Genomic DNA, 57,671 nt, shown 5'->3' on the forward strand with positions numbered 1-57,671 from the left:
CGACGGCGGCGGTGCTGCCCACGTGGTGGGTGCCGGCGGTCGCGGCGGTGGTGGTGGCGCTCGCGGTGACGGCGTGGCTGCTGGCGGGCAACGTGGTGGGCGCGCTGTGCCTCGTGGGCGGCTTGCTGCTGACAGGCGTGCTGGAGCTGGCCCGGCGCCGTGTGGAGACGGCGCGCGACGCGGACGTGGAGGCACAACGCGCGCGCCAGCGCTGGCGGCAGCAGGAAGAGGAGCGGCTGCGCGCGGCCTTGATGAGCCTGTCCGCGCGGGAAGAGCTGCTGCACCGTGAGTTGCTGTCCGCGGCGTCCGAGGCCGGACTCAACCTGGTCGCGACAGCGGCGGACATGGCGGCGCGGGAAGCCGTGCTGGCGGATGCGCTGGAGCGAGCGGGACGGAGGGAGCAGCTCCAGCGGGAGCGGGAGACCCTGCACGCCGAGCACACCGCCGCGCGACGTGAGGAGCACCGCGCGAGTGAGGCGGTGGGCGAGGCGGAGTCGCGGCAAGAACAGTTGGGCGCGGAGCTGACGGCCCTGCTGTCGGAGCGGCGCTTCCCTCCCACGTTGGCCGCGTCCGCGGCACTGGCGCTGTGGCGCGACGCGGCGGCGCTCCGTCAGCGACTCCTGGACGTCGGCGCGGAGGAAGCCGCGCTCACGGTGGACGCGCAGGTCTGCGCCCTGGTGACGTCGCGGCTGTGGGCGGAGGCCGTGGTGGCGGAGCTCATCCCGGGCGCGACGGAGGCCCGCGAGCTGGACGCTGGCGTCATGGAGCCCCTGGCGTCTCGGGTGGCGGCGGCGCTGGAAGCGGAGCGCGCGCAGAGCCTGGAGCGCAGGACGCTGGAAGAGCGGCGGCACGAACTGCGAGCGGAGAAGGCGCGGCTGGACGGGCTGTGCCACGACGAAGAAGCGGCGTTGGCGACGCTGCTGGCCGAAGGTGGCAGCGCCGACGAGGAGACCTTCCGCCGCCGCGCCGCACAGGCACGCCGCTACGTGGAGCTGACAGGCCGGACGCGGGAACTGTCACACCGCATCGAGGCGCGCACGGGCCTGTCGGAGACGCTCGCGCGGCAGGCGCTCATCGACGTGGGCGGCGAGCAGGGCCTGCGCGTGGAGCTGGAATCCCTGCGCGACAGACAGGCGGAGGCCCAGGACCGGCTGAAGGCGGTGCTCACGGAGCGCGGCGCGCTCAGCCACCAATTGGAGCAGTGGGAGAACGACGACGCGCTGGCGAAGCTCCGCATCGTCGAGGAGTCCCTGCGCGCACGGGCCGCCGAGCTGGCAAAGCAGTATGCGGCGGACCGGCTGACCCTGGCACTGCTGGCGCGGGCGCGCCGCCGCTTCGAGGAGGAGCAGCAGCCTCGGGTGGTGCAGCTCGCCTCGGAGCACTTCGCCACGCTCACCCAGGGCCGCTACCAACGCGTCTTCATCCCCACGGGAGAGGAGCGCGAGCTGCGCGTAGGTGATGGCCAGCGCGACTGGAGCGCGGCGCAACTCTCCCGAGGGACGCGCGAGCAGCTCTACCTCGCGTTCCGGCTGGCGGTGGTGCGCGACTTCGGCGAGACGCGCGGGGCGCTGCCGCTCATCGTCGACGACGTGCTGGTGAACTTCGACCCGGAGCGGGCGCGAGGCGCCATCCACCTGCTGGCGAAGCTCTCCGAGCACCAGCAGGTCATCGCCTTCACCTGCCATCCCTGGCTGCGAGACGCCTTCGCCGCCGAGGGCGCGCGGGTGCAGGCGCTGGACGCCTCCACGAGCGAACCGCCCGCGCCCGTGTCCGTGCTGAAGACGGGTTAGCCCAGCGAAGCGCCAGGATGACGTGCCCGGAACGTATCGGGGCTATGTCAGGTTCCGTCCCAGGTGACGACCCTCCGAGCCATGACGACCACCGAGATGCAGAACCCCGAACGACAGGGGACGACAGGACTGCCCGACGGGCGCGTGTTGGGCTGGAGTGAGTGGGGGCCTCTCACAGGCAGGCCCGTGTTGCTCTGTCCGGGAGCAGCGACCAGCCGATGGTTGGGCTTTGGCTCGGCGGTGTTGGAGCAGACAGGCATCCGGCTCATCTCCGTCGACAGGCCCGGCCTGGGGGCGTCCACGCCCATGCCACAGCGGAGTCTCCTGGACTGGGCCCGTGACATCCGGAACTTCCGTGTTGCGCGGGCGCTGAATGGGCTTCGCGCGGTGGGCTTCTCCCAGGGCGCGCCCTTCGCCCTCGCTTGCGCCGCCACGCAAGAGGTGGAAGCGGTCGCGCTCGTCTCAGGCGGGGACGAACTGGCACACCCGGCCATGCGAGCACTCCTCCATCCGGACATCGTGAAGCTGGTGGACCTCACCGCCACGGAGCCCGCCCAAGCCGAGGCATTCTTCGCGGGGATGAGTCCTCAGATGATGTGGAACATGGTCATCGGCATGAGCCACGAAGCGGACCGCGCCGTGTACACCGAGCCACGCTTCGCCGAAGCGTACCGGCGCGCGCTGGACGAAGCGTTCTCACAAGGCACTGCGGGCTACGCACGAGACACCGTGCTGGCCATGTCCCGCTGGCCCTTCGAGCCCGAGTCCATCTCCGTGCCGGTGGACCTCTGGTACGGCGGGCTCGATACGAGCACCGTTCACTCACCCGACCACGGACAGACGCTCGCGACGAGGATTCCCACGGCCCGGCGCCGCGTGGAGCCAGACGCCGGGGGCGCACTGCTATGGACGCACGCCGAGCGCATCCTCGCGTCGCTGATTGTCCGGTAGGCGCCGCGCGACACCTCCAAGTACAAGCCCACCTGCCACGAGCCTGTGGCACACTGCGCGCGCCATTCGACTCCTCTTCTCCATCGTCTTCTGGGCGTTCCTGATGCTCTCCAGCGCCGTGCTCTTCGTGGGCGCCGTGCTGGTCTGGCTCGTCACGTTGCCGTTCGACCGCGACGGGCGCGTCCTGCATCTGTATTCGTGCTTCTGGGCGCAGCTCTACTTCTACGTCAACCCGCTCTGGCACCTGGAGGTCGACGGCCGCGAACACCTGCCCTGGCGGGGCCCGGCCGTGCTCGTGTCCAACCACGAGTCGCTCGGCGACATCCTGGTCCTCTTCGGCCTCTACCGTCCCTTCAAGTGGGTCTCCAAGGCGTCGAACTTCAAGCTGCCCCTCATCGGCTGGAACATGCGGCTCAACCGCTATGTCCCCCTGGTGCGCGGCGACAAGGCGAGCATCATGAAGATGCTGGCCGACTGCGAATACTGGCTGTCTCGCGGCGTGCCCATCCTCATGTTCCCCGAAGGCACACGCTCCTCCGACGGCGTCGTGAAGCCCTTCAAGGACGGCGCCTTCGCGTTGGCCTTGAAGCAGCGCTGCCCCGTCATCCCCGTGGTCCTCACCGGCACCGCGCGCACCCTGCCCAAGCACGGCCTGGTGCTGGAGACCACCGCCCGCTGCCACGTCCAGGTCATGCCCCCTGTCGACCCCAGCGCCTTCACCGATGTGGCGTCCCTGCGTGACCACGTCCGGAATCTCATCGTCTCGGAAAAAGCGCGCATCGAGGCCCTGACGCCCGGCGCCTGACGCATCCCTCCCGGCCCGCCCCTTTCACCGGCTCCAGAACCCAGGCAAAGATGCCCACCGGGTTCGAGGCGGGGCACTCCGAGGAACGCGATGCGCAAACAGCCGGTGGTGATGGTCGCGCTCGGTGGACTCGCACTGGCGCTGGCCGTGGCGCTCGTCCATGTCCAGGACGACTCGGGTGCTCGACCACCGCCGCCCACCGCGCAGCGCGGTCCGTCGCTTCGAAAGCTCGACGCCCCCACCCCCCCGCCGAAAGGCAACCACTCGCTCCGTGGCCGCGTGCTCGACCCGTGGCGCCGCCCCGTCGCAGGCATCCAGGTCTCCGCCACGCGTGAGATGCCCGGCGAGTCCCTGTCCGCACTTCCCTGTGACACACGCGCGCCGGACGTGTCGCTGTCCTCCGGCGACTGCATGGGAGCGCCCGAGGAGGAGGTGCGGGGCCTCGTCGAGGTGGGCCACGGCGGCGCGCCCGTGGTGGCCCAGGCCGTCACGTCGGCGGAGGGAACGTTCCGTCTCGAAGGACTGCCCGAGGGCACGGTGGCGCTCTGGGCCATCGGCGAGCATCACGCCACGCTGGCGCTCGACGTCAGCACCGGCGCGCAGGACGTGACGCTCGTCCTCGACCCGGGCCTCTTCCTTCCGGGCCGCGTCATCGTTGAATCCGGCGCGCCGCTGCCCGGAGCCCGCGTGACGCTCTTCCACCAGGAGCACTCCCGCTTCTTCGATGCCAGGACTGGCGCGGATGGCCGCTTCGCCTTCGGTCCGCTTCCACCGGGCGACTACACCGTCGTCGCCGCCAGTGACGGCCTGCTGACAGACTCCCTTCAAGACGTGGAGATGGAGGACCTGAATCCCATCGTCCTCCACCGACCCCGGCGGCTGTCCGGGCGCGTGCTTGCCCAGGACACGCCCGTCGCCGGCGCGGAAGTCCACGTGGCCTACACGTCGTCCGTCACCGTGACGGACGACCAGGGCCGCTTCTCCTTCGAGCCACTCTCTCCAGGTGATTACGAGGTGCGCGCGGAGCACCAGGGCGCCTACGGCTTCGCCATGGTGACGCTCACCGAGGAAGACGGGGACGCGGACACCACCGTGCACCTGGGCACGCTCATCTATCTGGAAGGCACCGTTCGCGACGAGTCCGGGCGCCCCATCCCTGAAGCCCATGTGGGCGCTGGCGCGGCCAGGGGACGGGCCCCTCCCGTGGACTACGCCACCACGATGGCGGACGGCCGGTTCCGGCTGGGCCCGCTGCGGCGGGAGCCCTACATCTTCAACGTCCTGGCCTCCGGCTATCTGGGCACGCTGCGTGACGAAGTCGCCACGCCTGGACTGCGTCTGGACTTCACGCTCGCGCGCGCCCACGTCATCCGAGGCATCGTCATCGACGCCCAGGGAACCCCCGTGCCCGATGTGGACATCGACCTGGACAGGGAGTCGCTACCCGACACCGAGATAGACTTCGAGCGCGTGGACGCCACCAGGTCGGACGAGCACGGCCGCTTCGAGCTCGCGGCCCCCCAGCCAGGGCGCTACGAAATCGTCTTCACCAGCCAGGGCCATCTGGAGGCGCGGGTGATGGCGGACGCCCCGAGCCCCGAGCTCCGCGTGGTGATGGAGGCGACGGCCCGCGTGGAGGGCACCGTCACGAGCGCCCAGGGCCTCCCCGTCCACCACATGGCGATTCACCTCGAGGCTGACAGCGACGCCTGGAGCTCCCACGCCGTCGAGAGCGACGAGGAGGGGCGCTTCTCCATCACCGGGGTGCTCCCGGGCACGTACCGCCTGCACGCGGGGACGAACACCCCCCCGGCCCCCCGAGCGGCGTCGCGTACCGTCACCGTGCACGGCTCGGAGGTCGTGAATGCCTCGCTGCGGCTGGAGACCGGAGCGCCGGTGTCCGGCATCGTCGTGGACGAGCGCGGGCGCCCGGTGGCGAACGCCACGGTGGAGGGGCAATCCCTGTCGGGCCAGCGCGACGACCTCCCCCCCAGCGTCACCACCAGCGACGACGAGGGCCACTTCACCCTGCACCACCTGGCGGAAGGTGAGTGCTCGCTGCGCGCGGCGAAGGGCCGGTATGTGTTCGAGGCCACCGAGCCGCGTGCTCCCGGCGTCGCGCATCCCGCGGTCCTCGCGCAGTCGGGAGCTCGCAACGTGCGGCTGGTGCTGCGAAGCCAGGGGAACGTCCATGGCCGCGTGGTGCGCGCGAATGGCACCCCCATCACCCGCTTCACCATCAACCAGGAGCCCTTCCGGGACCCCGAGGGGAGCTTCAGGTTCGCCGCCCCCGTCGCAGGGACACAGCGGCTGACCTTCGAGGCCCCCGGGCTGACGCGCGCCGTGCGCGAGGTGCAGGTCCCCGCGGCCGAGGACCTGGACCTGGGGCAGGTGCGGCTGGAGGCTGGGCGCAACGTCCGCGGCCGGGTGGTGGACGCGGCGACGTCGAAACCCATCGAGGACGCCATCGTCGAGGTCCACCTGCCGGGTGAAGGCGGCACATTCGAGGAAGTCACCGCGCTGGCCGTGGACGTCTCCCAACCGGATGGCACTTTCGCCTTCCCACTGCTGGAAGCGCGCCCGCTGGACGTGCTGGTCCAGACGAACCAGGGGCACCCCATCCTGCGCCATCGGATTGGTACGGGTGACGAAGCCTTGGAGTTGCGGGTGTATCCGGGCGCGCAGGTGGAAGGCACCCTGAAGGACCGCGACGGAAACCCCGCGGAAGCCGTCGTGCAGCTCGTCGCCGAAGACAGGGACTACTCCGCCTCGGTGGACGACGCGTTGGGGACGTTCCAGGCCCGGAACGTCCCGGCGGGCACCTACACGCTGTCGGCGTCCATGGGACAGAACGCGGAAGGCCGCAGCGTGGCCTTCCTTCCGCAGCGCGTGAAGGTTCCCCCCATGGGGAAGGTGACGTTCGCCTTCACGGAAGCCACCGGTGGCGGCACGATGCGACTCGGCATCCGGATGCCTCCCGTCAAGCCGGACGTGGGGATCTACAAGGCGTTGCTGTCGGGCACGCTGCCACCGACCGTGTCCGGCCGGGAGCTCCGCACCCGGGCCCGCTTCGGAGACATCCGAGCGTCCACGAAGAGCCTGGAGGGCGTGTTGGTGTACGAGCAGCTCCCGGCTGGGGCGTACACGTTCATCGTCCTGCTGGAAGAAGAGGGGAAGCCCGCTCGCTTCACCGTCCACCGGGAGGAGCTCTTCCTCGCGGAGGGGGAGACGCTGGAGCGGGACATCCCGGTGACGCCACGGCCCCTGCCCTGAGCGCGGGTGCGATTATCGGTTGTCCCAGCCCACGCCTAGAGTGAAGCGGATGAGCGACAAGCGCCCCCTGGCGGACACGACCGAGCTGGAGCTGGACTGGCGTGGCCGCGCCCCCCGTCAGCCGGAGGTGCCCTCCAGCGCGGCCTTGGAGCCGCTTTCCGAGGTCGAGGTGCCGTCCGGCGCGGGCAAGGGGCTCCCGGGCGACCCGCGCCACATGAGCATCGAGCTGCGCCAGTCGGTGCAGGGGATGATGGAGACGCCCGCGCTGCGCATGCGGCAGATGCGCGAGGGGCTGGAAATCATCTTCGGCGCCCAGACGCGCAACCGCTACGAGGTGTGCGACGATACGGGCCGCGTCGCGCTCTACGTGGAGGAGGAGGCCCGTGGCTTCGGCGCCATGCTCCGGCGGACCTTCTCGCCCTTCTACAAGGCCCGGATGGAGTGCATGACGCTGGGCGGCATCGTGGCGCTCGTGGTGGAGCGCCCCTGGAGCATCCTCCTCACGAAGGCGGACATCCTGGCCTGGGACGGCCGACTGATGGCGCGCATCCAACAGCGCTTCACCCTGCTGGGACGCCACCTGGACATCGTCACGCCCGGCGGCGCCGTCATCGCCACCGTGAAGGGCCCGCTCCTCAGACCCTGGACCTTCCGTATCTTCCAGAATGACGTGGAAGTGGCCGTGGTCCGCAAACGCTGGAGTGGCTTCCTCCAGGAGAGCTTCTCCGCCGCGGACACCTTCACCCTCGACTTCCAGCCCCAGTGCACCGACTTCCGGCTGCGGCAGCTGGTGCTGGCCGTCGCCCTGCTCATCGACCTGACGTACTTCGAGAACAACAGCCACCGCGCCGCCCTGGGCCCGGGGCTGGACCTGTTCGACGCGTTGATGTTCTGGAAGAAGTAGCGTGGTAAATCCCCCCTCCATGTCCACGTCCACGAGCGATGCGCTGAGCGCGGCAGACCTGGAGCGGCTGGTCCGCGCCGAGTCCCCCGACCTGGCCGATGCCGTCCTCGCCCTGCTCGAGCAGCCCGAGCAGACGCCAGAGAAGCCGCTGCCGAAGGATGCCTTCACCTTCGACGCGCTCCTCCGGACGCTCACCCAGGCCCGGGCGCACTACGAGTCGGACGGGCGGCGTCAGGCCTCCGCCGAGGCGTGGCAGCGCTACCTGGCGCAGCAGGACGTGCCCCGCCCTCCCCGCCTGGCCCTGGCCGACCTGCTGGTGGCGCTCTACCAGCGCGGCACCCAGGCCTCACGCGCGGCGCTGATGGACATCGCCCGCCGCGCGGACCTGCGCTTCGGCCTGTGGGGCGGACTCAAGCGCATCTACAAGCTGGCGGAGGCCCACCACGACGCGGAGCTGTTCGGCGTGCTCGCCTGGCGCTTCGACGTGGAGCGCCACCGCCCCAGCGCCAGCCGGGAAGTCTCCGGCGGCACCCTCACCTACCTGCGCCGCCGCGCGTGGCGCTACCTGCGCCACCTGGGCGCCGCCGTGCCGGAGCTCTACCCGCAGTTCGCGGTGGAGGTCCTGCGCCACTACGCGCCGGACACCTCCTGGTACGGCGTCTGGGTGGCCCACCACATCTGGGCGCATGGCAGCGGCAAGTACTCGCAGGACTCCTTCGCCATGCCGCCGCCGGGCGACATGGTGAAGCACCGCGCCTTCCCGGACGCGTGGAAGCGCTCGCCGGACGCGCTGATGCGCCTGCTGGACGTGTGTGAGTCGGACCCCGCCGCCAGCTTCGCCATCCAGGGCCTGCGCAAGGACTTCCCGGAGGCGCTGCGCAAGGTGACGCCCGCGTGGCTGGACCGGCTCGCCCGCCGGCCGCTGGGCAGCGCGCACGACTTCCTGGTGGAGACGCTGCAGGGCTCGCCCGAGTTCCACCAGGGCCGGCTGCGCGAGCTCGGCCTGCACGAGGCGGTGCTGGCGCTGCTGCTGTCCCCCAGCGCCAAGGCCCGCGCCTACGCCATCGAGTACGCCCGCGCCCACGCGCAGGACCTGCCGGCGGAGCGCCTGGAGGAGCTGGTGGCCCAGGGCGCCCCGGACGTGAAGTCCTTCGCCGCGGCCACGCTGGAGAAGCGCAACCCGCGCGAGCTGGGCGTGGCGCTGCTGGGGCGGCTCCTGCAGCACAAGGCCACGTCGGGCTTCGCCGCGGGCGCGCTGGCGCAGTCGTTCGACCGGGCCGAGCTGCCCGGGGACTTCCTGCGCGACATGTACCTGGGCACCGGAGAGCAGCTCAACTGGGTGAAGGGCTTCATCGGCTCCAAGTACGGCGCCACCGAGCTGCCCGCGGACTTCTGGAAGGCGCTGCTGGACGACCCGCGGCTGCAGAAGAAGCCCCACCCCGTGGAAGGACTGGCGATGCGGGCGCTGTCGGCCTACCCGGCCGCGGCCATCGGTCCGGAGTGGCTGCTGGAGAAGGCCGCCCATCCCCGCATCAGCCACATGGCGACCCAGGCGCTCATGCGTGCGGACAGCCTGCCCGGGCTGGACGTGGAGCAGGTGAAGGCGCGCGTCTTCAGCGCGAAGTACCGGGGCGTGGCGCTGGGCCTGCTGGGCAACCGCAAGCTGTTCACCGCGCGCCAGCTCACCGTGCCCTGGCTGCTGGCGCTGGCCCGCCGCGCCGACCCGGAGCTGCACGGCTTCGCGCACCGCTACCTGCTGGAGAACGTGGCCCCCGCGGACTTCAGCGACGCGGGCGACGCGGCCGCGGGCCTGGAGCGCCTCTTCGAGCTGGCCCTGGGTGCGAAGCAGCCGGCGCCCGTGCGCGCCTTCGCGCAGACGTACCTGCGCTGCCACCACCCCGTCATCGGGCCGGAGCAGCCGGAGTCGAAGTCCTACAACCTCAAGCCCCGCGCGCCGCGCAAGGCGTACACGCCGGAGCTGCTGTGGCCCGCGCTCACCGATTCACGGGACGACGTGCGCCGCTTCGCCCTGGCCATTGCCCGCGCGGAGCTGCGCGCCTGGGGCTGGCACACGCGGGTGTACGAGCTGGCGGACGCCGAGGCGAAGGAGATCCGCAACCTGGCCTATGACGCCCTGCTGCGCGCGGGTGAGGAAGGCGCGGACGCCCGGCACACGCTCCAGCCGGAGGAGCTGGACCCGGTGAAGGTGTTCTCCCTCACGGAGAGCACCAAGCGCAGCACGCGCGAGGTCGCGGTGGAGCTCATCCGCCGGCACTACGCGCGGCTGGGCGGCGCCGAGCGGCTCGCGTGGCTGATGCAGAGCGCGGACCGCGAGGTGGGCCTGTTCGCGGTGCGCCTCCTCTGGGAGAAGCACCGCCCCACGCACCTGCCGGAGGGGTGGAAGCCCGCGGGCGCCAAGGAGGCCCCGGCCGCCAGCGGCACGGAGCGCTTCGCCAACGTGGACGCGCTGCGCACCTTCCTGCGGAAGATGCTCTTCGGGCTGCCGCCGGGCCGCGCCAAGGAGGCCCGTGAGGGCGAGGTGCAGAAGCGCCTGTCCGCCAGCGTGGCCAAGCGCCGCGTCATCGAGCTGGTGCGCGACCTGGGCCTGGACGACGCGACCTTCGCCCGCGTGGTGGCGCCGGTGCTGGAGGAGTTCACCGGCTCGCTGGCCAAGGGGGAATGGCAGAGCTGCCTCGCCTCGCTGGTGCAGCTGCGGGCCGCGCACCCGGATGCGCAACTCGGAAGCGCCTGAGCAGATTGAACGCCCATGCTGCTCGATGAACTGCTGAATGGCTTTCCGCGGGAGCGCTTCCTCCAGGAGCACTACCTGCGGCGTCCCTTCACCGGCGCTTCCGCCGCGGAGCGCCTCCAGCGCCTGGGGACGTGGGAGACCATCGACTTCCTCGTCGAGGAGACGGCCTGCGACGTGCTGCTCGCGCGCCAGGGCGTGCCCTACCCGGGAGACAGGCCCACGACGGCGAAGGCGGCGCGGGAGCTGTTCGCGCAGGGCTACACGCTCGCGCTGCGGCAGCCGGACCTGCACCACCCGGACCTGGCCCAGCTGGCGCGCGCCTTCAGCGCGGAGCTGCACGGCCGCATCAACCTGCACATCTACTGCACGCCCGCGGGGCACCACGGCTTCGGCTGGCACTGCGACCCGGAGGAGGTGTTCATCCTCCAGACGGCGGGCCGCAAGGACTACCTGCTGCGGGAGAACACGCTCCACCCCGCGCCCCTGCCGGAGTCCGTGCCCAGCGGCTCCCTGGCGGCACAGGAGAAGACGCCCGTCGAGACGCACGCGCTGGGCGCCGGGGACTTCATCTACATCCCAGGCGGGCACTGGCACATGGCGCAGGCAACCGAGGAGGCGCTGTCCATCTCCATCGGCCTGATGCCGCCCACGCTCCTGGACCTCCTCGACGGGGTGAGGGCCGCGCTGGCCAGCAGCCCGGTGTGGCGGCGGCGGATGCCCTCGCTGGGGCGTGCCTCCACGCTGGACGACCCGAGCAAGCTGGAGCTGCTCCGGACGCTGCTGTCGGAGCTGGGCGGTGAACTCCAGCGCCAGCTCGCCGACCCTGGATATCCCCTGCGCTTCCTCGCGCAGACGGCCCGGTTCTATCTGCGCTCCACGGGAATCCGGGGCAACGGGCGCTGACGGCGCGCGGCCCCGCCAACGCCCTCACTGCGCGCTCTTGTATTGAGGGCGCTGGTGCTAAGAAGGGCAGTCACTGAGGAGCGTGATGCCCGTACTCGCCATCGGCAACATCGAGAAGGTCCGCGCACTCGCGGCCAATGCGCGCCTGCTGCTGGTGGGCGGCGCTCGCGCATCCACCGCCAGCCGCCTCACCGCGTTCGAGCCCGGCACCAACAAGGTGCTGTGGAGCACGGAGCTGCCCTCCGCGGTGAACGCGCTCGCCCTGGCCGGTGGCCAATGGGCCGCGGCCGGCGCGGATGGCACGGTGCGCATCGGCACGCTGTCCGACGGGCAGGTGCAGTTCCAGCTCAACGACGTGCACCCCGGCGGCGTCACGGCGCTGGCCTCCAGCGCGGATGGCACGCTCCTCTTCAGCGCGGGCGCGGACGGCGTCGTGCGCGCCTGGGACTGGGAGTCCACGCGCAAGATGCACGAGTGGAAGGCGTCCACCCAGCCCCTGCGCGCGGTGGCCGTGGACCCCTCCGGCACCTACGCGGCGGGCGCGGGTGACGACGGCGTGGTGCGCGTCTTCACCGTGGCCACGGGCGCGCAGCGCGACATGGCCGGCCACGAAGGCGCCGTGCGCGCGCTCGCCTTCACGCCGCGCGACGGCCGGCTGGTGTCCGCCGGTGACGACGGCAAGCTGCGCATCTGGTACCTCGTGGGCGCGGTGGAGTTCGAGGTCCGCGGCGAGAAGGACACTGGCCATGCCGGCCCGGTGCTCGCCCTGCTCTTCCCGCCCACGCCCACCGCCAAGCCGGGTGAGGAAGAGCCCGGCAACCGCGTGTGGTCCTCGGGCAGCGATGGCCAGGTCAAGGTCTGGCGCCTGGACGTTCGCCGCAAGCCGCGCTCGCTCGACGCGGGGGGCAAGCCCGTGCAGGCGCTCGCCTTCGTGCCGCCGGCCAATCCGCGGCTGGCGAAGACGTCCCTGGGCTCCGTCTTCACGGGCGGGGATGACCGCCGCACGCACCGCTTCGGCCTCGCGGCGGATGGCTCGCCCGCGGGCGACCACGACACGTCTCAGCACGGCATCGACCTGCTGACGGAGTCACTCAAGGCCGGCCGTCCCCGCCGCGAAGCCGCGGTGCGCGAGGCCGCCGCGCTGGAGGAGACGGAGGCGCTGGACTTCCTCTTCCAGGTGCTGGCCTCGGAGAAGGACGCGGAGGTCCGGCGGCTCGCCGTGCGCGAGCTGGCGGACAAGGGCCGCACCGCCGCGCGCCCCAAGCTGCGCGAGCGGCTGGACGACTCGCATCCGATGGTGCGCAAGGCCGCGCTGGACGCGCTCGTCGCGTTGGAGCCTGAGGCCCCGCTGTCCGCGCCGCGCGCGGCGCTGGGCTCGCAGCACCCGGAAGTGCGCGTGCTGGGCCTGGAGCTGCTGGCGAAGCTGGGAGGCACGTCCCCGCTGGTGCCGGGTCTCATCGCCGGCCAGCTCGCGGACAACCAGGGCGCGGTCGGCCTGGCCGCGCTGGACGCGCTCACCCAGGTGATGCCGGGCGACGGCGCCGAGCCGCTGCGCACCGCCTTCGAGCGCGGCCCCTCCCAGCTCAAGGTGGAGGTGCTCATCCGCGCCGTGGCGGGCGGGCTGCTCGGCCACGCGCAGCTGCAGGCCCTGGTGGCCCGCGCGCTGGATGACGCGGACCCCGGCGTTCGCCGGACGGCCTTCACCGTGCGCGTCATGGAGCGCCGGGCGCTGTCCCACGCGCTGGAGTCACGCGACGAGGACTTCGGCCGGGGCACCAAGGAGGTCTCCCGCTGGCTGGTCCAGCGCGCGCGCCGTGCGCAGGGCGTCGCGGGCAATCCGCCCATCACCGACGCGGAGCTCCAGGCCGCACGCGATGCGATGCCCGCGCAGGGCACCACGGGCGCGGCCATCACCGAGAGCGACCTGGAGCCGCTGCTGGCCGCCATGGCCTGCCGCACGCCGGACACGGCCGTGCGCGGCGCTCGCGGCCTGGCACAGCTGGGCGACGCACGGGCGCTGGGCGCGCTGCTCCAGCTCTCCCGCGAGCCGGACGCCGCCATCCGCCGGGTGGCTGCCTCCTCCCTCCAGGCACTCCAGGACGCGCGCGCTCGCGAGCGACTGGTGTGGATGCTGGACGACGAGAACGCGGACGTGCGCGCCGCCGCGCTGGACGCGGTGGTGGCGCTGGACGCGGACGCGCCGCTGGCGTCGGCGGAGGCCGCCCTGCGCTCGGGCCACGAGGACGTGCGCGTGCGGGGCCTGGACCGGCTGGTGAAGCTGGGCGCGGCGGCGCCGGGCGCGGAGGCGCTGCTGGGCGACGCGCTGGAGGACGAGTCCAGCAAGGTGCGCGGCGAGGCCTTCCGCACGCTGTGGGCCTGGAACGAGAAGGCGCCGGAGAAGGCGCTGGACCGCGCGCTGGCGGGCCGCTTCCCCGACCTGCGCCACCGGGCGGTGGAGGTGCTGGCACAGCGCGCCGCCGAGGGCTGGGCGCTGGAGCGGCTGAAGAAGGCCGTGGAGGACCGCGACACAAGCGTGGCCACCGCCGCGTATGACGCGTGGGTGAAGCACGTGGGCAAGGAGCACGCGGAGGCCCACCTGGCGGCGCTCGCCACCACGCACGCGCCGCTGCGGGAGCACGCCGCGAAGGGCGCCATCCACGCCCCCATCGAGCCCCTGCGCTCGCCGCTGCTCAAGCGCGTCCAGGACGAGGAAGTCCCCGTCGCCGTGGCCGCGCTGGAGGCCCTGGACAAGCTGGTGCCCAACGAGAACGGGCCCCTGCTGGCCGGGCTCTCCGCGGCGCCGCTGCCGGTGCGCGTGCGCGCGGTGGAGCTGCTGGCTCCGCGTGGCGCCGAAGACATCATCGAGCCGATGCGCGCGTTCATCACCGACAAGGACCTGGAGCGGCTCTACCCTCCAGCCTTCCTGGTGCCGCTGCGCATCCGCGCCGCGCGGGCCCTGGCGTCACTGGGCTCGCGGCGCCTGCTGACTTTCTTCGCCACCGTGCTGCTGCCGCACGAGCTGGGCGACCTCCAGGAGCAGGGCGGCCGCGGGCTCGCCACCGCCGCTCGCCGGGGCGACGAAGGCTTCCTGCTGGACGCGCTGGGCCACGCCAACGTGGCGGTGCGCTCCTGGGCCGCGGACGGCCTGTCCCGCCTGGGTGACGTGCGCGCCCTGCCGGTGCTCACCGGCAACCTGCGCCACGACCACCTCCCCATCCGGCTGGGCGCCATCCTCTCCTTCGCGGCCCTGGGCCCGGAGGGTGACGGCGGCCTGCTGCACGGCCTGGAGGACCGCGCCCGCGAGGTGCAGGAGATGGTGTTCGCCATCGTCCTCGCCCGTGATTTGCGCGCCAGCCGCCGGGGCGAGCCGCCCGACCTGCTCACCAGTGCCCTCTCCAGTGGCAGGCCGGAGGTCCGCTACGCCGCCGCCCGCGCGCTGGAGCTGCGCACGGAGCCGGACGCGGCGCGTGCCCAGTTGGTGGAAGCCCTGCTGCCGCCTCGGCCGGAGAAGGTGGCCGACATGAAGGACTGGCCGGCCGAAGAGGAGCGCGTGAAGTACGTCGTCGGGCTCGCGGAGGCCCTGTCCAGCCTCCAGCCCGAGCAGCGCTACGCGGCGGCCCAGGTGCTGCTGCTGCGCGACAAGCCGCTGGAGTACTTCCGCCACGCCAAGAAGGTGGCGCGGCCGAGCACGCTGGATGCGCCCTGGAAGCCGGAGACGGCCCCCACCAGCTCGCCAGTGCAGGCCACGCCCGCGAAGAACTGGCTGCGGCGCATCTTCTCCGCCGTGAAGACGGACGCCCCCGCCGCCTCGCCCGAGGCCTCCGCCCAGGCCGAGCGGCAGCACCTGCGCCGGCTGGCCTTCGGTGCCTACGTCGGCCTGCTGCGGCAGGTGTCCACGGGCGACGATGAGAGCCACCGCGTGCGTCGCGACGCGGTGGACCGGGTGGTGAAGCTCACGCTGGAGGGCTTCGCCGGCACGCCCGCCGCCGTGGCCGCCCTGCTGCGCGCCCTGGAGGACCCGCACCAACTGGTGCGCAAGGCCGCGCTGGCCGGACTGAAGGAGCTCTTCCCCGCCGGGAGCGATGAGCCGCTGGCGCTGGCCCTGGCCTCGCTGGCGCCGGACGTGGCGCGCGCGGCGCTGGATGAGCTGGCCACGCGGGGTGACGCCGCGAAGCCGCGCATCACCGCCGCGCTGAACTCGCCGCTGACGGACGTGCGCCGCTACGCCTTCGAGCTGCTGGAGAAGCTCAGCCCGCCCGGCAGCCTGGAGCCGCTGCTGGCCGCGCTGGGCAGCGAGCACGCCGACCTGCGCGTGGGCGTCATCGAGCGGCTGGCGGGCGCCAACGACTCGCGCGTCACCGAGGCGCTGGGACGCGCCATGGCCAGCGAGCACGAGGACCTGCGCCTGCGCGCCTCGGAGCTGCTGGCGTGGCGTGGCGATGACCGCGCGGTGGAGGTGCTCGCCACGTTCCTGCGCGCGGAGAACGCGAGCGCCGCGAAGCGCGCCACGGAGGCCCTGGCCCGGCTGGCCACGCCCGCCTCGGTGGCCGCGCTGGCCGCCCGGCTGCCCGTGGCCCAGGACTCCCATGAGCGCAAGCGGCTGGTGACGGCCCTGGGCAACACGCGCCGGCCCGAGGCGCTGGAGGTGCTGGCCCGCCAGTGCCAGACGGACGCAGAGGGCGTCATCCGCAGCGAGTGTGTCACCGCGGCCATGACGGTGGCCGGCAGCGACGTGAAGAAGCGCGACGTGAAGCTGGCCGTGTCGTTCCTGCGGCAGGCCGTGAAGAGCTTTGACGTCGCCGTGCGGCTGGAGGCCCTGCGGCACCTGGAGCACGGCGCGGAGGCCGGCCAGTCGGAGCTGCTGGTCAGCCTCTTCACGGACCGCGTCCCCACCGTGAGCGGCGCGGCCGTGGAGGCCTACGCGAAGCGCGTCATCGAGCACGGCGCCCCGGCGGAGCCGCTGGAGGCGGTGCTGCGCGGCGGCTCGCGCGACCTGATGCTGCCGGCCGCGGAAGGCGTGGCCTTCAAGGGCGGCGCCAGCGCGCTGCGGCCCCTGATGCTGTACGCCCGCGCGGGCGAGGATGGCCAGCGCGAGCGGGCCCTGCTGGCCCTGGGCACGCTGGGTGACGCGCGCGCCCTGGCCGAACTGGAGACGGTGGCCGCGGGCGGCACGGCCGAAGCCCCCGTGGAGCCGAGCATGGTGTCGGCCGCCATCGAGGGCCTGGGCCGGCTCGCCGCGAAGCTGCCGGACGGCGAGGAGCGCCGCCGCGTCGAGGAGAAGGTGGAGGCCGCCGCGGTGGAGGGCGCCACGCTGGTGCTGCAGCAGGCCGGCGTGAAGGGCCTGCGCGCCATCGGCGGGGAGCGCGCCCGGGTGAAAATCGAGGCGCTGCTCGGCGACACGAGCACGGCGCTGCCGGTGCAGCTCACCGCGGCCCAGGAGCTGGGGAAGCTCAAGGACACCGCGGCGGAAACCGCCCTGGCCGCCGCGCTGGACGCGCCCCAGCAGGAGCTGCGCAAGGAGGCCCGCAAGGCGCTCGACGCGCTTTTCCCCACCGAGCGCACGCGGGTGGAGTTCCACGCGGTGGCCAGCCGCTACCCGGACATCTCCGCGCCCGCCGCGGCCTACCTCGCCAACGAAGGCGACCCGGCGCTGCTGGTGCCCCGGTTGGCCACGCTGGACAACGTGACGCTGCGGCTGCGCCTGCGGCGCGGGCTCGCACGCCGGGGCGCCCTGCCCCTGCCGGAAGTGGTGGCGCTGCTGGGCCACGACAAGCCGGAGGCCCGCGAGGAGGCCGCGCTGCTGGTGGGCACCTGGACGGGAGAGGCCCGAGAGCCCGGCACCGTGGACCTGGCCGCGCTGTCCCGCGCGCTGGTGACGGCCGAGCGCCGCACGGCCACGGACTGGACCTCCGCCGCGCCGTCCAGGCGCGCCGTGCTGGAAGGCGCCTGGGAGCGGCTGCTGTGGGCGGGCTCCCGGCTGGGCACCGCGGGCATGGCCGACTCCGCGCGCACCCTCCTCCAGGGTGGAGAGACGGCGGCCCCGGGCACCGTGCGCCGGGAGGCCGCGCGCGCCCTGGGCCGGCTGGGCACGCCGGGGGGCACGCTGACGCTCACCGGACAGGCCCCGGCGGCCGTGCTGACGAACGAGAAGGAGCGCGCCGCCGCGGCGGACACGCTGCGCAAGTCGCTGGTGGACCCGGACGCGCGGGTGCGGGCGGCGGCGGCGGACGCGCTGGCGAAGCTCGCCCCCGAGCGCGCCACCGCCTGGGCGCTGGAAGTGAAGCCCTTCGACGCGGTGGCCTTCGGCCCCATGGGGGCCCGGACGTCACGGGAGCTGCTGGCCACCTCCGAGGGTCGCCGGCTGTCGGTGCCGACGCTGCTGGGGGCCCAGGCGCTGGAGCCCCTGAAGTCCCTGGCCACCGACGCGAAGCCGGAGACGCGGCAGGACGCGTGGGCCGCGCTGGGCCGCCTGGGCGGAGACGACGCGGCGAAGCTGCTGCACGAGGCCGCCTTCGACAAGTCGCAAACCGTGGAGCTGCGCAAGGCCGCCTGGCGCGCCCACAAACGTGCACGCCGGGCCGCTGAGCGCGCCCGGAACCGGAAGGAAGGGAACCCGTCGTGACGACCGCCACCCGACACCCCGTCGAGCTGCGCTACGCCACCGCGAGCGACGTCGAGTCCGGCACGGACAGCTCCCGCGTCCGCCTGGCCCTGGAGGGCTCGCGCGGCACCGTGGGCGTGAGCGGCCGCGTCACCGACGCCGCCCTCTTCCGCGACGCGCTGGCCGCCACCTTCGGCATCCTCGCCAGCGACTTGCGCTACCGGGGCAAGGACCGCACCGCGTACCTCGCCTACCTGATGAAGCAGGGCAAGCGGGCCAGCGCGCTCATCTGGGAGGCGCAGAAGGCGTTCCTGGACAACGCGCTGGATGGCGAGAAGAAGCAGGACGCGGTGCTGGACCCCGTGCTCACGGTGGATCCAGACAGCGTGTCCCTGGAGGTCTTCTCCCGCGACGAGAGCGCCTACGCCCGGTTGTCCTTCGACAACCGCCTCTTCGAGGGCCGAGAGGCCGCGCACGGCTCCACCTTCCTGGACGTGCCGCCGGAGCTGCCCGCCCGCGTGGACCGGCTGCGCACCTACGTGCCCGTCTCCCTGGAGGCGCACGTCGCGCTGGCCACGCCGGCCTCGCAGCCGGCCCGCGCCCCGCGCAACGTGGAGGTGCCCCACGCCTGGCTGCGCGGCTTCCTCCAGGTGCAGTCCGCCGCCACGCTGCCCGCGAGCACCTGCGAGCTGGCGCCCATCGACCTCTACAACCTCCTCTTCGCCCTGCGCGCTCGCAAGGCGAAGAAGGCCCCCCGCGCGCTGCGCTTCGAGCTGGTGCCCGGCGCCCCGCCCCGGCTGGTGCTGGAGCCGTGGGAGCTGGTGCTGGAGTGCCACGGCGGCACATACAACGGCACCGCGCCCGCGGTGGTGCGCACCTTCGGGCGTCAGCGCCTGGCCGCGCTCGCGCGCCTGCTGCCCCACGCGAAGTCGGTGCGGGTGCAGCTGATGGGCCCCGGCCTGCCGGTGTTCTGGGTCATCGACATGGGGGCGGCCACGCTCACGCTGGGCCTCACGGGATGGACGGAGAGCGGCTGGTCCTCCGCCGCGGCCTTCGACGTGCTGATGCCCCGCGCGGTGCCGGACGGATTGGCGGAGCAGCTTCGTAACCGGCTGCGGACCGAAGGCCCCCTGCCCTTCGACACGCTGGCCGCCAATGCCGGCGCGCCCAAGGAGTCCGTGCGCGCGGCGCTCCAACTGGAGTGCCTGCGCGGACGCATCCTCTTCGACGTGGCGCGCGGCCAGTACCGTCCGCGCGAGCTGATGCCCACGCCGGTGGACGCCGCCGTCATCCGCTACGGCAACGAGTTGGAAGCGCGGGCGCACCGCCTGCTGGGCGGCGACGGCGCTCCGGGCTCGGGCGAGGTGAAGCTGACCAAGGTGCACGACGTGGTGGGCGAAGGCATCCGCATCCACGGCGAGGTGGTGGACCGCGAGGCCCTGCGCAGCTTCTTCCCCAGCTTCACGTTGGATTTGGAAGGCCGCGTGAAGGACGCGAGCTGCGGGTGCCCGCACCACCGGCGCTCCGGCCTGAGGGAAGGCCCCTGCGAGCACCTGCTGGCGCTGCGGCTGGCCTACGCGCGCCGCCGCGCGGAGGAAGAGGCGCTGCGGCAGACGCCCGAGGGCCGCAAGCTCATCCGCGCGGAGACGCGTTCCTACGTGCGGCGCGACGCGGAGAGCGGCCTGGAGACGGTGTACCGGGTTTCCCTGGATGGTCAGGTGGTGGCGGTGGAGTGGGGCCCGCGCACGGGCTCGCCGCGTCACCAGCGGCTCTGGTTCGACTCGGATGCGGAAGCGCGCGGAGCGTACTTCGCGCGCCTGGAGAAGTTGGCGGCTGACGGCTACATCGACGCGGCCTCGGCATTGGTGTAAACCCTTCAACCACGGCCCGGCCGCCACGAGCGGCCGGCAGGACAGGTGCGACGAAGAGACGACGACGTGCGCTTCACGCGCGAGCAGCCGAGAGAGGTCCGGAGTGCATCAGCCTGAGCGCCTCGAGCGCGGGAGCGGCGTTGCGCCGCTCCGGTTGGAATGCAGGACACTCTCCGCAAGGTAGCCTGTTCTTGGCTCTCTCCCTCCTAGGCACTACGGCCAGGGTGGGTAGCGGAGCCAACGACGCGACCGCCGTTTACCCACCCCGGCCGTAGTGCCTAGGAGGGGAGAGCCGGTGAGGCTACCGTGCCCCAGGTAAGATGGTGGTGCTTTCCCGGCCTCCCTCGACTGCTCGCGCCATGTCCCGTCATCCATCGCCGCGCCCGCCCAAGGTGCAGACATGACCGCCAGGCTGGACCCGTTCGTCCCCGCAGCTTCGCCGCAGGCCGTGCCCACGCCCGAACCCACCGCTCCATCGCCGGACGCGTCCGCGAAGCGTGAGGCCCGCCGGCTGGCGCACGAAGCGCTACTCGTCCGCGCGAAGGCCATCGACGAAGCGGGCGGCGCCGACGACTGGGTGCAGGCGCAGCTCGTCTCCAAGGGCCTCGCGGTGGAGGACCTGGACTTCTCCAGCGCCTCCGAGAAGGACAAGAAGGCCTGGAAGGAGAAGAAGAAGGCCGAGGCCACCGAGCGCCGCGCGCTGAAGCGCCAGGCGCACGAGGCGTGGAAGGCCACGCACGTGGGCCACCTGGGCGCGGGCGTGCACTGGGCGGAGGACCGCCCGGCCGACGCGTTCGACGTGCCCCACCGCGAGGAGCGCGCCCGGGCCAACGGCCTGACGGAGCTGGACTCGGCGGAGGCGTTGGCGAAGGCGCTGGGGCTGAGCGTGTCCAAGCTGCGCTGGTTCGCGTTCCACCGCGAGGTGGACACGGCCACGCACTACGTGAGCTGGACGATTCCGAAGCGGGACGGCGGCAAGCGCACGATTACGTCCCCCAAGCCGGAGCTGAAGGAAGCGCAGCGCTGGGTGCTGTCCAACGTCGTGGAGCGGCTGCCGGTGCACGGCGCGGCGCACGGCTTCGTGGCGGGGCGCTCCATCCTCACCAACGCGCTGGCCCATCAGGGCGCGGACGTGGTGGTGAAGGTGGACCTCAAGGACTTCTTCCCCTCCGTCACCTGGCGCCGGGTGAAGGGCCTGTTGCGCAAGGGCGGCCTGCCGGAGGGCACGTCCACGCTGCTGTCGCTGCTGTCCACGGAAGCACCGCGGGAGGCGGTGCAGTTCCGGGGCAAGCTGCTGCACGTGGCCAAGGGCCCTCGCGCGCTGCCCCAGGGCGCGCCCACGTCGCCGGGCATCACCAACGCGCTGTGCCTGAAGCTGGACAAGCGGCTGTCCGCGCTCGCGAAGCGGCTGGGCTTCACGTACACGCGCTACGCGGACGACCTGACCTTCTCGTGGACGAAGGCGAAGCAGCCCAAGGCGCGGCGGACGCAGCGTCCCCCGGTGGCGGTGCTGCTGTCTCGCGTGCAGGAAGTGGTGGAGGCGGAGGGCTTCCGCGTGCACCCGGACAAGACGCGCGTGGCGCGCAAGGGCACGCGGCAGCGGGTGACGGGGCTGGTCGTGAACGCGGCGGGCAAGGACGCGCCGGCGGCCCGAGTCCCGCGCGACGTGGTGCGCCAGCTGCGCGCCGCCATCCACAACCGGAAGAAGGGCAAGCCGGGACGCGAGGGCGAGTCGCTGGAGCAGCTCAAGGGCATGGCCGCCTTCATCCACATGACGGACCCGGCCAAGGGCCGCGCCTTCCTGGCGCAGCTCGCGGCGCTGGAGTCCACGGCGAGCGCGGCTCCGAAGGCGGAGTGACGCTCAGCGCGCGAGCAACGCGGCGTCGAGGAACGCCTTCAACCGCTGGGGGTACGCCTCCGGCTCGGTGGCGCTGAAGTTCCCGTGCCCGGCGCCCTGGATGCGCCATGTCTGGGCATACTCGCGCACCTTGGCGAAGAGCTCGTCAGCGAGCGGCTGTCCTGACTCCTCCGTCCCCATGACGATGAGCAGCGGCCGGGGGCGGATGCGCTCCACCGCGTCGATGGTGCGCACCTCTTCCAGGGCGATGCCGCGCCGCCAGAAGGGCACCAGCGCCCCGCTTTGCGACACGAAGCCGAAGCGGCGGAAGTCATACGCGGCGGCCAGCCACAGCGTGTTGAACGGGGACAGCAGCACCACGGCGCGCACCGCCGGGTCCTCCGCCGCCACCTCCGCCACGGCCGCGGAGCCAATCGAGAAGCCGAGCGCCCCTACCCGCTCCGGGTCCACGTCCGGCTGGGCGCGTACGAAGTCCAGCGCGGCCCGCACGTCCCGGCGCTCCAGGTCTCCCCAGGTGGAGAAACCGCCCTCGCTTTCACCGTGGGCGCGCAGGTCGAAGAGCAGCACGCCATAGCCCGCGGCCCGCAGGATTCGCGCTTCGGGCAGCAGGTCCGCGCGCGTCTGGGACAGGCCGTGCGCCAGCACCACGGCGGCGCGGTTCCGCGACGGCACGTACCAGCCCCGCAGCGTCAGCCCATCCGACGTCTGAAGCGAAACGTCCTTTGCCTCGGCGAAGTCAGCGGGGCGCTCGGCCTTGGGGCGTGGGTAGTGGAAGTAGGCCTCGGAATGACGCAGCGCCCTACCGAACACCGCCAGCGCGGCCAGCAGCCCCAGCGCGAGCGCTCCACCCAGCAGCCACCGCCACTTCATCTTCGTTGGACCTCGCGGAAGGAAGCTGGGGTGTTTGAACCCCAGGAGTGCAGACGGGACCCACGTTGCTCCGCCACGTACTGAGCAGCTTACACTCCAAATAGACAACTCACAGTGCCATCAAAGACGGCACTGTCGCGCCAGGAAACCTGTGGGCACATCCAGGATGATGTTCGACGTGGTGGTGGTGGGTGGTGGCGCTTGCGGCGGATGGACAGCCAAGCAGCTGACGGAAGCAGGCTTGCGTGTCCTGGTGCTCGAAGCGGGCCGAGGCATGAGCGCGGACCGGATGCTGTGGATGCTCCACCGCATGCGCCAATCCCTTGGCTACCTGGCGGAGACGGACGACCAGCGCAAGGTGCGCCAGTCGGTGCAGAGCACCACCTTCGCGTGGCCCTTCCACCCGCACGCCTTCGTCGACGACGTGGACAATCCCTACACCACGCCGGAGGACCAGCCCTTCACGTGGATTCGTGCACGGCAGGTGGGCGGGCGCACGTCCGTGAAGGCGCACGGGCGCCAGTTCTACCGGCTGTCTGACTTCAACTTCAAAGCAGGCACGCAGGATGGACAGGGACCGGACTGGCCGCTGACGCTGGCGGAGCTGGCGCCGCACTACGAGACGGTGGAGCGGTGGATGGGCATCCACGGCAACGCGGATGGCCTGGACATTCTGCCGGACTCCGTCTTCGCGGGTGCCATCGCCATGACGCCCGCGGAGCAGCGCCTGAAGGAACAGGTGGAGCGCCGCTGGCCGGAACGCCGCGTCATCGTCCGCCGCACGGCGGGAGCGCCCGTGACGATGCCCGCCGCGTTGAAGACGGGCCGGCTCGCGCTGCGCACGAACGCGGTGGTGGACCAGGTGCTGTACGACGCGGCGACAGGGCGCGCCACGGGGGTGCACTACCTCGACGCGAGGACGGGCAAGTCCTACGAGGCCCACGCGCGGGTGGTGGTGCTGGCGGCGGGCGCGATTGAATCCACGCGGCTGCTGCTGAACTCGCGATGCAGCGCGTTCCCGGACGGATTGGCGAACACGTCGGGGCAGTTGGGCCGCAACCTGATGGACCACACGTACATGCTGGGCATCGAGGCAAAGATGAACCTGCCTCCCGAAGCCCAACGGCAGGAGCATAGCTGGGCGTACATCCCCCAGTTCCGCAACGTGGCCACGAAGGAGCAGGACTTCGCGCGCGGCTACGGCGTGCAGGTCTTCACCTTTGGGGACAACTGCCACTTCGTGCCCTTCGGGGAGATGGTGCCGCGCCCGGAGAATCGCGTGACGCTCAGTCCGACGGTGAAGGACCGCTGGGGCATCCCCGCCGCGCACATCGAATGCCGGCACTCCGCCAACGAGCTGAAGATGGCCGAGGACGCGCTGGCGGCGTGCAAGGAGATGATGGAGGCAGCCGGCTTCACCGTGGAGAAGGCCAACGCCACGTTGTCCACGCCGGGCATGGCCATCCACGAGGTGGGCACGGCGCGCATGGGCACGGACCCGAAGACGTCGGTGCTCAATCCCCACAACCAGAGCTGGGACGTGCCCAACCTCTTCATCAACGACGGTGCCTGCTTCCCCTCCCAGGGACCGCAGAACCCCACGCTGACGATGATGGCCATCGCCGTGCGCGCCAGTGCGCACATCGTGAAGGAGTTCAAAGCCGGGCGGCTGTGACGGGGTGGCGAGCGTTGCGGCTCCGGCGCGGCATAAGCCTCACGCGCTCGGTGCGCGCCATACGCGGTGCGCGTCTCGCGTAGCCATCGAAGCGGCGAGCAGCGCGGAGGTTCTCCTCGACGCCCGGAAGCACCTCAGGGCCAAGCCCTCCGTCGCCGCAGCAGCGCGACCAAGAGCAACCCCACTGCCGACACCAGCGCCAATGGGCTCAGCCAGTCACCCCATGCCAGCGCGAGCGTCATCAGCGCGGCCGTCTCCGGCACGCGCATGGTGAGGCCGGCGCGCTGGTTGTCGTCCACCTCGGCCACCACCGCGCCCGTGATGTCGATGAGCGCGGTCACACCCGAATTCGTCACCCTCACCTGTGGCCGCCGCGTCTCGATGCTGCGGAAGGCCGCGTGCATCAGGTGCAGCCGGGGTGCGGGCGTGCCGGTGAACCACGAGTCATTGGACAGCGTGAGCAGCAGCTCCGCGCCCTGCCGCACGCCCTGCGCGACATACTCGGGGAAGATGGTCTCGTAGCAGATGAGCGGCGCCACCCGGAGCTTGCGTCCGTCGCGCAGCGTGAAGCTCACCGCCCGAGGCCCGGGCCCTCGCTTCCAGCGTCCCGTCCACGGCAGCCACTCGCGAAGCGTGGGGGTGTCGATGGCGTCCGGCACCCACTCCGTCAGCGGGAAGAGCATCGTCTTGCGGTACGCTGCGCGCTCGAACGAGCCTCCAGGTGACGACGGCCCCAGGAACATGGCCGCGTTGAACTCGCGCTCGCCCTCCAGCTCGTAGGCGCCGAAGACGAGCGGCACGCCGCGCTCGGAGACGTAGCCGGCGATCTCCGCGTCCAGCTTCGCGCCCGTCTCGCTGCGAGGCGTCCCAAAGGGCGTGGGGTACACCGTCTCCGGCCACACCAGCAGGTCCAGCGGTCCTTCTCGTAGCAGCGCGTCCGACATCGCGTAGTGCGTGTCGAGCACCATCCGCACGACCTGGTAGGCCCCCATCTCCGCCTTCAGCTTCTCATAGCGGGTGATGTTCGCCTGCACCGCGCCCACCACCAGCCCGCCCTCACGCCGGGTTGCCTCGCGCACCTGCGCATGCCGGAAGGCGCCGTACCCCGACAGCACGAACACCAACGTCGTCAGCCCTGCCACGGGCTTCCAGGCGGCCCGCGCCCCATGGCCCCTCCAGGCACGAAACGCCGCGAGCACGCACTCATTGCCCAGCAGCAGCATCAGCGTGAGCCCAGGCGCCCCCGCGACGTCCGCGCCCTGGCGCATCCACTCCGATGCATAGAGCCCATGTCCCAGCGTGTCCGCGAAGAGCTTCGGCGTGACTCCCTCCACGCCAACATAGGCGAGCGTCCCCACCAGGGGCGGCAGCCAGCCCTGTCCCTCCCGCGCCAGACGCCGCGCCGCGTACCGGGTCAGCGCGGCGGCGACGAACTGGAGCTGGAGCAGCGGCGCCACCAGCAGGAACAGCGCCCAACCGACCACCGTGGGCGCCCGCGAGTACGCCTGGAGCGCGCCCGGGAACCAGTGAAAGACGGCGGCGGTGAACGTCACGCTGAGCAGCACACCCAGGCCCAGCGCCTCGCGCGCCGAGCGGGCCCGGTCCAGCGCCGCGAGCCAGGGCACCATCGCCACCCAGCCGAGCGCCAGCCAGCGCGCCTCCAGCCGCCCGAACAGCGCGAACAGGACCGTGGTCCCCAGGACACCGAGCAGCGCCGCCCCGAGGTGCCGCCCGCGTCCCACCCCCACCTGGACGCCGGTCACGGCGAGGGCGCCCCACTCTCCGCGCCCTCAGGCAGCTCCAACCGTCGGATAGGCATTCCCGGAGGGGCCAGCTCCTCGGGCACCAGCCCGTCTGCGGGCTTGGGCACGGGCCGCCCGTTCGCATCCACGGGCTGATGGTCGGGATGGAACATCAGCACGGCCGCCACGATTTCACCCGAGTCCTTGTACTGGAAATGACGCACGTATCCGGGCGGCAGCTCGAAGTCGTCGGGGACGACGAGGCCTTTCTTGATGGGCTTCGTCCCGGGCCGGTAGAGCTGCATGCCCGTCAGTTCGGACTCCATGGCCGGCTCCTGGACGTCGGTATCGGTGGCCAGTTCGGGAACAGGCTCGGGAGCGGGCTGCGGCGCCGAAGCCGCGATGGGAGGCGGTCGTGTCCGCGGCGCGCGGGCACGCGCCTCGGGCGTGGGAGGCGGGATGGGCAGCGGCACCTCCGCGAGCGGCGGCGGCGCTTCCACCTCGATGTCGGTCGAGCCCCACCAGACACTCAAGCCAATGCACGCGAGCGTGAAGACACACGCGCCGCCCACGAGCCACACACCCAGACCCTTCCCCGTTCGAGCGGGCGTGATGTGCGTGACGCCGTCGCTGTCAACGCGACGCTTTGGTGCAGGGGACTGCGGCCTCATGTTCGCGCGAAGACCTCCGGGCTGCGTATGCTACGGAGCCACTCCCTCCGAGGCAATCACAGCGCATTCCGCTCACCCTCATGAGCTCTTCGTCCATTCTCGTCACCGATGCCCCCGGCGGCACGCCCCCCGCCCCCACGCCCGAGCCCGCTCGCTTCGCGGTGCACGCCTGGACACCCGGGCTGCGAGGGCTCGCGGTGGTGACGCAGCTCGCCGCGCTGGGCGCCCTGCTCCACTTCACCGCGCAGCTCTGGATGGAAATGTCCGAAGGGACCCAGCGGATGCAGCCCGTGCCCATCGCCATCGGGCTGGTGCTGCGAGTCGTGCTACCGCTCGTGTTCGTCTCCGCGCTGCGCCGCAGCCGCCGGGCCATCGTCGCCGTGGACACCCACCAGTGGACCCTGACGCTGCGCGGCGGCGCCCGGATGGAGATTCCCTTTGAAGCCGTGACCGCGGTGCGCCCCTGGCGGCTGCCACTCCCGGGCCCCGGCCTGGCGCTGCAGATGCGGTCAGGCCGCGCTTTCAGCCATGCGCTGGAGGTGGAGGACGCACTGCCCCTGCTGAACGCGCTGGGCCAGCACGGAGCACCAGGCGCCGCGCAATCCCACACACTGGTTCGTTACGCCCATGCGCGCCATGCCCTGTGGCGCCGGCGCTGGTACCACCTGCTGGTGAAGTTCGTGCTCTTCCCGCTGGTGCCCACGGCCATCCTCTTCTACTCGTACCAGGTCATCTCGTTTGGAGGCGCGCTGGGTGAGTACAGGATGTACGGATGGGACGCGTACCTGCGTTCGTTCGGCCGGTACTACGTGCCCATCTCGTTGTGCCTGTTGCTCTTCGCCTGCTTCTGGCGTGTCGTCGCGGAGGGCGCGGCGCTCCTCGCTGCGTGGCTTCTGCCAGCCTGGGCGCGTGGCGTGCGGCGCACGGCGGAGTGGTTCTGCAGGCTCGTCTACTACGTCGGCACGCTTGGGTTGATCGGCGCGCGCTTCATGATGTGACGTGCGCGCCAGGCGCTGGAAACGACAAGGCCCCCGGTTCCCGAAGGCAACCAGAGGCCCAGGCACCGCGCCCACACCCGAGGCGTGAGCGCGGTCGCAGCGACTACGGCCTGGCGGGGTTGAACTTCGCGCTCTCCCAGCCCATGCGGTCGTGGCCAGTCTTGTTCCAGGTCGAGGTGTCGGTGGGCAGCGCGCCGGTGCCGCCCGAGCTGGAAATGGTGCCACCGGTGTAGGTCGGGTGGGTGTCGTCAGACTGGAGGTAGTCGTAGCTGGTGCTCGCGTTGACGAAGTGCGTGTTGGAGTCGCGCAGCGTGGAGCGCAGCGTGACGGAGATGCGCTGGACGTACGCCGCCTCGGACTCGCCCTCGATGTAGCGGATGGCCTCGGAGTCCACCTTGCCATCACCGTTGGAGTCGTAATCCGCGGCCATGTACTCCGCGAACGAGTCCGCGCACTTGAAGCCGTGGCGAGCCGCCAGGCTGCACGCACGCCAGTTGCTCCTCGCCAGCAGCGGCAGGAACTTCTCCCGCTTGTTCACCACCTGGCCCGTGGCGGAGTCCCGGCACTGGGTGTTCACGTTGTCCGCGTTGAAGCCCGGGTAGTAGATGTTGGAGATGATCTTGGTCGCGGCGGCGGGCGCGTACTGGTTGATGGTCTGCATCGCCCGCTCCATGTACGTGGTGCAGGTCGCCAGCGCGGCCTCCAGGCCGGAGTAGTTACAGGTGCCCGTCTGCCCAGAGAAGGCGCTGCGCGCCTGGAGGTAGTCGTTGCCACACATCTCGAACATGACGACGCGGGTGTTGGCCGCCTGCATGTACGAGCGCTCAGAGACAATCTTGTTGTTGTAGATGTCGTCCGCCTTCGCGCCGGACTTGGTGCGGCGGATGACCTCCACGTCCGCGTTCCACTTCCGCGCCAGGTCCTCGCCCTGCACCACCGGCGCCGCGCGGCGGGCCACGTTCCAGAAGAAGACGGAACCGTTGTAGCCGGCGTAGATGGAGTCGCCGTAGGCCACCACGCGGTACTTCGTCGACGTCGACGGCTGGTCGATGGTCCACGACGTGTTCTGGTTGAGGGTGCTCGCCATCGCGCTACCACCGACCGTGAAGGCCGCGCACATGGCGACGACGGACATCCCGCTGTGACGGAAAGACATGCCCCGCTCCTTTGGATTCCCACTGGGGGGTTGTTGGGGGAGCGCGGAGGCTACATGGCGTCGATTCGCAAATCACCCTGAAACAAGAATAACGCACCAAGTCAGAATAGCTGGTGTTGTTATGACCTCACCCGTGTTTGACGCGATGTCGTAAGAATGACGCGACGCAAACCTTTGACGCGGTGTTTCATCATGTTTCACCCAGGTCCGGAGTGTCTCACGTGAATCTTTCCCGTGGCACGAGAGCGCTGATGCAGTGGCTGCTCCTGGGTGGGCTGGTGGGCGTCGTCTGCGGCGTGGCGTCCGCGGTCTTCTTGTACCTGTTGGACGAAGCGACGCACTTCCGGGAAGGACGCCCGTGGCTGGTGTACGCGCTGCCGGTGGCGGGGCTGGTGCTGGGGGCGGTGTACGGGAAGTGGGGTGGGCCCATTCGCGGGGGCAACAACCTGGTGCTGGACACGGTGCACGCGAGTGACGCGCAGGTGCCGGTGCGCATGGCGCCCATGGTGCTGGTGGGGACGGTGCTGACGCACCTGTTCGGCGGCAGCGCGGGCCGCGAGGGCACAGCGGTGCAGATGGGCGGCAGTCTGGCGGACCTGGTGGCGCGGCGCTTCCGGGTGGGCCCGGACACGCGCCGCGAGTTGCTGGCCGCGGGCATCGCGGGTGGGTTCGGTTCGGTGTTCGGCACGCCGGTGGCGGGGGCGGTGTTCGGGCTGGAGGTCGTGGTGGTGGGGCGCATGGGCTACGAGGCCCTGCTGCCCGCGCTGGTGGCATCCGTGGTGGGAGACCTGGTGACGCGGGGGCTGGGCATCCACCACACGCCGTATCCGGCGCCGGGGGCGCTGCCGCTGACGGTGGTGGTGTTGGCGAAGTGGCTGGTGTTCGCGGTGGCGGTGGCCGTGGTGGCGACGATGTTCGTGGAGTTGATGCACCGGCTGAAGAAGCTGCTGGAGCAGCGCGTGCAGGTGTTGCCGCTGCGAATGGCGCTGGGCGGTCTGGCGGTGCTGCTGCTGTGGCTGCTGGCCGGTACGGATGACTACCTGGGCCTGGGGGTACCGGGCATCCAGCGGGCCTTCGAGGACCCAGCGCTGCCCGTGTCGGCATTCGCGTGGAAGCTTGCCTTCACGGTGGTGACACTGGCCGCGGGATTCCTCGGCGGCGAGGTGACGCCGCTGTTCTTCATCGGCGCGTCGCTGGGCAACGTCCTGGCGCGGCTGTTGGGTCTGCCGTTGGATTTGGGCGCGGCGGTGGGCATGGCGGCCCTGTTCGCGGCCGCGGCGAACACGCCGCTGGCGCTGTCCATCATGGCTGTGGAGCTGTTGGGGGCGAATGTGTTGCCCCACGTGGCGATTGTGGCCACGGTGGCGTACCTGCTCACGGGGCACCGGGGCATCTATCCGTCACAGCGGATTGCGCGGATGAAACACGGAGGGCCGCTGCTGGAGAAAATCGTGGCCCTGCGGGAGCTGACCCGCGAGGACCGCGCCCCGCCCTCAGGGCCTGAGGGACGGGGCGGAGGCTGAGGGCTACGGCTCCGGGAAGTGGTAGACGTGTCCGTCGTCGCCGACGATCCAGAAGTTGCTTGAGGAAGTCATGGCGATGTCGCGGAGCGGCGCGTTTGGTGCGCTTGGGGTGAAGGCTGGGGCCTTGGCCCATCCGTATGGGGTCAGCCGCTGTAGTCGTCCCCTGTTGCCGTCATTGCCCATGACATAGGCCGTTTCGGTTCCCGGCGGCACGGCAACACTGACGTAATTGACCGCGGGCCCCGAGGGAGGAAGCACCCGCTCCCAGTCCCTCGACTGACCGCTGCCTTTCACCACCAAGCCGCCGTCACCCACCGCGTAGATGAGCGTCGCGTCCGCAGCCCATACCGCTCGCAAGCCGCCGTTGTATCCCGCGGTCCCCTGGAGGTTCTGCACTGAAGGAGTGCCCCAGATGATGCTGCGGGTATAGAGACCCACCATCGGCGTCAGCGGTGACGACTCCCCTGTCGAGCCCACTGCATACAGCGCATCCTGACCGAATGCATGGAGCCCCCAGTACCGGCCGGGCGAGTCGTGGCGAGTAGTTTGGGCCGTCCACTCATACAAGTGGCCCAAGCTGGTGACGACAAATACCTGAGCTGGACTTCCGATTCCGACAACGCTTGAGAAGTAGTCACTGGTGCCAGGGAGACTCACTTGATTGGTGAAGCAGGAGCCCCCGTTGTGCTCGCCCATCCAACCGTCTTCACCGACCACAATCACATAGCTGTTATTGGGATTGACCCACGCCGCGTGCCAGTCCAGCGTGTTTCCGGCCGGCCCACACCGAGTCGTCGTATCCCCGCTGTGACTCACGAACGCTGAAGTCGCGTCCATCTTCACCGCCAGCCTGCCACCCAATCCCGCCACCCACACCGGGTAACCACTCGGGTGCACGGCCACCGTCCTCCAATTGCCCCCTGCAAGCACGGGGTCCACCACCCTCTTCAGCGAGCCGCAGGACATCTCCTCATCCACCTGCCCGTCGCAGTCGTTGTCCAGCCCGTCGCAGACCTCCGTGCCCTGGGTGTTCGTGTCGCGGTCAGCATCATCACAGTCCAGCGTGTTCGCCGCCATCATCGAAGGCAGCGGCGCGCCAGGACACAGCTCGCCCACCGGCGCGCTGTCCTTCTCGCCCTCTCCGTCGCTGTCCGCGTCCGCGTAGAGCGGCGTCGGAGGCGTGCCGACGCAGACAGTCCCCGTCTGCGCGTCGTTGCAGGCATACGTCCCGTTGCAGAACTCCGTGCACGCCGTCCCCAACGCCCCCGGCCCCTCCGTGAACAGCTCGTCGGCGCGCCCGTCGCAGTTGTCATCCACGCCGTTGCACGCCTCCACAGCGTTTGGATGGATGTCGGCCCGCGCGTCGTTACAATCCCCCGTCACCTCGACATGAAGTTCACTCGGCGGGTCACAGGCCTCCGTGCCGGGCCCATTGAGTCCAAAGCCATCGCGGTCCTTGTCCAGGTACCAGACCTTGTTGACGACCCCCGTTTCAATCTGGCCGTCGCAGTTGTCATCCAGGCCGTTACAAAGTTCCGGCGCGCCAGGATAAGCCTCCGCGCGCGCGTCATCGCAGTCTCCCAGGGTTGTGGAATAGCCAGCCGGAACGGCGCCACAGAACACGCGCGAAGGCGCATCCACCGCTGCGAAGCCGTCCCCATCCGCATCCGCATATGCCACCGTCGGCGTGGTTGAGCCACAGGGACTCTCCTGACAGGCACCAAAAACACATACCTGTCCCGCTCCACAGGCATGCTGCGCATCACATGCCAGGGGACGTTCCCCTTGGAGTTCCTCCAGACTCGGGACGGAGCACGCGGTGAACAGCAGCAAGGCCATGCTCCAGCGCATCATCGTGCTCCCCCTTGCTGCGTGACAGCCTCGTCCCGCTCTCCCAACAGGAGCCAGGTCACCAGGGCGCCCGCCGCCGCAACCCCGGCCGTACCAAAGAGGACGTTGGCCGTTCTCGCGCTGCGCTGCGCACGGCCGTGACGCTCCACGAGCTGCTCGTGGAACCTTGCCTCCCGAGCGTCCGAAATATGTCCTCGAGAAGAAACGCCGAAGACGGTTCCCGTACCGGTTGCCGCAATACCAGCGCCCAGCAGCACCAGACTGGCAAGCGGCACCTGCCGCCCCCCGATGCGCCGCCAGGAAGCGCTCGGCGTAGCTGTCGTGCCTTGGACTTCCATTGGGCTCGAAGCCGTAGCCTGTTGGTCAGGTGTCAGCGCGGCAGGCAGCCCTGAAGAAGCGTCCGCAATCGACTCCGTTTCCACCTCGGACTGCTCGACGCGCGTCCCATCACGCGTGGGCGAGTCTTTTCGCCTACGCGCCAGCTCAGCCTTCGCAAGCGCACGCTGGGCCTCGAACTCCCGTGAGACCTTGGGGGAAACGCGCAAGGGAAGGCGAGCATCTGGCTCCAGCAGGAGGGCTGAGCGGAACTCGTCACGCGCCGCCTGCCACCGCCCGAGGTCCGCGCTGATGATGCCGCGGTGCAACGCAAACGTCACTCGATCGCGCGAGCCTCGGAGGCTCCCTCGGGCACGCTCCAGTTGCTCGAGGGCACGCTCGTATTCGAGTTCATCATAGAGGCGCACGGCCTCCGCGACGTGACGCTCAAAATCGCCATCTGCTCTGGCCGCATGCACGGGGATGACAATCCATATGCATGCGGCGAGGGACAGGCACCGCCCCCAAGTCATTGCACCAAGCATGCCTGGACATTAGGCTAGACAGACTGCTTGGGCAAAACCCTGCCAACTCCAACCCATCAACCTATGGCTGAGCGGAGGGAGCTGGCTCCGGGAAGTGGTAGACGTTTCCATCATCGCCGACGATCCAGAAGTTGCTTGAGGAGGTCATCGCGATGTCGCGGAGCTGCACGCTTGGCTCGCCCGTAGCGAAGGATGGAGCCTTGGCCCAACCGTAAGGGGTCAACCGCTGCAACCTTCCTACGCTATCTTCGTTTCCAATGATGTAGGCATTCTTTGTCCCGGGCGGAGCAGCCACACTGACGTAGTTGATCGCAGCCCCTGAAGGAGAGAGTACCCGCTCCCAGTCCCTCGACTGGCCGCCGCCTTTCACCACCAGGCCTCCGTCACCCACCGCATAGATGAGCGTCGAGTCCGCAGCCCATACCGCTCGCAAGCCGCCGTTGTAGCCTGTGGTCCCCTGGAGGTTGTGCGCAGCCGGAGTGCCCCAGGTAGTGTTGCGGATATAGAGATTCACCACCGGCGTCAGCGGTGACGACTCTCCTGTCGAGCCCACCGCATACAGCGCATCATTGCCGAGTGCATGGAGCCCCCAGTACCGGCCGGATGAGTCGTGGCGCTGGGCAGCGCCTGTCCACTCATACAAGTGGCCCAAGGTGGAGACCATGAATACTTGAGCTGGATTTCCTACTCCAACGACACTGGAGAAGTAATCGCTGTTGCCTTGAAGGTTGCTCTGGATTGGGGAACAGGAACCGCCGTTGTGCTCGCCAATCCAACCGTCTTCACCGACCACGACAAGATAACTGTTATTGGGATTGAGCCACGCCGCGTGCCAATCCAGCGTGTTTCCGGCCGGCCCGCACCGAGTCGTCGTATCCCCGCTGTGACTCACGAACGCTGAAGTCGCGTCCATCTTCACCGCAAGCCTGCCATCCAATCCCGCCACCCACACCGGGTAACCATCCGGGTGCACGGCCACCGTCCTCCAATTGCCCCCTGCCAGCACGGGGTCTTCCACCTTCTTCAGCACGCCGCAGGACATCTCCTCATCCACCTGCCCGTCGCAGTCGTTGTCCAGCCCGTCGCAGACCTCCGTCGCCTGGGTGTTCGTGTCGGGGTCAGCGTCGTCACAGTCCCGCGTGTTGTCCGCCATCATCGGAGGCACAGGCGCGCCAGGGCACAGCTCTCCCACCGGCGCGCTATCCTTCTCGCCCTCTCCGTCGCTGTCCGCGTCCGCGTAGAGCGGAGTCGAAGGCGTGCCGACGCAGACCGTCCCCGTCTGCGTGTCGTTGCATGCATACATCCCGTTGCAGGCTTCCGTGCAAGCCGTCCCCAGTGCACCAGGCCCCTCCGTGAACAACTCGTCGACTCGACTGTCGCAGTTGTCGTCCACGCTGTTGCACTTTTCCTCGGCGGTCGGATGAACGTCGGCCCGCTCGTCGTCACAATCCCCCGTCACCTCGACATGAAGTTCACTCGGCGGGTCACAGGCATCCGTCCCGGGTCCATTGCGTCCGAAGCTGTCGCGGTCGTTGTCCAGGTACCAGGTCTTGTTAACGACACCCGTTTCCATCTGGCCGTCGCAGTTGTCATCCAGGCCGTTACAGAGCTCCGCCGCGCCAAGGTAAGCCGTCTCCCGCGAGTCATCGCAGTCCGTCCCCCGGTTCATCGGACCACCCGGTGGGACGAAGCCGTCACCGTCCTCGTCAGCGGTGTGCAAGTCCTCGAGCAACCACTCCTGCCGGCCCGCGGAGGCGAAGCTGAAGGTCCGCTTCCGCTCATCCACCAACTGCGCCTCCGCGCACCCCTTCTCGAAAACCTTGACGGTGATTTCGACGTCCCGCGACCAGTCCGCCTTCCGGAAGACGGCGACGTTCAACACCGGGTCGTTGGAGTCGAACTGGGACTCCTTGAACTCCGCGCGCTCCGTCTCACCGGTGCCACCATGGGCCTCCACCGTGATGCAACCCTTACTGAATTGCGGGTGGTGGCCAATCTTGACGTGAACCGCGGCCTGCTTCGTGTCCGGCTCTTTCGAGTCCTTCTTGCAGGCCAGCAACAACAGAGGCAGGAGGAGGATGGCGGATTGACGCATAGGGTGCACTCTACCCCAACCCCAGGCGTGACTTGCTCAGAAGCCGACTCACCCCAAAGTCCGCCCAATTGAAAGACCATGGACATCTCACAGCAAGGATGAACTTCGGCACACCCACGTGTGCCTTTGCCATCACGGCTGTGAGGCCAACCGCCCTGGAGGCACAGTCTCCGTCCCACGCCGACGCAACTCAGGGGACGCCACCGCGAACCCTTCCGGCAACATCCGGAGAATGCGCTCGCGCCGGTGCTTGGAGCCTTCCAGCCGCCGCTCCAGCAAGGCCTTCTGCGCGCGAGTCTCCTTGTCCAGAGGCGCGGGGCGCGCCGCCAGCAACGCCAGCCGCGCCGTCACCTCCTCCACCTCCCGGTCGATGAGCACTGGCTGGATGTTCCGCGACTCATTTCGCGCCCGCCCCACCGCGTTGTTCTCAATCCACACCGGCAGCACCGCCACTTCCTCCAGAGCCACCGACACACCGGGCATGGGCCGCACCAGCGACAGCCGCAGCAACATCGAGTCCCGCCGGTCGCCCCCCGACTGCTTCGCCCCCACCTCGTGCCGGTAGAAGCGGTCCTGGTTCGCCACCAGGTTGCCCAGCGAGTACGCGATGAGCCCCTTGCGCCCGTCCACCGTCTGGTACGACTCCAGCGGCTGGAGCACATGCGGATGGTGCCCGATGACCGCCCTCGCCCCCGCGTCCAGCAGCGCGCGGCCCAGCTCGCGGTCCTCGGGCCGTGGCTCTCCTTTGTACTCCGTCCCCCAGTGCGCCAGCACGATGAGCGCGTCACACCGCGCCGCCGCGGCGCGCACGGCTTCCATGACCTGTTCGGGCTGAATCCCCCGGTGCGCTTCGTGCCCCGCATAGGGCACCAGCGCGACGTGCGGCGCCTGCGCATCCTTCGGATTGCTGAAGCCATTCAGCATGCGCGTGAAGGACAGGAACCCCACCTTCACGCCGCGCACGTCCACGAAGGCTGGCTCCCACGCGGCGTCCTTCGTCGCGCCCGTGCCCGTATGACGGATGCCCGCCGCATCCAGGTGCCGCAGCGTCTCCAACATGCCCGCGGGGTGCTGGTCCCTCGCGTGGTTGTTCGCGGTGGAGACCACCTTCACCCCGGCCGAGGCCAGCGCATGCACCATGGCCGACGGCGCGTTGAACAAGAGCTCCCGCGCGACCGCCTTCTTGTTGTCGGTAACGGGCGTCTCCAGATTCACGACGCCCACGTCCGCCGTGCGCAGCACGTCCGCGATGGGCCCGAAGACGTGGTCCCAGCCCTCATGGTTGAGCGAGGGCGCCTGGCCTCCTTCCGGCGGCGGCGCCCCGGTGCGGGCGTGCAGCCTCGCGACCTCCTTCACCTCGCCATGGGGAATCACATCCCCACCGAACACCAGCTCCACGCGCGTGGGGGCGGAGGCACAAAGCAGGGGCAACAGCAGCAGGACGGAGGCGGACACGCCTCCACCCTAATCCAGACACCCGGCATCCCTGGAAGGGCCCCCCGGGTGCCGGCGGACCGCGGCGCCTACGGCTTGCCCTTGTCGCTGCTCGCGTCACCCTCGCGCGGGTAGCCACGCTCCTCGCGGGAGTTGCCCTCGCGGCCCCAGCGGTGGGCCTCGTTCGTCACCTCGCGGTCCTCCGCGTCCCGTCGCTCCGTCTCCGGGTCGCGCATCGACTCACGGAGGCGCGAGTCCGGCTGCGGGGACTCGGACGAGTCACGTGTCTTCGGCGTGCGCTTCTCCGCCATCGTCGTTCTCCTCTCCTGGCATGCGTCCCTCCGAACGATGTGCACGCCCTCGCGGTGGGGCCAGGGGGCCCCGGGCCCCGCACACCTGGCCGCAGGGACGGACGGCGCGGGTCATTCCGTGAACAGTGCGAGCGATACTTGCCTGCTTCCACGTTCTCCGCGATCGCATCCCGGGCTACGGGGCCTGATGGGAGTTTCCGCATGAACCGCGTGGTGTCTGGCTTCTTCTGGATCAGTCTCTACCTGCTGGTCGTGCTGGTGCCCGTCTTCCTGATGCTCATCCCCCCAGCCCCGTCCGGGCGGTCCTTCTGGCTCGAGCTGTCCGTGGCGCTGGGCTTCGTGGGACTGACGCAGATCGCCGTTCAGTTCGTGCTCATCGCGCGCTTCAAGCGAATCACCGCGCCCTACGGCATCGACATCATCCTCCAGTATCACCGGCAGATCGCCATGGTCGCCGTGTGCCTGGTGCTGGCCCATCCGCTCATCATCGTCATCGACAACCCGTCTCGCCTGAAGCTGCTCAACCCGCTGGGCGGAAACTGGGCCAGCCGCTGCGCGCTGCTGAGCGTGCTGGCGCTCGTCACCCTGGTGGTGTCATCGCAGTTCCGCGAGCGGCTCAAAATCAACTACGAGCGCTGGCGCCTCCTGCACCTGCTGCTGGGCGTGGCCGCCATCGTCTTCGCCCAGCTTCATGTCTCCATGGCGGGCCTGTACACCAACACGCCGTGGAAGCACGCCATCTGGGTGGTGACGAGCGTCGCCATGGTCGCGCTCGTCGTCTACCTGCGCGTCCTGCGTCCCGCGTGGCAACGAAACTACCACTGGCGCGTCGCCGAGGTCCGCACGGAGCGCGGCGGCACGCATTCCCTGGTGCTGGAGCCCGTGGGCAACCACGGCATGCGCTTCGCCCCCGGTCAGTTCGCCTGGCTCAAGCTGGAGGGCTCCCCCTTCACGCTGGAAGAGCACCCCTTCAGCTTCTCCTCCAGCGCCGAGCGCTCGGACCGGCTGGAGTTCGGCATCAAGTCACTGGGGGACTTCAGCGGACGCATGGGCGGCGTGCCCCCGGGCACCCGCGCGTTCCTCGACGGTCCTCACGGCGCGTTCAGCATCGACCGCTATCCGGCCGTCGGCTACGTGTTCATCGCGGGCGGCGTGGGTATCACCCCCATCCTCTCCTTCCTGCGCACCATGGCGGACCGGAAGGACCCCAGGCCCGTCACGCTCTTCTACGCCGACACGGCTTGGGAGAGCGTGGCCTTCCGCGAGGCCCTGACCGAACTGGAGGAGAAGGTGAACCTTCATTGCGTCTACGTCCTCAAGGAGCCCGCGGATGACTGGAAGGGAGAGCGCGGCGTCCTCACCGGCGAGGTGCTGGACCGGCACCTGCCGAAGGAGAAGCTCGCGCGGTTCTTCTTCATCTGCGGCCCGCCGCCCATGATGGCGGCGGTGCACGAAGCCCTGCGGGAGCGCGACGTCCCCGAGGCGCACATCCACCTCGAGAAGTTCAACCTCGCCTAGGCTGGAGCCTCTGCCACCATGCGACACCTCGTGGCGAACATCGCCACCTACACCATCGCCGCGCTGCTCATCCTCGGCTCCGCGCTGTTCGCCTGGATGCGCTCCTCTCAGCTCGTCCTCTCCGACGAGTACGCGACGCTGGCCCGATACGAACCCACCCCGGAGCACGACTTCGAATGGCGCGAAGTGGGCGAGCACGCCTACGCGAGCAACTGCCGCAACTGCCACGGCCGTGAAGGCCTGGGCTGGGACCAGTACCCCGGCCTCACGGACACCGCGCGCCTCTTCGCCGCGCCGGGGGGACGCGAATACCTGGTGGAGCTGCACCTCCACGGACTGACGAGCCCCCGTTGGGGCGCCCCCATGCCTTCCATGGGCCACATGCAGGACGTGGAGCTGGCGGCGGTGCTGAACCACGTGCTCACCCACTTCGGCAACACGCCCCCCACCGGCGCGCGCCTGTACGTCCCGGCGGACATCGCCGCGCTGCGCGGGCCCAAGCGCTCACCGTGGGAGGTGAATGCGCTCAGGCCCGGCGGGGATGCACGGGCCGCTGAGCAAGGCGCGCCTCGGCGACAAGAATAGGACGGCGAGCGGCCCCGCCTTCAGCGCGGCCGTGCCCGACACGCCGCCCGATCTTCACGACGGACAGCGCCGCTCAGAGCCTGCGCTCAAGCTCCACGGCGCCGGCGAGCCACCGCGCCCACCAGCAGCGCCACCCCCGCCACGCCCAGCGCACCCGGCGCCGCTGCACAGCCATCGGAATCGCGGACGTCCTTGCACGTCACCTCCGCGCTGATGGCGAGCCGCTGGTCCACGCCGTCCACCTGCACCGTATAGGACTGCTCGACGAAGCGCTCGCTCTCGGACTCCTCCCTGCCGAAGATGAAGCCCGCCTCGTCCCCTGGCGCGAGCGCCTGGGTACACACACTGTCCGAACAGCTCGACAACGGCCAGTCGACCAGCGTCACCGTCTGCGCACAGGCGTTGCGCACGCTGCTCAGTCCGCATCTGACGGACGCGCGGAAGATGAGGCACGGCACCTCGGAGACGACGCTCTGGTTCGACGTGGAGCACGGGCACGGCTCCGACTCCGCCCGGGCGATTCCCGACAGTCCCAGCACACTGGCGCAGCCCAGCCAAACCATCATGCGCCGGGCGCGAACAAGCATTCCTTGCATCACTGCACCCCAACCGATTGCGCCGGCCCCGTCCGCGGCGCGCATCCTGTCCCGGACACGGCCGCGCGCCAAGTCACCGTTGCCGGGTGAGGGGTATCTCCTCCACCGCGCTACTTGGTCCCGAAGAGCCGGTCGCCCGCGTCGCCCAGGCCCGGGAGGATGTAGCCGTGCTCGTCCAGCCGCTCGTCGACGGCCGCGGTGTAGACGTGGACGTCCGGGTGGTGCTCGCGCAGGTTCGCCAGGCCCTCCGGGCACGCCAGCAGACAGACGAAGCGCAATGAGCCGGGCTTGCTCTTCTTCAGCCGCTGGAGCGCGGCCACCGCCGAGTTCCCCGTGGCGAGCATCGGGTCGCACACCACCACGTCCCGGTCCGCGAGCTGGCCGGGCACGCGGTAGTAGTACTCCACCGGCGACAGCGTCTCCGGGTCCCGGTACAAGCCGATGTGCCCCACGCGCGCGGAGGGCACCAGCTGCAACATCCCGTCGAGGATGCCCTGCCCCGCGCGCATGATGGCCACCAACACCAGCTTCTTGCCATCCAGCACCGGCGCCACCGTGCGCGCCATGGGCGTCTGGATTTCTTCCTCGCGCACCTTGAGGTCTCTCAGCGCCTCATACGCGAGCAGCAGTGAGATTTCCTGGAGCAGCGCCCGGAAGGAGGCGGTGCTCGTCTCCACCCGGCGCATCTGCGTGAGCTTGTGCTTCACCAGCGGGTGGTCCACCACCGTGCAGTTCGGAAACTCCATTGCGTCCTCCCGTCAGAACACCGTGCCGTCACTGTCCACGCGGATGGGCGGCCCACCCCCGGGACGCCGCTCCGCCGCCACGCGCCGGCCCGCGGTCCACGTGCCACCCTGGAGCACCTTCCCCAGCGGCAGCTCCTCCGCGCTCAGGCCCAGCCGGCCACGCACCAGCGCCGCCACCCGGTCCAGCAGCGCCACCGTCAGCGCGCGCCACTCCACGATGGGCTCGTCACCCGGGTGGAAGGACTGCGTGAAGAGGCGCGGCTCCCGGGGAGACAGCACGCCCAGGTCCACCAGCAGGCCACCGTTGCGGTACTCGGGCAGGCCCGTGAGGCCATCCAGCTCCGTCACCACCACACCGGCCTCGGACAGCGGCTCCACCAGGGAATACGTCAGCCACTGCGACAGCTTGTGGAAGGGCACCAGCGCCTCCAGGCTCTCCACCGACCCCAGCGCGGGATGTGGCCACACGTCGCCCAGGTTCACCGCGTCCACCATCACCCGGCCCGGCCAGATGGGACCCAGCACCTCCAACACCAGCCCCAGCAGCTCCGCGGCGCGCACGCTGCGCTGCTGCGCGGTGATGATGTCCAGCAGCGTCCCTGGCCGAGGCAGCACCTTCGCCAGCCCGTGCAGCAGGTGCAGCCGGCCCTCCAGCCCATCCACCGGGTTGGCATCCGTCACCTGCATGCCCTGCGCGAGCGCCTCGCGCGTGAGCCGCCCCAGCGCCTCCGCGTCCACGCGCAGCGGCCGGTCCGGGTCCGACGAGAAGCGCCCCTCCATGAACATGCGGAAGCTGGCCACGGCCAGCCCCTCGGAGCGCGCCCACGTCTTCCCGCCGGCCTCCTGGTAGCGCCACTGCGGGCCACTGCCCGCGTCCAGCAGCACGCTCACCACCACCAGGTCCAGCTTCGCGCGCGCCCGCTCTTGAAGAGAGGCGTCCTTCAGCCGCGCCTCCAGCTCCGCCAACCGCGCCACGCCGCCCACGTCGAAGTGGCGCCAGCGGCTGTGCAGCGGCACGTCCAGCGTGGGGTAGTGCTCGCGCGTCACGTGCAGCACCGTGTCCACGACGATGGGCAGCCGCGACGGCTCGACACGGAAGTGCTCCAGCTTGCCCGCCAGCCCCAGGTCCAACAGCTGGTGGCAGCGCTCGCGGATGGCGGACGGCGTGCGCAGCCACGCCACCGCGGGAGAGAGGTCCGACCTGGCCAATGAGGAATCAGACATCGAGGTCCCGCCCCTTCACCTGCGCCAGCCCCGCCGCGTCCGCCACCGGCCCTTGCGTGAAGTAACCCGCGGCCTTCTTCGCCTCCATCTCCACCTTCGCGTCTGCGGGGATGAGCTCGTCGGGGATGGGGACGCGCTCCAGGATTTCGATGCCCGAGCGCGTAATCGCGTCGTGCTTCATGTCGCTCATCGATACGAAGCGGTGGATGCGGGTGATGCCCAGCCAGTGCAGCACATCCGGCATCAACTCCTGGAAGCGCATGTCCTGCACGCCGGCCACGCACTCGGTGCGCTGGAAGTAGGTGGCCGCGGAGTCACCGCCCTCCTGCCGCTTGCGCGCGTTGTACACGAGGAACTTCGTCACCTCGCCCAGCGCCCGGCCTTCCTTGCGCAGGTAGACGATGAGCCCCGCGCCGCCCGCCTGCGCCGTGCGCACGCACTCCTCGATGCCGTGCGCCAGGTAGGGCCGGCAGGTGCAGATGTCGCTGCCGAACACGTCGGAGCCGTTGCACTCGTCATGCACGCGCGCCGTCAGCGGCACGTCCCGGTCCGCCAGCGTCTCGATGCCGCCGAAGACGTACAGCGTCAGCCCGCCAATGGGCGGCAGGAAGACGTGCAGGTCCGGACGCGTAATCAGCTCCGGGAACATGCCGCCCGTCTGCTCGAAGAGGCCGCGGCGCAGCGCGCTCTCCGTCATGCCGAAGCGCTTCGCGATGCCCGGCAGGTACCACACCGGGTCCACCGCGGCCTTCGTCACCTTGATGTCGCCATTGCCGCGCAGCAGGTCTCCGTCCGGCGTCAGGCGCCCGGCATCGATGGCGTCGCGCACCTCGGGGAAGTTGATGTGCGCCTTGGTGACGGCGATGGTCGGCCGGAAGTCGATGCCCTGCTCCGCGAAGGGCCGGAAGGCCTGCGGCGCGATGGCGCCCCAGGGGTCCAGCGAGACGATGCGCTGCGGGTCGCTCCACGACGGATGCGGCCCCACCTGCGCGGCGGGCGCGGTGTTCTTCAGGTCGGCCCGGTGGTCCTGCGGCAGCATGCCCGCGGCCACGGCGAGCGCGCGGTACACGGCATACGCGCCGGCATGCGTGCCGATGACGTTGCGGTGCCCGGCTTCCGTCAGCGTGGCGACGACAGGGCCGCGGCGCGTCGGCTCGCCGTCTCCCCAGCGGATGGGGACGCTGGGGACGTCGCCATCCGGGTGGGAGGTGAGGCGGATGTGATTGGGATTCTTTTTCTCGGCCATGGGAGCGCCCTCCTTGCGGGCGCGGGAGCAAAGTCGGGGTGCGGGGGCGGTGCTTCGCGTCGTGGGGCGCGCTTCAGCTCATCCACGAGCCGTCGGTCCGGGCCGACCACTTGCGGGTGACCTTCTTCACCTGCGTCCAGAAGTCGAGGCTGGACGGCCCGGTGATGTCCCCGTGCCCGAAGCGCGAATCGCCCGTGCCACCGAAGGAGAACGGCTCACGCGGGACAGGGACGCCCACGTTGACGCCCACCATGCCGGCGCGCACGCCCTCCACCACCGTCTGCGCCACCCCACCGTTCGTGGTGAAGATGGACGCCGCGTTGCCATAAGGCGACGCGTTCTCCACCGCCAGCGCCGCGGACAGCGTGGGCACCCGGACGATGGAGAGCACCGGGCCGAACAGCTCGCGCCGCGCGGCCTCCATCTCCGGACGCACGCCGTCCAGCAGCGTGGGGCCCAGCCAGTTTCCGCCAGACCACGGCTCGCCCTGCGGCTTGTGGCCACGGCCGTCCAGCAGCACCCGCGCGCCCTCGGCCTCCGCGCGGGCAATGGCCGTCTCCAAGCGGTCCAGCGAGCCCCGGTCGATGAGCGCGCCCATGCCGGGGCCCAACTCCAGCTTCGCCGCGCGGCGGACGACTTCCTGGAGAATGGACTCCACGTTGCCCACCGCGAGCAGCACGCTGGCCGCCATGCAGCGCTGGCCCGCGCAGCCGGTGAACGAGTCCACCACCGCCTGCGGCGTCAACTCCGGGTCCGCGTCCGGCACGACGATGAGGTGGTTCTTCGCGCTGCCCAGCGCCAGCACGCGCTTGCCGCGCTTGCAGCCCTCCGCGTACAGGTGGCGCGCCACCGCGGACGAGCCGACGAAGCCCACTGCCTGCACGTCCGGGTGCGCCACCAGCGCGTCCACCGCCTCCTTGCCGCCGTGCACGACGGAGAAGACACCCGCGGGGTAGCCGGCCTCACACATGAGCTCGCCCAGCGCGCACGCGGTCAGCGGCACCTTCTCCGACGGCTTGAGGATGAAGGCGTTTCCCAGCGTGACGGCGATGGGGAACATCCACATCGGCACCATGGCCGGGAAGTTGAACGGAGTGATTCCGGCGACGACGCCCAGCGGCTCGCGGCGGTACTCACAGGAGATGCCGCGGCTGACCTCCAGGTGCGCGCCCGTGTCGAGGTTCTGGAGGGACAGCGCGAAGTCGCAGACCTCCATGCCCTTGAGCAGGCCCGCGCGGGCCTCCGCCACCGTCTTCCCCGCCTCGCTGGCGGCCAGCTGGGCCAGGGCGTCCAGGTCGCGCTCGAGGAACTGGCGGAAGCGGTACAGGTACTGCGTGCGCTCCCGCAGCGGAGTGTCCTTCCAGGACGCCGCCGCCGCCTTCGCGGCCTCCACCGCCTGGGCGACTCCGGAGGCGGGCGTCAGGGGAACCCTGCCAATGACGGTGCCCGTATATGGGCTCCGGACATCGAGGTGCGCCGCACCGGGCGGCACCTGCCAGCTTCCTCCAACGAGGTTACGGCACGAGACGACGCTCCGCGGAAGCTGGATGAAGGACACGCACACCCCCCAGGTGTCTGGCGTGAAGAAATGGCCTGCCATTGTAACCAGGGGAATGGACTGACATGCAACCCCGGGGTCCCCGAGGGTGCCTTCAGACACGCCCAATGGAAGACATCCCGGCGCTCACTCTGTCAGGTAGCAGACCCATCTCTCGGACGGGTGCGAGGGATTGCGTTCAGCGGGCGTCAGGCGCCGCCAGCAGGCCGCGCAGCCGGGCGATGGTGGCCGTGTCATCGGCATCCGGCGGGAGGCCCAGGGCCTGGACTTCGTCGTACAGCGCGAGCGCGTAGTGAATGCGGGAAGTGGCCGTGGAGGTGTCGCCCTGCTCGGCGATCAACTCTCCGTCCTCGGCGACCAGACGCGCGAGCACCTTCACGCGCGTGGGGGAGCCCAGCAGTCGCGCGGTGGACACCGGGTCCGCCATCAGCAGCGCGGCGTACTCCATGCCCAGCGTGGACAGCGCCGTCTCCTGGATGAGGCGCTGGGCGTCCGCGAGCTTCTTCTCCCGACGCGCCTTGATGATGCGGGCCAGCGCGGCGGCGAACTCCTCGATGAGCCGCTCGATGTAATCCTTGCGAAGGGACATGGCGGCCCGAAGGTAACCGCGGAGCGGGGGGCGTGCACGCCTGGGTCTTCCGTCGGCTAGGGTTCCATGACTGTGCGACGCCCCCATGCGCTCTGGCTCCTGCTGGCCGTGTCCCTGATGGGCTGTTCGACCGTTGCGCATGACGAACGCCGGAGAGGACCGGGCAAAGGCCCGGAGGAGTGTCGCCCCCCCGACGACGCTCCATGTGTCGTGGTCCAGTGCACCCCCGACGTGTGCGGGCTCTACTTCTGTGAAGACGTTGCTCCTGAAGTCCAGCAGGTGCGCTTCCCTCCCGCACGCCCTCCAGTTGCCGCCGCGCCAGGCAGCGGCCCCCGCCGGAACTGGGGACGCGATACGAAGCGCTCGAACGGCACGGCGCCCGTCATGGTCTTTCCGAACTGGAATGGGGTTCGTGAGCGCGCCATCCCGCCCTCACACCAACTTCCAGCCGGCCGCTTCGAGAAGCACCACATCTTCCCGCAGGCGGAGCTCCTCGCGCGGTGGTTCGAGCGGCAAGGCGTCAAGATTCACAACTACACCCTTCCAATCCCTCGCGACCTCCATCGGAAGATACACGGCGGCGATGGCAGGGGTGGCGCCTGGAATCAGGCATGGCGCGACTTCATGCTGACCCATCCCCGGGCGACACCTGAGGAAATCTATCGGCACGCAGGGGAACTCATCTTTCGCTTCCAGCTTCTGGGCGGTCCCATCCAGTCGTACTACTCCCAGCCTGGAACATGAGGACTTCGACGCCCCGATGACACGGTTCTTCTGGCTAGGTGAGGATGCGGCGGCCGCGTCGAACCAGGGCGGCTATATTGATGCGTGGCACAAGTGGAGCCTCCCAGGAGTGCACTGCCCCACGTGCAGCGCCACCTGGAGTGACGTCGGGCACGCGTACCCCTGCGTTGACATGTCGCACCTCCCAGAGCGAGCGCTGTTCGAGCGGGCCCGCCCCGAGCCCTTCTCCGAATTCGCCCGCCTCCGAGAGCTGGTGCGCCCTCTGGCACCTCCGCATGCCACCCTGCCCCCTGGGACAGGCTTCGGCCCATTGACAGGCAAGGCCACGGGCCGTTTCGGCCCCGTCGCCTGGGTCGAGCAACTACTGCTGCTGGTCCACCCCGACGTGCTGTCGCGCCTTCAGGCGGAAGGGGTGGAAGGTCTGGTGAGCTGCCGGACAGAGCTGACGTTCCGCCGGAAGACTCCACCCACGTTCCTGGAGCTCCAGATAGAACCGCGTGGCCGCCTGCATCCCGACTGCGTTCCCCCCGAGGTACCACCTCCGTGCGGGACGTGTGGTCGGCATGGATTCACACGCCCGGAAGCGCCCATTCTGGATGCCGCGTCGCTCCCCTCGGGAGTCGACCTGTTCCGTATCGGCAACTTCGCGACCATGGTCATTGGCACCGAACGGTTCATGGAGGCTGCGCAGCGGCAGAAGCTCGACGGCATCACCTTCAAAGAACTACCAGCCCGAAGGTAACCGCGAAGCAGGTGCGTGCACGCGGGCACGCCCCTTGAGCCACCTGGCCCCGCACTTCATCCTGGTGGCCACACGAGGCTCATTCGCGGCATTGACGACGCAGCATCGGAAGAGCTGCTTTTCTGGCGCCCGGAGGACGGGCGGCCCGGGAAGTTGGGACGCCGCGCGACTCCGCCGACACCTGCGCGGCCAGCATCTCCACCGGCACGCCTGTCTTTGCCGCCGCGGACTCGAGCGCCGGAGGCAGGTTGCCTCCCAGGTCGAAGCCAGCCTGCTGCATCCCGATGCGCCCCAGCGACGGCTTCCGGGCCGAGGCCCCCAGGGACCCGACAGCGACGCGGAAGGCCGGGAGACGGAAGGCATCCTGAGCCGGAGAGCGGACGGCGGAAGAGGCGGAGCCGCTGAGAGGAGAGAAGCGCATGGGGAAGTTCCTTCGGGGAGGGGTTGGAGGGCTGCTGTAGGGGCCCCACGCACCAGTAGCAGCAGGTGTGTCAACCGTCGGGAACCCTCGCGCACCCGCCAAGTCCCTGATTTCGCTTGAGTCCCTGGAGCGCCCGCGCGCCGTGAGGCCCTGGCCCCTGGTGACTGCCGTCAGGGCGGTGGTCGCAGTCACCAGGCTCCGTCCGGCAGCCGTGCCGACATGCTGGCGCGCTAACGTAGCGGCCTTCTCGTCGTGGAGGGGATGCGGGACATGAGCCAGAACGGAAGCAGTGCCGAAAGCGCGCGCGTGCGCTGGCTGGTGGTGGGTGCCTTCTCCCCGTCTCCCTCGGGTCGGCGCTTCCCGCTCACGGTGAACACCTTCGGGGATGAGCTCGCGCGCGCCGCCAGTGGGCTCCGCGTCACCGTGGCGGACCGGCTGGGCGCGGGTGACGCACGCACCGTCGAGCTGTCCTTCGACCGGCTGCGCGCCTTCAGCTACGCGGACGTCATCACCCGCGTCCCGGAGCTGCGCGCCCTGCAGCACCTGCATGAATCACTGTCCACGTCCGACCCGCTGCGCACGCTGACGCCCGACGAGGCCGCCACACGCGTGGCCACCGTCACCGGCCCGGGCCGCCTGCCGGACGCGGTGGCCCAGGCCCTGCGCGCGGCCTCCACGCCGCCCGCCCCCACCGCGCCTGCCGCGCCCACCGAATCCGGCGAGGACCTGGTGGAGACGCTCCTCAGCCGCGCCGACGCGAGCACGCCCGCCGCCGCGTCTCGCGCGGTGGATGCCTTCCTGCGCGCCATCAATCCGCGCGCGCCCGCCACGCCCGCGCCCGTCGTCACACCGGAGGCCGCCACCCGGCAGACGGCCCGGGATTTGGTGGAGGAAGCGCTGCTCCTCACGGCGAAGGACCTGCTCGGCGCCGAGCCCGTGGCCCACCTGGAGTCCGCGTGGCGCGGCCTCAAGTGGCTGCTGGACCAGGTGCCCGCGTCCTCGGGCATCTCCGTGGAGGTGCTGGACGTGGCGCGCGCCGGGCTGCTGGACGCCGTGCAGGGCGCGCTGGGCGCCGAGCCCTTCGAACGCCCTGACGCCGTCTTCATCGTGGATGCCACCGACGACGTCGCCCTCCTGGGCAAGCTCGCGGCCATGGGCGAGCGCGCGCAGCTCCCCGTGGTGGCCGCCGTGTCCGCGGCGCTCCTGGGCGTGGCGCAGGCGGAGCTGGCCGTGGCGCTGGAGGAGGAGCGCGAGCACGTCTCCGAGGCCTGGACGGAGCTGCGCCAGGACGAGTCCGCGCGCTGGCTGTGCGCCGTCATCAACCGCGCGGTGGTGGCCAGCGAGGGTCGCGGCGCGGCCCGGCGCGTGAGCTTCACCAGCCCCGCGCTGGCGGTGGCGGCGATGCTGGCGGCCAGCTTCCGGGACACCAGCGCCTTCGCGCGCATCATGGGTCAGCAGGGCGGCCTGAAAGCGCCGGCCATGTGGGAGCTGCCCACCGGCCGCGATACCGGGCTGAGCATTCCCACCGAGCACTTCCTCCCCATCCGGGCGCAGGCGCGGCTGGAGGAGCGCGGCATCCTGGGCCTGGGCAGCGGGCGCAACGCGGACGCGGTGCTGCTGGCCGCCGCGCCCATGGTGTTCGGCGGAGGCTACGCGGTGCCGCTGCCCGCGCAGCTGCTCACCGGGCGCATCGTGCGCTTCGCCACCTGGGTGCGGGACCAGCTGCCCGCGGGCACCGGCGGCGACGACGTGGACGCCATCTTCTCGCAGGCCGCGGAGGTGTTCCTCTTCCGGGGCGCCACGGAGAACGGGCAGCTGCGCGGCCAGTTGGTGGCCACGGACAACGGCCGCGGCGTGCACGTCACCGCCACCGTCCGCCCGGAGCACGCGGGCACGCGCTTCCAGCTCGCCTTCACCCTGCCGCTGCGCGGCTGAAGTCAGTCCTTCTTGAAGCGCAGCACGTAGCCTTCGAGGAACACCGTGGGCAGGTCCAGGTCGCCCACGGGTTCGCGCACGAAGCCGCGCCGCTGGTACATGCGCCCCACGCCCTCCGCGCCCCTGCGGACGTGGAGGCACACGGCGTCCACGCCCCACTCGCGAGCCCGGGCCTCGGCGGCGTCCAGGAGGGGCTGGGCCAGCCCGGTGCCATGGTGGCTCACGGCGGTGGCCAGGCCGCGCAGGTCGGCCGCGTTGGGCAGCCAGGCCTCGGAGCCGGGGGCGCCGGGCTTGAAGAGCGCGACGGTGCCCACCACCTGCCCGTCCACCTCGGCGACCAGCACGGTGGCCACCTTGCGCCGGGACGCGACGTCCCGCAGCTCGCGCTTGCGCTCGTCGCCATAGACGACTTCCGGGAGCTTCTTCGCGTACTGGGTGAGGAAGGCCTCCACCAACAACTCCCCCACCACCGCGTCATCCTCGGGCCGCGCCTCGCGAACGAGGGCCCGCTCTACGACATGCCGGGTGTCCATGGCCCGGAACTCTACGACCGGCCGCGCGCCCGCGCGATTTCACCCCGGCCAGCCCCGCTCATGTCTGCGAGCAGGCCGACACTGCGTCGGCGTCACCACGTGCCCAGGGTGCCAATCAGGTTGCCCGTCTTCGCGTCGAAGACATCCAGCCACACCCAATGAGGGACATAGACGCGCCCGCCGTGCTCCTTGATCTGGGACACCCCCGAGCCGCTCTTGGAGTTGGGGATGGGGACGTCCCACCCCACGCGCCCCGTCAGCAGGTCCCTACGAACGAGCTGCTCCCCGCCCTCCTTCAACGCGTAGACCATGAAGAGCGCGCCCTCGGAGAAGTCGACGACGTCCACCGTGGACTCCTTCACGTTCCTGGGGTCCATGTCCGCGACGTTCTCCGTCCACAGCGCGGCCTTCTCGCCCCGCCGGAACACCGCCACCATGGGCACCCGGCTCCCAGGGCTCCGTTCACCCATCGCGACGTCCAGGTCCTCGAGCTTGTAGACGTGCTCCGCCCGGAATCCCGGAACGGCGGGAAGGTTGCGCGGGCGCTCACAAGGGACGGGACTCTTCCTGAACACCGGAACGAAACAGAGCTGGTGGTTCCATTTGACCGGCGCGCAGGCGGGCGGAGGCTCGATGGCGGGCCGGGCGGTCGCCGTCTTCGTGTTGAACGAGAGGTTCTGCCCATCCACCACCTCGACCCAGACGGACTCGGTGTCGCCCTTCGGGATGCAGAGACTGTTGGGCTTGTCCGAGAGCGCCACCCGCCCGAGCGGCTTGCCCGTCTTCGGCTCGAGGAGGTGCACCGCGCCCGGCTCACTCATCACCACGCGGTCACCCTGGTGAACAACGTGCACCGCGCCGGACAAGTCCGAGGCCGTCCCCTCGAGGTCCGCTTCCCAGAGCAGCTCGAACGACTTCCCATCGAACGCGGCAACCTGGTCGCGCGTCTCCGTCTTTCCGGGAACGGAACTGTGGCGACGGATACGGCCGATGATGTCGTCCGTTCCGTCGCCGTTGAGGTCCACGGCGAGGGGAACACCCTGGGAGTTCCATTGGAACTTCGCCTTCTTCTCCGCCACGGGTGGCGGCGCAGCGACGACAGGAGACGGCCCCGGGACGCTCGTGGGGGTGGGCCCGTCGGTGGACGACGTAGCGGAGTTGAAGCTGTAAAAGGCCACGAGCCCCGCCGTGAAACAGACCGACAGGATGCCTCCCACCAACAGGCCGCCCGTGTTCCCGCCCGCCCCCGTCACGGCCGGCGCCTGGTACTCGGGACGCGGCGCCTTCTCGCCCTGCGTGTCGATGGAGGCATTGCAGTAGCCACAGGTGTAGAGCACCCGGCCTTCCTCGAGGACGATGGGCGCATGACAGCGAGGGCAACGGGGCGATGTTAGACGGGCACGAGCCATGCCCGGTTTCTATCATCTGCCCCTGCACTGCCGCGTCAGAGATAGTTGCCGATGAACCACGGCAGCCGCTCGCCCAGCTTCTGCAAGAGCCCGCGCCGCTTCCACCCGCTCCAGTGGATTTCTCGCGAGTGGCGTAAATCTTTCTCAAAAGATGCGGCGAGCTGCGCCGCCAGCGTCGGGTCCTCCACCACCACCGAGCACTCCTCCAGCGTCGTCAACGCCAGCGGGTCCATGTTGGTGGAGCCCACGACGGACAGGGAGTCATCCACGAGCATCGTCTTGGAATGCATCATCGACAGCTCGTACTCCCAGATGCGCACGCCGCCCTCCAGCAAGCGCGCATAGGACGCCCGCTGCGCCGCGTGCACGGGCCCCACGTCATGGTGCCGCCCGGGCACCAGCACCCGCACGTCCACGCCTTGCTTCACCTTCTCCAGCAACATGTCACTGATGGCGTCGGAGGGAATGAAGTAGGAGTTCGCAATCCAGAGCCGCTCCTTCGCCGCCGCGATGGTGAGCAGCGTCATCCGCCGCGCGTCCGACAGGAAGCGGTTGTCCGTGCTGGCCACGAAGCCCGCGCGCGCATCCCCCGCGTAGCGAGGCTCCGGGAAGTCCGTCGCCGGCAGGAAGTCTCCACCCGCCTCCTGCCAGTTCTGCGCGAAGGCGACCTGCATCTCCCGCACAGCCGGGCCCTCCACGCGGATGTTCATGTCGCGCCAATAATCCGCGCCCTGCGCATTGCCCATCCAGCTCTTCCAGATGCCCCAGCCGCCGGTGATGCCCACCTCGCCATCCCGCACCACCATCTTCCGGTGGTTCCGCGCCCGGAGGCGGACCGCGTCCAGGGCCACGAAGTCGCCTTGGATGGGCCGGAAGTAGCGCGCGTCACAGCCGCTGGCCGCCAGCGCGGGAATCACCGCCTCGAAGTTGACGCTGCCCAATGGGTCCACGAGCACGCGGCACGCCACCCCGGGCCGCCGCGCCGCCAGCGCCCGCACCAGCCGGTCCGACGGCTCACCGGGCCGCCAGATGTAGCTGGTGATGTGGATGCTGGTGCGCGCGGCGAGAATCTCCTCCTCGATGGCGTCGAAGATGAAGCCGTTCTCCACCAACTCCACGCGGTGCCCTGGCACCAGCGCCACGCCCAATGACTGGAAGAACGCGAGCGAGCGCGCCTCCGGGCTGCTCCCCGGCAACGCGCGCAGGCGCAGGTCATGCCGGTGATTGGGAGCGGGACACCCGGCGGCAATCAACACCACGGGCACGAGCCAGGCGAGCTTCACCGCCGGAAACTAAGCGCCCATGGCCCGCGGCGCACCTGCCGATGTCGCACGCAAGACACCCCGAGACGCGCGGCGGGCACATCTCCACCGTGAGGGTGGAAGCCACCGCCCCGCGTGCGCACCTTCGGGACACACCGCGTGTCGCCATGCCCAACGTGCCCTCACACCGACGCCCCATCACCGCGTGCACGCTGCTGCTGGGCTGCCTGCTGTCCGCCGTGAGTCACGCGGCGGACGCGGACGCACCGCTGCGCGACACGCCACCTTCTGAAGCACGCGCCAGGTACCTGGACACGCCCGACGCTCCGTCACCGGAAAGAGCCGCCGTGCCCACGTACATCGAGCCGGAGGACATCCCGCTCCCCAAGGGCGCATGGGTGGCGCACGGCGGGCTCGCGTTGCTTCCCGCAGCCGGCGTCTGGGGCGCCAGCCGCGTGGGCGGGGACACGCGCGTGGGTGCCACCGCGGCGGAGACGGCGGCGGGAATGCTCCTGGGCGCCATCCCCTCGCGGCTCCTCTTCTTCCGTCCCGCGGCGCCCAGCCCGGGGCGGTGGATGGAGCTGGAGACCGTGGCCTTCGGCGGCGGCTTCCTGCTGACACCGCCGCTGACGGCGCTCGGAACGTGGGGCCTGGGCGAGCTCGCCTTTGGCGAGAGTCACCATCCGGGCCGCGCCTACCTGGGCGCGCTCGGCGGCGCGGTCCTGGGCACGCTGCTGGGCGTCATCGTCCACGAAGCCCTGGTGAAGCTGTCCAAGCCCAGCGCCCGCTTGAAGAGCAGCCGTCAGCTCGTCGGCCTGGGATTCATCGGCGTGGGCGCGACGTTGGGCTATCAATGGGCAGGCGGCGGACCTCGCCCAGACGGACACACGCGATAGTTCTGCTGCGTCTGTTTCCACACGCACGCGTTGTGCACCGCCCAAGTCCTTGCAGTCTCAGACGCAGTGCGTGTGACATGCGGGGCATTGTGATTGTCAGACCCGGGCTCCACACTCCGCCGCGCTGTACGGACACCGCTGTTGGAGAGACCGCAATGACTGCTCGCAAGCACCTCCGTATCGCCGTCGTCCTCACCGCCGCCGCCGTGCTGGGCCTGGGAATCACCATGACGCCGGCCACGGCCGTCGCCGATGACTGCCAGCCGCCCTGCTACAAGCACCCCATCACCGGTGAGTTGATTTGCGGCACCCCGTGTCCGTAATCCCCGGACACACGTGCTGAAACACCTGGGGCCTCTTCCGCACCGCGCGGAGGAGGCCCCGTTTCATTCCCAGCCACCCTGCGGCACTGACGTGGCGTCAGTCCGTCCGCATGGCCTCCACGGGGTCCAGCTTCGCGGCGCGCGCGGCCGGGTAGATGCCGAACAGCAGGCCCACGCCGCTGCTCATGGCCAGCGACAGCATCACCGCCCAGGCCGGCACCTGCGCGGGCAGCCCCACCATCCACTTCGCCAGCTGCGCCAGGCCCATGCCCAGGCCCACGCCCAACGCGCCACCCACCAGCGACAGCACCACCGCCTCGATGGCGAACTGCGCGAGGATGCGGCGCTTCTTCGCGCCCAGCGCCTTGCGGATGCCAATCTCCCGGGTGCGCTCCGTCACCGCCACCAGCATGATGTTCAGGATGCCGATGCCGCCCACCAGCAGCGACAGCATGCACACGCCGAAGCTGGCCGCGGAAATCACCTTCGAGATGTTGTTGAACATCTCCGTGGCGCTCTCGTTGGAGAACACGAAGAAGTCATCCTCCTCCAGCGGCTTCAGGTTGTGGCGCCGCCGCATCAGCAGCGTCACCTCGTCCTGCGCGCGCTGGAGCACCTCCGCCGACTGGGCCTGGACGCTCACCCGGTAGTTGCGCACCCCGAACAGCGCCTTGTAGACGGACAGCGGCATCATCACCTGGTTGTCCTGGCTGCCTCCGCCCATGAAGCTGCCGCGGCGCTTCAGCGTGCCAATCACCTGGAAGCTGCGCCCCAGGATGCGGATGTTCTGCCCCAGGGGCTGCACGCCCGGGAACAACGTGTCCGCCAGGTCCTGGCCAATCACCGCCACGCGGCGGCCATCCAGGTACTCCGCGTCCGTGAAGGGCCGCCCGAACTCCACCACCACCGAGTTCGTCTGGAAGTACTCCGGCGTGCCGGCCCAGATGGTCACATTGGGGCGCGACTCGCGCTGCGGCGTGGACACCTTCTGTCCACCCTTGGAGTCCTCCGCCGCCGCCAGCAGCACCGACGGCTGCAACCGGATGGCCTCCAGGTCGCCCTCGTTCAGCCGGGGCCGCCGCGCCAGCTCCGCCAGGGACAGGTTTCCGCCGAAGGGCAGCCGCTGCACCTGGAAGCAGTCGGAGCCCAGCTCGGACATGCTCTCGTTCACCTGGATGCGCAGGCCCTCGATGAGCCCCATCATCGACACCACCGTGGTGGCGCCAATGACGATGCCCAGCAGCGTCAGGAAGGAGCGCAGCAGGTTGGAACGGAACGTTCCGAACGCCAGCCGCAGGGTGTCCCAGATTGCCATCATCGCCGCCGTCTCCCGTCCGTCACTCGTGGCGAAGCGCTTCCACCGGGTCCAGGTTCGCCGCCCGCGCCGCCGGCCAGATGCCGAACAGCAGCCCCACCATCGCCGCGAACCCCACGCCCGCCACCACCGTCAGCGGCTCCACCGCCGCCGCCAGCGGCGTAATCAAGGACACGATGCGCGCCAGTCCCAGGCCCACCACCGTCCCCAGGGTGCCGCCCAGGGCGGACACGCAGGAGGCCTCCATCAGGAACTGGAGGATGATGGTGCGCTTGCGGGCCCCCAGCGCCCGCCGGACGCCAATCTCCCGCGTCCGCTCGCGCACCGACACCAACATGATGTTCATGATGCCGATGCCGCCCACCAGCAGCGTGATGAGGCCCACGCCCATGGCCGCGCCATAGAGCGCCCCGGTGAGCTGCGCGTACATGCTGGCCAGCTGGTCCGGCCGGTTGATGGCGAAGTCGTCCGGCACTCCCGGCGGCGTGTTGCGCTCCCGGCGGAGCACCGCGGTGAGCTTGTCCACCACCGCTGGCGCATGCTCCGGCGACGTGAGGGCCACCGCGATGTTGGGTGAGCGCTTCTTGCCGAAGTGCGCCAGGAAGGTGCGGGAGGGCACCACCACCACCAGGTCCTGGTTCTCTCCCAGGATGGTGCCCTTGGCCTCCAGGGTTCCCACCACGCGGAAGGGCTTGCCCTCGAAGAGGATGCGCTGCCCCAGCGGGTTCACTCCGGGGAAGAGCGAGCGCACGAGCTCCGCGCCGATGACGGCCACCTGCGCCCGGTTGTCCACGTCCGCGTGGGTGAGGAAGCGGCCCCGCTCCAGGGTGAACGAGCCCACCGTGGCGTAGTCCGGCGTGGTGCCCACCAGCAGCACCGAGCCGATTTTGCGGTCCAGGAAGCGGCCCTCCACGCGCTCGAAGAAGAGCGGCGCCGCGGCCAGCACGTGCTCGGACGCGTTGAGGATGGGCGGCACCAGGTCCGCGCTCAGGTCCTTGCGGTTGCGGTACGACCACCAGTCGCCGTTGAGCGTCCAGGGGAACTTCGAGATTTGGAGCGTGTTGGCGCCAATGCTCGAAAGCTGGTCCTCGAAGGAGCGGTTGATGCCCTGGATGATGCCGACGATGGCCAGCAGCGTGCACACCCCCACGCCAATGCCCACCGTCGTCAGCACGGTCCGCAGGCGGTTGGAACGGAGCGAGAACAGCGCGATGCGCGCCCCCTCCCACACATCGACCCGGATGCTCACGTCAGATTCTCTCCGCTGCGTTGCACGTCGCGCTGGTTGGTACGGGCCTCGGAACGGGTGATTGCACGCGACATTCCCTCGGTGCAAATCCAGTGTGCTGGAAATCCGTCTGGGCCCCCGCGCGAAGCTGTCCTCGGCCCGCCAGTGTAGGTGTCCCACTCCCAGGACGTGCCGGCCCCCACCCCCGGCATGCACCCGCGTGGCCGCCCCTGTCTCCGTGCAGGGTAGGACGGACCGGCAAGGGAGGCCGGCGACATGGATGTCCGTTCACCCGGCGGAGCTGCTCATCCGGTCTGACCGGCGTCGGGGCGGTCCCTCGCGGCGTCTGGGATTGGACGGCCGGAGCGTAGACCGTTCACTTCACAGAACGCGAAACGCTTGCCTGGCGAGGGGCATCCGCCTCTCGGCGCCAGAACGGCCACAACCTTGCCGCCGCAGGGGAACACCCGGGGCCACAAAGGGGCGTCACCGGTGGCCGTCTGGTAGGAGTATCCCCACCTTCCCCCTGGCACCCCATCCATGTCCCGGGAGCCACCGCGACACATGGCCCCGTCCGCCGCTCCCGCCACCGACGATGCGCCGCCCGCCTTCCCGGCGTTCACGCGCTCCCAGAAGGTCTTCACCCTGCTGGGTGCGGTGCTCGGGCTCTTGCTCGCCGCGTTGGACCAGACGATTGTCGCCACCGCGGGACCGGCCATCCAGGCCGACCTGCGAATCCCCGCCTCGCTCTACCCGTGGCTCACCACGTCGTACTTCGTCGCGTCGACGACGATGGTGCCCGTGTGGGGCAAGCTGTCGGACCTGCTGGGCCGGCGCGCGGTGTTGGCCGCGGGCATCCTCATCTTCCTCGCGGGCAGCTTCCTGTGCGGGGTGGCGCGCTCCACGGTGGCGCTCATCCTCTTCCGCGCCGTGCAGGGGCTGGGCAGCGCGGCGCTGTTCACCGCCGCGCTGGCGGTGGTGGCCGACCTCTTCGAGCCCCGTGAGCGCGGCAAGTACCAGGGCCTCTTCGGCGCCATGTTCGGCCTGTCCAGCGTGGTGGGGCCGCTGGCCGGTGGGTTCATCACCGACCACCTGGGCTGGCACTGGGTGTTCTTCATCAACCTGCCCGTGGGCGCGGTGGCGCTGGCGCTGGTGCTGTCGCGCATGCCACGGCTGAAGCCCCAGCGTGACTCCCGAGGCGGACTGGATTTGGTGGGAGCGTTCGCGCTCGCGGTGGCGCTGGTACCGCTGCTGCTGGCGCTCAGCCTGGGGCAGACAGACGGCGGCGACTGGGCCTGGACGTCGTGGCGCATCCTGGGGCTGTTCGCGCTGTCGGCGGTGGGCCTGGTGGCCTTCCTCTGGGCGGAGCGGCGCGCGCCCGAGCCGCTGCTCGACCTGACGCTGTTCCGCCTGCGGGCCTTCAGCGCGGGCAACGCGGCGGTGTTCATCGTCGGCGGGGCGTTCCTGTCGGGCGTCGTCTTCCTCCCGCTGTTCATGGTGAACGTGGTGGGGCTGTCGGCGACGCGCTCGGGGCTGACGGTCATGCCGCTGACGCTGGGCGTGGTGGCGGGGAACGTGCTGAGCGGGCAGCTCGTGTCCAGGGTGGGTCGCTACAAGGCGCTGCTGCTGGGCTCGCTGGTGCTGCTGATGGCGGGCTTCGCCGTCATGGCCTTCACGCTGACGCCGGACTCCACCCAGGCGGAGGTGACGGCGAAGATGGTGCTGGTGGGCCTGGGGCTGGGGCCTTCGATTCCGCTCTACACGATGGCCATCCAGAACGCGGTGCCGCCGGACCAGATTGGCGTGGGCACCGCGGCGGCCACGTTCTTCCGGCAGCTGGGCATGACGTTGGGCGTGGCGCTGCTGGGGACGGTGTTCGCGTCCACGCTGTCCTCGGAGCTGGAGGC

General features: G+C 70.3%; 42 protein-coding genes (2 of these 42 cut by a window edge). 21 read left to right on the top strand and 21 right to left on the bottom strand.

Features of this window, described 5'->3' with window-relative positions:
• From BLU09_RS19325 to BLU09_RS19370, 10 genes are all read left to right on the top strand, one after another.
• A protein-coding gene (locus tag BLU09_RS19325; protein WP_090491024.1) for an AAA family ATPase crosses the window boundary here: on the top strand, positions 1–1,790 show its 3' portion. Its footprint begins 1,435 nt before the window's first position; only the last 1,790 of its 3,225 coding nucleotides appear in the window; its start codon lies beyond the left edge, outside the window; it ends in the stop codon at positions 1,788–1,790.
• Between the two features lie 81 nt (positions 1,791–1,871).
• Positions 1,872–2,741, top strand: a complete 870-nt coding sequence (locus tag BLU09_RS19330) for an alpha/beta fold hydrolase (protein ID WP_244171852.1) — start codon at positions 1,872–1,874, stop codon at positions 2,739–2,741.
• A 103-nt stretch (positions 2,742–2,844) separates the two neighbouring features.
• Entirely contained in the window at positions 2,845–3,546 is a 702-nt protein-coding gene (locus BLU09_RS19335) for a lysophospholipid acyltransferase family protein (RefSeq protein WP_186817685.1), read from the top strand.
• A gap of 90 nt (positions 3,547–3,636) precedes the next feature.
• On the top strand, positions 3,637–6,819 hold the full coding sequence (locus BLU09_RS19340; RefSeq protein ID WP_090491026.1) for a carboxypeptidase-like regulatory domain-containing protein: 3,183 nt from the start codon (positions 3,637–3,639) through the stop codon (positions 6,817–6,819).
• Between the two features lie 49 nt (positions 6,820–6,868).
• Complete coding sequence (locus BLU09_RS19345; RefSeq protein WP_244171853.1) at positions 6,869–7,723, top strand: phospholipid scramblase family protein; 855 nt, start codon at positions 6,869–6,871, stop codon at positions 7,721–7,723.
• Between the two features lie 19 nt (positions 7,724–7,742).
• Complete coding sequence (locus BLU09_RS19350; protein WP_090491028.1) at positions 7,743–10,475, top strand: hypothetical protein; 2,733 nt, start codon at positions 7,743–7,745, stop codon at positions 10,473–10,475.
• Positions 10,476–10,490: 15 nt separating this feature from the next.
• Positions 10,491–11,378, top strand: coding sequence for a JmjC domain-containing protein (locus tag BLU09_RS19355; protein WP_090491029.1), 888 nt, complete (start codon positions 10,491–10,493; stop codon positions 11,376–11,378).
• An 85-nt stretch (positions 11,379–11,463) separates the two neighbouring features.
• Positions 11,464–18,000, top strand: a complete 6,537-nt coding sequence (locus tag BLU09_RS19360) for a HEAT repeat domain-containing protein (RefSeq protein ID WP_186817686.1) — start codon at positions 11,464–11,466, stop codon at positions 17,998–18,000.
• Positions 17,997–19,850, top strand: coding sequence for a hypothetical protein (locus tag BLU09_RS19365; protein ID WP_090491031.1), 1,854 nt, complete (start codon positions 17,997–17,999; stop codon positions 19,848–19,850). The genes BLU09_RS19360 and BLU09_RS19365 overlap by 4 nt, the downstream gene beginning before the upstream one ends.
• A gap of 400 nt (positions 19,851–20,250) precedes the next feature.
• Positions 20,251–21,708: a reverse transcriptase family protein gene (locus BLU09_RS19370; RefSeq protein WP_090491032.1), complete on the top strand. Its 1,458-nt coding sequence runs from the start codon at positions 20,251–20,253 to the stop codon at positions 21,706–21,708.
• Between the two features lie 3 nt (positions 21,709–21,711).
• Here BLU09_RS19370 and BLU09_RS19375 read toward each other — a convergent pair whose 3' ends face one another.
• Positions 21,712–22,578, bottom strand: a complete 867-nt coding sequence (locus BLU09_RS19375) for an alpha/beta hydrolase (RefSeq protein WP_090491033.1) — start codon at positions 22,576–22,578, stop codon at positions 21,712–21,714.
• 151 nt (positions 22,579–22,729) lie between these two features.
• On the opposite strand from BLU09_RS19375, the gene BLU09_RS19380 reads away from it, so the two are divergent.
• The gene (locus BLU09_RS19380) at positions 22,730–24,253 is read left to right on the top strand and encodes a GMC oxidoreductase (RefSeq protein ID WP_090491034.1); all 1,524 of its coding nucleotides are present in this window, start codon (positions 22,730–22,732) and stop codon (positions 24,251–24,253) included.
• A gap of 134 nt (positions 24,254–24,387) precedes the next feature.
• Here BLU09_RS19380 and lnt read toward each other — a convergent pair whose 3' ends face one another.
• Together lnt and BLU09_RS19390 are read right to left on the bottom strand one after the other, a co-directional pair.
• Positions 24,388–26,016 carry an apolipoprotein N-acyltransferase gene (gene lnt, locus BLU09_RS19385; protein ID WP_090491035.1) on the bottom strand — a complete coding sequence of 543 codons (1,629 nt, stop codon included), beginning with the start codon at positions 26,014–26,016 and terminating at the stop codon, positions 24,388–24,390.
• A complete protein-coding gene (locus BLU09_RS19390) occupies positions 26,013–26,666 on the bottom strand; it encodes a hypothetical protein (RefSeq protein WP_090491269.1) in 654 nt (217 codons plus the stop codon). Before BLU09_RS19390 ends, lnt begins: the two co-directional genes overlap by 4 nt.
• A gap of 80 nt (positions 26,667–26,746) precedes the next feature.
• On the opposite strand from BLU09_RS19390, the gene BLU09_RS19395 reads away from it, so the two are divergent.
• Entirely contained in the window at positions 26,747–27,664 is a 918-nt protein-coding gene (locus tag BLU09_RS19395; protein WP_244171855.1) for a hypothetical protein, read from the top strand.
• 103 nt (positions 27,665–27,767) lie between these two features.
• Here BLU09_RS19395 and BLU09_RS19400 read toward each other — a convergent pair whose 3' ends face one another.
• Positions 27,768–28,820 (bottom strand): SGNH/GDSL hydrolase family protein, encoded by a 1,053-nt coding sequence (locus tag BLU09_RS19400; protein WP_090491037.1) that lies wholly within the window; start codon positions 28,818–28,820, stop codon positions 27,768–27,770.
• A 221-nt stretch (positions 28,821–29,041) separates the two neighbouring features.
• Between BLU09_RS19400 and BLU09_RS19405 the strand changes: the two genes are divergently transcribed.
• Positions 29,042–30,343, top strand: a complete 1,302-nt coding sequence (locus tag BLU09_RS19405; RefSeq protein WP_090491038.1) for a chloride channel protein — start codon at positions 29,042–29,044, stop codon at positions 30,341–30,343.
• Positions 30,344–30,346: 3 nt separating this feature from the next.
• Here the strand turns inward: BLU09_RS19405 and BLU09_RS19410 are convergent, their stop codons facing one another.
• From BLU09_RS19410 to BLU09_RS19430, 5 genes are all read right to left on the bottom strand, one after another.
• Positions 30,347–32,197: a putative metal-binding motif-containing protein gene (locus BLU09_RS19410; RefSeq protein ID WP_090491039.1), complete on the bottom strand. Its 1,851-nt coding sequence runs from the start codon at positions 32,195–32,197 to the stop codon at positions 30,347–30,349.
• Entirely contained in the window at positions 32,194–32,988 is a 795-nt protein-coding gene (locus tag BLU09_RS19415) for a hypothetical protein (RefSeq protein ID WP_244171857.1), read from the bottom strand. Before BLU09_RS19415 ends, BLU09_RS19410 begins: the two co-directional genes overlap by 4 nt.
• A gap of 127 nt (positions 32,989–33,115) precedes the next feature.
• A complete protein-coding gene (locus BLU09_RS19420; RefSeq protein ID WP_244171858.1) occupies positions 33,116–35,149 on the bottom strand; it encodes a putative metal-binding motif-containing protein in 2,034 nt (677 codons plus the stop codon).
• 132 nt (positions 35,150–35,281) lie between these two features.
• Entirely contained in the window at positions 35,282–36,604 is a 1,323-nt protein-coding gene (locus tag BLU09_RS19425) for a CapA family protein (protein ID WP_090491042.1), read from the bottom strand.
• A 68-nt stretch (positions 36,605–36,672) separates the two neighbouring features.
• Positions 36,673–36,894, bottom strand: a complete 222-nt coding sequence (locus tag BLU09_RS19430) for a hypothetical protein (protein ID WP_090491043.1) — start codon at positions 36,892–36,894, stop codon at positions 36,673–36,675.
• Between the two features lie 201 nt (positions 36,895–37,095).
• On the opposite strand from BLU09_RS19430, the gene BLU09_RS19435 reads away from it, so the two are divergent.
• A complete protein-coding gene (locus BLU09_RS19435) occupies positions 37,096–38,412 on the top strand; it encodes a ferredoxin reductase family protein (protein ID WP_090491044.1) in 1,317 nt (438 codons plus the stop codon).
• Positions 38,413–38,430: 18 nt separating this feature from the next.
• Complete coding sequence (locus BLU09_RS19440) at positions 38,431–38,997, top strand: c-type cytochrome (protein ID WP_090491045.1); 567 nt, start codon at positions 38,431–38,433, stop codon at positions 38,995–38,997.
• A gap of 86 nt (positions 38,998–39,083) precedes the next feature.
• On the opposite strand, the gene BLU09_RS19445 is transcribed toward BLU09_RS19440, so the two are convergent.
• From BLU09_RS19445 to BLU09_RS19470, 6 genes are all read right to left on the bottom strand, one after another.
• Positions 39,084–39,593: an MXAN_0125 family MYXO-CTERM protein gene (locus BLU09_RS19445; RefSeq protein ID WP_306440759.1), complete on the bottom strand. Its 510-nt coding sequence runs from the start codon at positions 39,591–39,593 to the stop codon at positions 39,084–39,086.
• A gap of 110 nt (positions 39,594–39,703) precedes the next feature.
• A complete protein-coding gene (gene upp / locus BLU09_RS19450; RefSeq protein ID WP_090491047.1) occupies positions 39,704–40,339 on the bottom strand; it encodes a uracil phosphoribosyltransferase in 636 nt (211 codons plus the stop codon).
• Positions 40,340–40,351: 12 nt separating this feature from the next.
• Positions 40,352–41,563, bottom strand: coding sequence for a DUF1688 family protein (locus BLU09_RS19455; protein WP_090491048.1), 1,212 nt, complete (start codon positions 41,561–41,563; stop codon positions 40,352–40,354).
• Positions 41,556–42,809: a GTP cyclohydrolase II gene (locus BLU09_RS19460; protein WP_090491049.1), complete on the bottom strand. Its 1,254-nt coding sequence runs from the start codon at positions 42,807–42,809 to the stop codon at positions 41,556–41,558. Before BLU09_RS19460 ends, BLU09_RS19455 begins: the two co-directional genes overlap by 8 nt.
• A 73-nt stretch (positions 42,810–42,882) precedes the next feature.
• Positions 42,883–44,409, bottom strand: a complete 1,527-nt coding sequence (locus BLU09_RS19465; protein WP_090491050.1) for a CoA-acylating methylmalonate-semialdehyde dehydrogenase — start codon at positions 44,407–44,409, stop codon at positions 42,883–42,885.
• 136 nt (positions 44,410–44,545) lie between these two features.
• On the bottom strand, positions 44,546–44,956 hold the full coding sequence (locus BLU09_RS19470) for a hypothetical protein (protein ID WP_090491051.1): 411 nt from the start codon (positions 44,954–44,956) through the stop codon (positions 44,546–44,548).
• 66 nt (positions 44,957–45,022) lie between these two features.
• Here BLU09_RS19470 and sitA6 point away from each other — a divergent pair, with 66 nt between their 5' ends.
• Positions 45,023–45,700: a SitA6 family polymorphic toxin lipoprotein gene (gene sitA6, locus BLU09_RS19475; RefSeq protein WP_090491052.1), complete on the top strand. Its 678-nt coding sequence runs from the start codon at positions 45,023–45,025 to the stop codon at positions 45,698–45,700.
• Positions 45,701–45,716: 16 nt separating this feature from the next.
• Positions 45,717–46,442: a SitI6 family double-CXXCG motif immunity protein gene (gene sitI6 / locus BLU09_RS19480; RefSeq protein WP_090491053.1), complete on the top strand. Its 726-nt coding sequence runs from the start codon at positions 45,717–45,719 to the stop codon at positions 46,440–46,442.
• Positions 46,443–46,521: 79 nt separating this feature from the next.
• Here the strand turns inward: sitI6 and BLU09_RS39435 are convergent, their stop codons facing one another.
• Positions 46,522–46,863 carry a hypothetical protein gene (locus tag BLU09_RS39435; RefSeq protein ID WP_244171859.1) on the bottom strand — a complete coding sequence of 114 codons (342 nt, stop codon included), beginning with the start codon at positions 46,861–46,863 and terminating at the stop codon, positions 46,522–46,524.
• A 270-nt stretch (positions 46,864–47,133) separates the two neighbouring features.
• Between BLU09_RS39435 and BLU09_RS19485 the strand changes: the two genes are divergently transcribed.
• The gene (locus BLU09_RS19485; protein ID WP_244171860.1) at positions 47,134–48,798 is read left to right on the top strand and encodes a type VI secretion system contractile sheath domain-containing protein; all 1,665 of its coding nucleotides are present in this window, start codon (positions 47,134–47,136) and stop codon (positions 48,796–48,798) included.
• 2 nt (positions 48,799–48,800) lie between these two features.
• Here BLU09_RS19485 and BLU09_RS19490 read toward each other — a convergent pair whose 3' ends face one another.
• The 3 genes from BLU09_RS19490 to BLU09_RS19500 all read right to left on the bottom strand — a co-directional run bounded on the left by BLU09_RS19490 (position 48,801) and on the right by BLU09_RS19500 (position 52,023).
• Positions 48,801–49,331: a GNAT family N-acetyltransferase gene (locus BLU09_RS19490; RefSeq protein ID WP_090491055.1), complete on the bottom strand. Its 531-nt coding sequence runs from the start codon at positions 49,329–49,331 to the stop codon at positions 48,801–48,803.
• A 92-nt stretch (positions 49,332–49,423) separates the two neighbouring features.
• Positions 49,424–50,668 (bottom strand): outer membrane protein assembly factor BamB family protein, encoded by a 1,245-nt coding sequence (locus BLU09_RS19495; protein WP_244171861.1) that lies wholly within the window; start codon positions 50,666–50,668, stop codon positions 49,424–49,426.
• 107 nt (positions 50,669–50,775) lie between these two features.
• Entirely contained in the window at positions 50,776–52,023 is a 1,248-nt protein-coding gene (locus tag BLU09_RS19500) for a phospholipase D-like domain-containing protein (protein WP_090491057.1), read from the bottom strand.
• A 146-nt stretch (positions 52,024–52,169) separates the two neighbouring features.
• On the opposite strand from BLU09_RS19500, the gene BLU09_RS19505 reads away from it, so the two are divergent.
• A complete protein-coding gene (locus tag BLU09_RS19505; RefSeq protein ID WP_244171862.1) occupies positions 52,170–52,898 on the top strand; it encodes a hypothetical protein in 729 nt (242 codons plus the stop codon).
• 155 nt (positions 52,899–53,053) lie between these two features.
• Positions 53,054–53,221 (top strand): hypothetical protein, encoded by a 168-nt coding sequence (locus tag BLU09_RS38810; RefSeq protein ID WP_167371117.1) that lies wholly within the window; start codon positions 53,054–53,056, stop codon positions 53,219–53,221.
• A gap of 97 nt (positions 53,222–53,318) precedes the next feature.
• Here the strand turns inward: BLU09_RS38810 and BLU09_RS19510 are convergent, their stop codons facing one another.
• Together BLU09_RS19510 and BLU09_RS19515 are read right to left on the bottom strand one after the other, a co-directional pair.
• Positions 53,319–54,539 (bottom strand): ABC transporter permease, encoded by a 1,221-nt coding sequence (locus BLU09_RS19510; RefSeq protein ID WP_090491059.1) that lies wholly within the window; start codon positions 54,537–54,539, stop codon positions 53,319–53,321.
• Between the two features lie 19 nt (positions 54,540–54,558).
• Positions 54,559–55,785, bottom strand: a complete 1,227-nt coding sequence (locus tag BLU09_RS19515; RefSeq protein WP_090491060.1) for an ABC transporter permease — start codon at positions 55,783–55,785, stop codon at positions 54,559–54,561.
• A 543-nt stretch (positions 55,786–56,328) separates the two neighbouring features.
• Here BLU09_RS19515 and BLU09_RS19520 point away from each other — a divergent pair.
• On the top strand, positions 56,329–57,671 hold the 5' portion of the coding sequence (locus tag BLU09_RS19520) for an MDR family MFS transporter (protein WP_090491061.1). It continues 409 nt past the right edge of the window; the window shows 1,343 of its 1,752 coding nt (coding positions 1–1,343); the start codon lies at positions 56,329–56,331; its stop codon lies beyond the right edge, outside the window.

The sequence above is a fragment of the Myxococcus virescens genome (genome assembly GCF_900101905.1).
Taxonomy (GTDB): Bacteria; Myxococcota; Myxococcia; order Myxococcales; family Myxococcaceae; genus Myxococcus; species Myxococcus virescens.

What these genes read in the sequence shown, in the direction of transcription:
- sitA6 (WP_090491052.1), top strand. Translation starts at nt 45,023, where the DNA reads ATGACTGTGCGACGCCCCCATGCGCTCTGGCTCCTGCTGGCCGTGTCC.
- BLU09_RS19395 (WP_244171855.1), top strand. Translation starts at nt 26,747, where the DNA reads ATGAGCTCTTCGTCCATTCTCGTCACCGATGCCCCCGGCGGCACGCCC.
- BLU09_RS19330 (WP_244171852.1), top strand. Translation starts at nt 1,872, where the DNA reads ATGACGACCACCGAGATGCAGAACCCCGAACGACAGGGGACGACAGGA.
- BLU09_RS19400 (WP_090491037.1), bottom strand. Translation starts at nt 28,820, where the DNA reads ATGTCTTTCCGTCACAGCGGGATGTCCGTCGTCGCCATGTGCGCGGCC.
- BLU09_RS19445 (WP_306440759.1), bottom strand. Translation starts at nt 39,593, where the DNA reads ATGCAAGGAATGCTTGTTCGCGCCCGGCGCATGATGGTTTGGCTGGGC.
- BLU09_RS19505 (WP_244171862.1), top strand. Translation starts at nt 52,170, where the DNA reads ATGCCCAACGTGCCCTCACACCGACGCCCCATCACCGCGTGCACGCTG.
- BLU09_RS19375 (WP_090491033.1), bottom strand. Translation starts at nt 22,578, where the DNA reads ATGAAGTGGCGGTGGCTGCTGGGTGGAGCGCTCGCGCTGGGGCTGCTG.
- BLU09_RS19455 (WP_090491048.1), bottom strand. Translation starts at nt 41,563, where the DNA reads ATGTCTGATTCCTCATTGGCCAGGTCGGACCTCTCTCCCGCGGTGGCG.
- BLU09_RS39435 (WP_244171859.1), bottom strand. Translation starts at nt 46,863, where the DNA reads ATGCGCTTCTCTCCTCTCAGCGGCTCCGCCTCTTCCGCCGTCCGCTCT.
- BLU09_RS19350 (WP_090491028.1), top strand. Translation starts at nt 7,743, where the DNA reads ATGTCCACGTCCACGAGCGATGCGCTGAGCGCGGCAGACCTGGAGCGG.
- BLU09_RS19390 (WP_090491269.1), bottom strand. Translation starts at nt 26,666, where the DNA reads ATGAGGCCGCAGTCCCCTGCACCAAAGCGTCGCGTTGACAGCGACGGC.
- BLU09_RS19430 (WP_090491043.1), bottom strand. Translation starts at nt 36,894, where the DNA reads ATGGCGGAGAAGCGCACGCCGAAGACACGTGACTCGTCCGAGTCCCCG.
- sitI6 (WP_090491053.1), top strand. Translation starts at nt 45,717, where the DNA reads ATGACACGGTTCTTCTGGCTAGGTGAGGATGCGGCGGCCGCGTCGAAC.
- BLU09_RS19510 (WP_090491059.1), bottom strand. Translation starts at nt 54,539, where the DNA reads ATGATGGCAATCTGGGACACCCTGCGGCTGGCGTTCGGAACGTTCCGT.
- BLU09_RS19335 (WP_186817685.1), top strand. Translation starts at nt 2,845, where the DNA reads ATGCTCTCCAGCGCCGTGCTCTTCGTGGGCGCCGTGCTGGTCTGGCTC.
- BLU09_RS19485 (WP_244171860.1), top strand. Translation starts at nt 47,134, where the DNA reads ATGAGCCAGAACGGAAGCAGTGCCGAAAGCGCGCGCGTGCGCTGGCTG.
- BLU09_RS19470 (WP_090491051.1), bottom strand. Translation starts at nt 44,956, where the DNA reads ATGTCCCTTCGCAAGGATTACATCGAGCGGCTCATCGAGGAGTTCGCC.
- BLU09_RS19465 (WP_090491050.1), bottom strand. Translation starts at nt 44,409, where the DNA reads ATGGCAGGCCATTTCTTCACGCCAGACACCTGGGGGGTGTGCGTGTCC.
- BLU09_RS19340 (WP_090491026.1), top strand. Translation starts at nt 3,637, where the DNA reads ATGCGCAAACAGCCGGTGGTGATGGTCGCGCTCGGTGGACTCGCACTG.
- BLU09_RS19410 (WP_090491039.1), bottom strand. Translation starts at nt 32,197, where the DNA reads ATGATGCGCTGGAGCATGGCCTTGCTGCTGTTCACCGCGTGCTCCGTC.
- BLU09_RS19345 (WP_244171853.1), top strand. Translation starts at nt 6,869, where the DNA reads ATGAGCGACAAGCGCCCCCTGGCGGACACGACCGAGCTGGAGCTGGAC.
- BLU09_RS19460 (WP_090491049.1), bottom strand. Translation starts at nt 42,809, where the DNA reads ATGGCCGAGAAAAAGAATCCCAATCACATCCGCCTCACCTCCCACCCG.
- BLU09_RS19420 (WP_244171858.1), bottom strand. Translation starts at nt 35,149, where the DNA reads ATGCGTCAATCCGCCATCCTCCTCCTGCCTCTGTTGTTGCTGGCCTGC.
- BLU09_RS19370 (WP_090491032.1), top strand. Translation starts at nt 20,251, where the DNA reads ATGACCGCCAGGCTGGACCCGTTCGTCCCCGCAGCTTCGCCGCAGGCC.
- BLU09_RS19440 (WP_090491045.1), top strand. Translation starts at nt 38,431, where the DNA reads ATGCGACACCTCGTGGCGAACATCGCCACCTACACCATCGCCGCGCTG.
- upp (WP_090491047.1), bottom strand. Translation starts at nt 40,339, where the DNA reads ATGGAGTTTCCGAACTGCACGGTGGTGGACCACCCGCTGGTGAAGCAC.
- BLU09_RS38810 (WP_167371117.1), top strand. Translation starts at nt 53,054, where the DNA reads ATGACTGCTCGCAAGCACCTCCGTATCGCCGTCGTCCTCACCGCCGCC.
- BLU09_RS19490 (WP_090491055.1), bottom strand. Translation starts at nt 49,331, where the DNA reads ATGGACACCCGGCATGTCGTAGAGCGGGCCCTCGTTCGCGAGGCGCGG.
- BLU09_RS19435 (WP_090491044.1), top strand. Translation starts at nt 37,096, where the DNA reads ATGAACCGCGTGGTGTCTGGCTTCTTCTGGATCAGTCTCTACCTGCTG.
- BLU09_RS19355 (WP_090491029.1), top strand. Translation starts at nt 10,491, where the DNA reads ATGCTGCTCGATGAACTGCTGAATGGCTTTCCGCGGGAGCGCTTCCTC.
- BLU09_RS19360 (WP_186817686.1), top strand. Translation starts at nt 11,464, where the DNA reads ATGCCCGTACTCGCCATCGGCAACATCGAGAAGGTCCGCGCACTCGCG.